Origin of the sequence: Variovorax sp. V35 (genome assembly GCF_041154465.1) — a bacterium.
Classification (GTDB): domain Bacteria; phylum Pseudomonadota; class Gammaproteobacteria; order Burkholderiales; family Burkholderiaceae_C; genus Variovorax; species Variovorax boronicumulans.
Map to the genome: position 1 here is coordinate 4,008,186 of NZ_AP028666.1, position 54,225 is coordinate 4,062,410.

Annotated in this window: 57 protein-coding genes (2 of these 57 running past the window's edge); 15 read left to right on the forward strand and 42 right to left on the reverse strand. The window is 68.1% G+C overall.

The genetic code is table 11. The features are described 5' to 3' along the window. From ACAM42_RS18575 to tolB, 4 genes are all read right to left on the reverse strand, one after another. A protein-coding gene (locus ACAM42_RS18575; protein ID WP_369632783.1) for a ThiF family adenylyltransferase crosses the window boundary here: on the reverse strand, positions 1 to 79 show its 5' portion. The gene continues 740 nt to the left of window position 1, outside the view; 79 of the gene's 819 nt are visible here — the first part of the coding sequence; its start codon is at positions 77 to 79; the stop codon falls past the left edge of the window. Positions 80 to 159: 80 nt separating this feature from the next. Then, positions 160 to 912 (reverse strand): tol-pal system protein YbgF, encoded by a 753-nt coding sequence (ybgF, locus tag ACAM42_RS18580; RefSeq protein ID WP_062470144.1) that lies wholly within the window; start codon positions 910 to 912, stop codon positions 160 to 162. Next, positions 912 to 1,430 carry a peptidoglycan-associated lipoprotein Pal gene (pal, locus tag ACAM42_RS18585; RefSeq protein WP_070060805.1) on the reverse strand — a complete coding sequence of 173 codons (519 nt, stop codon included), beginning with the start codon at positions 1,428 to 1,430 and terminating at the stop codon, positions 912 to 914. Before pal ends, ybgF begins: the two co-directional genes overlap by 1 nt. A 36-nt stretch (positions 1,431 to 1,466) precedes the next feature. Continuing rightward, positions 1,467 to 2,693, reverse strand: coding sequence for a Tol-Pal system beta propeller repeat protein TolB (gene tolB, locus ACAM42_RS18590; protein ID WP_216360076.1), 1,227 nt, complete (start codon positions 2,691 to 2,693; stop codon positions 1,467 to 1,469). A 253-nt stretch (positions 2,694 to 2,946) separates the two neighbouring features. On the opposite strand from tolB, the gene msbA reads away from it, so the two are divergent. Next, entirely contained in the window at positions 2,947 to 4,731 is a 1,785-nt protein-coding gene (msbA, locus tag ACAM42_RS18595; protein WP_369628984.1) for a lipid A export permease/ATP-binding protein MsbA, read from the forward strand. A 3-nt stretch (positions 4,732 to 4,734) separates the two neighbouring features. Here msbA and ACAM42_RS18600 read toward each other — a convergent pair whose 3' ends face one another. Beyond that, positions 4,735 to 5,496 carry a GntR family transcriptional regulator gene (locus ACAM42_RS18600; protein WP_095745433.1) on the reverse strand — a complete coding sequence of 254 codons (762 nt, stop codon included), beginning with the start codon at positions 5,494 to 5,496 and terminating at the stop codon, positions 4,735 to 4,737. A gap of 99 nt (positions 5,497 to 5,595) precedes the next feature. Here ACAM42_RS18600 and ACAM42_RS18605 point away from each other — a divergent pair, with 99 nt between their 5' ends. The 3 genes from ACAM42_RS18605 to ACAM42_RS18615 all read left to right on the forward strand — a co-directional run bounded on the left by ACAM42_RS18605 (position 5,596) and on the right by ACAM42_RS18615 (position 8,801). Further along, positions 5,596 to 6,378, forward strand: coding sequence for an SDR family oxidoreductase (locus ACAM42_RS18605; protein WP_070060808.1), 783 nt, complete (start codon positions 5,596 to 5,598; stop codon positions 6,376 to 6,378). A gap of 47 nt (positions 6,379 to 6,425) precedes the next feature. Next, the gene (locus ACAM42_RS18610) at positions 6,426 to 7,358 is read left to right on the forward strand and encodes a 3-keto-5-aminohexanoate cleavage protein (protein WP_369628985.1); all 933 of its coding nucleotides are present in this window, start codon (positions 6,426 to 6,428) and stop codon (positions 7,356 to 7,358) included. Positions 7,359 to 7,469: 111 nt separating this feature from the next. After that, positions 7,470 to 8,801, forward strand: coding sequence for an MFS transporter (locus tag ACAM42_RS18615; protein WP_095745436.1), 1,332 nt, complete (start codon positions 7,470 to 7,472; stop codon positions 8,799 to 8,801). Between the two features lie 33 nt (positions 8,802 to 8,834). On the opposite strand, the gene rng is transcribed toward ACAM42_RS18615, so the two are convergent. Genes rng through ACAM42_RS18655 form a run of 8 tightly spaced genes read right to left on the reverse strand, consistent with a single transcriptional unit; the run spans position 8,835 to position 15,787 of the window. Continuing rightward, a complete protein-coding gene (gene rng / locus ACAM42_RS18620) occupies positions 8,835 to 10,361 on the reverse strand; it encodes a ribonuclease G (RefSeq protein WP_056580445.1) in 1,527 nt (508 codons plus the stop codon). Positions 10,362 to 10,368: 7 nt separating this feature from the next. Continuing rightward, a complete protein-coding gene (locus tag ACAM42_RS18625) occupies positions 10,369 to 10,971 on the reverse strand; it encodes a nucleoside triphosphate pyrophosphatase (protein ID WP_062470118.1) in 603 nt (200 codons plus the stop codon). Positions 10,972 to 11,011: 40 nt separating this feature from the next. Further along, a complete protein-coding gene (gene rlmH / locus ACAM42_RS18630) occupies positions 11,012 to 11,479 on the reverse strand; it encodes a 23S rRNA (pseudouridine(1915)-N(3))-methyltransferase RlmH (protein ID WP_070060813.1) in 468 nt (155 codons plus the stop codon). Beyond that, positions 11,476 to 12,171 (reverse strand): ribosome silencing factor, encoded by a 696-nt coding sequence (rsfS, locus tag ACAM42_RS18635; RefSeq protein ID WP_369628986.1) that lies wholly within the window; start codon positions 12,169 to 12,171, stop codon positions 11,476 to 11,478. The genes rlmH and rsfS overlap by 4 nt, the downstream gene beginning before the upstream one ends. Further along, on the reverse strand, positions 12,171 to 12,803 hold the full coding sequence (gene nadD, locus ACAM42_RS18640; RefSeq protein ID WP_369628987.1) for a nicotinate (nicotinamide) nucleotide adenylyltransferase: 633 nt from the start codon (positions 12,801 to 12,803) through the stop codon (positions 12,171 to 12,173). The genes rsfS and nadD overlap by 1 nt, the downstream gene beginning before the upstream one ends. Next, positions 12,800 to 13,720, reverse strand: a complete 921-nt coding sequence (gene hemF, locus ACAM42_RS18645) for an oxygen-dependent coproporphyrinogen oxidase (RefSeq protein WP_369628988.1) — start codon at positions 13,718 to 13,720, stop codon at positions 12,800 to 12,802. The genes nadD and hemF overlap by 4 nt, the downstream gene beginning before the upstream one ends. Beyond that, positions 13,720 to 15,018, reverse strand: coding sequence for a phosphoribosylamine--glycine ligase (purD, locus tag ACAM42_RS18650; protein WP_369628989.1), 1,299 nt, complete (start codon positions 15,016 to 15,018; stop codon positions 13,720 to 13,722). Before purD ends, hemF begins: the two co-directional genes overlap by 1 nt. Before the next feature lie 43 nt (positions 15,019 to 15,061). Beyond that, positions 15,062 to 15,787: a YebC/PmpR family DNA-binding transcriptional regulator gene (locus ACAM42_RS18655; protein ID WP_056580425.1), complete on the reverse strand. Its 726-nt coding sequence runs from the start codon at positions 15,785 to 15,787 to the stop codon at positions 15,062 to 15,064. Between the two features lie 118 nt (positions 15,788 to 15,905). Between ACAM42_RS18655 and ACAM42_RS18660 the strand changes: the two genes are divergently transcribed. The 4 genes from ACAM42_RS18660 to ACAM42_RS18675 are packed head-to-tail and all read left to right on the forward strand — an operon-like array spanning position 15,906 to position 19,326. Further along, positions 15,906 to 16,697: a class I SAM-dependent methyltransferase gene (locus ACAM42_RS18660; RefSeq protein ID WP_062470103.1), complete on the forward strand. Its 792-nt coding sequence runs from the start codon at positions 15,906 to 15,908 to the stop codon at positions 16,695 to 16,697. Between the two features lie 2 nt (positions 16,698 to 16,699). Then, on the forward strand, positions 16,700 to 17,749 hold the full coding sequence (locus tag ACAM42_RS18665; protein ID WP_369628990.1) for a Rid family hydrolase: 1,050 nt from the start codon (positions 16,700 to 16,702) through the stop codon (positions 17,747 to 17,749). 36 nt (positions 17,750 to 17,785) lie between these two features. Then, the gene (locus ACAM42_RS18670) at positions 17,786 to 18,583 is read left to right on the forward strand and encodes a lysophospholipid acyltransferase family protein (RefSeq protein WP_369628991.1); all 798 of its coding nucleotides are present in this window, start codon (positions 17,786 to 17,788) and stop codon (positions 18,581 to 18,583) included. Next, positions 18,547 to 19,326, forward strand: coding sequence for a glycosyltransferase family 2 protein (locus tag ACAM42_RS18675; protein ID WP_062470093.1), 780 nt, complete (start codon positions 18,547 to 18,549; stop codon positions 19,324 to 19,326). Before ACAM42_RS18670 ends, ACAM42_RS18675 begins: the two co-directional genes overlap by 37 nt. Before the next feature lie 235 nt (positions 19,327 to 19,561). Here the strand turns inward: ACAM42_RS18675 and ACAM42_RS18680 are convergent, their stop codons facing one another. From ACAM42_RS18680 to ACAM42_RS18730, 11 genes are all read right to left on the reverse strand, one after another. Then, the gene (locus ACAM42_RS18680; RefSeq protein ID WP_369628992.1) at positions 19,562 to 20,950 is read right to left on the reverse strand and encodes an efflux transporter outer membrane subunit; all 1,389 of its coding nucleotides are present in this window, start codon (positions 20,948 to 20,950) and stop codon (positions 19,562 to 19,564) included. After that, the gene (gene macB / locus ACAM42_RS18685) at positions 20,943 to 22,925 is read right to left on the reverse strand and encodes a macrolide ABC transporter ATP-binding protein/permease MacB (protein WP_369628993.1); all 1,983 of its coding nucleotides are present in this window, start codon (positions 22,923 to 22,925) and stop codon (positions 20,943 to 20,945) included. The genes ACAM42_RS18680 and macB overlap by 8 nt, the downstream gene beginning before the upstream one ends. Next, positions 22,922 to 24,082, reverse strand: a complete 1,161-nt coding sequence (gene macA / locus ACAM42_RS18690) for a macrolide transporter subunit MacA (RefSeq protein WP_369628994.1) — start codon at positions 24,080 to 24,082, stop codon at positions 22,922 to 22,924. Before macA ends, macB begins: the two co-directional genes overlap by 4 nt. 201 nt (positions 24,083 to 24,283) lie before the next feature. Then, complete coding sequence (locus ACAM42_RS18695) at positions 24,284 to 24,787, reverse strand: disulfide bond formation protein B (protein WP_062470083.1); 504 nt, start codon at positions 24,785 to 24,787, stop codon at positions 24,284 to 24,286. Continuing rightward, a complete protein-coding gene (locus ACAM42_RS18700; protein ID WP_062470081.1) occupies positions 24,784 to 25,881 on the reverse strand; it encodes a sulfate/molybdate ABC transporter ATP-binding protein in 1,098 nt (365 codons plus the stop codon). The genes ACAM42_RS18695 and ACAM42_RS18700 overlap by 4 nt, the downstream gene beginning before the upstream one ends. A gap of 20 nt (positions 25,882 to 25,901) precedes the next feature. Further along, positions 25,902 to 26,804, reverse strand: a complete 903-nt coding sequence (gene cysW / locus ACAM42_RS18705; protein ID WP_062470078.1) for a sulfate ABC transporter permease subunit CysW — start codon at positions 26,802 to 26,804, stop codon at positions 25,902 to 25,904. A gap of 1 nt (position 26,805) precedes the next feature. Next, positions 26,806 to 27,693 (reverse strand): sulfate ABC transporter permease subunit CysT, encoded by an 888-nt coding sequence (cysT, locus tag ACAM42_RS18710; protein WP_062470075.1) that lies wholly within the window; start codon positions 27,691 to 27,693, stop codon positions 26,806 to 26,808. Continuing rightward, entirely contained in the window at positions 27,694 to 28,710 is a 1,017-nt protein-coding gene (locus ACAM42_RS18715; protein WP_062470072.1) for a sulfate ABC transporter substrate-binding protein, read from the reverse strand. Then, positions 28,707 to 29,282, reverse strand: coding sequence for an alpha/beta hydrolase (locus ACAM42_RS18720; RefSeq protein WP_056580397.1), 576 nt, complete (start codon positions 29,280 to 29,282; stop codon positions 28,707 to 28,709). Before ACAM42_RS18720 ends, ACAM42_RS18715 begins: the two co-directional genes overlap by 4 nt. A gap of 22 nt (positions 29,283 to 29,304) precedes the next feature. After that, a complete protein-coding gene (locus ACAM42_RS18725; protein WP_062470070.1) occupies positions 29,305 to 29,946 on the reverse strand; it encodes a peroxiredoxin in 642 nt (213 codons plus the stop codon). 148 nt (positions 29,947 to 30,094) lie between these two features. Then, complete coding sequence (locus ACAM42_RS18730) at positions 30,095 to 31,009, reverse strand: LysR family transcriptional regulator (protein ID WP_070060824.1); 915 nt, start codon at positions 31,007 to 31,009, stop codon at positions 30,095 to 30,097. A gap of 135 nt (positions 31,010 to 31,144) precedes the next feature. Here ACAM42_RS18730 and ACAM42_RS18735 point away from each other — a divergent pair, with 135 nt between their 5' ends. Further along, complete coding sequence (locus ACAM42_RS18735) at positions 31,145 to 31,792, forward strand: FMN-dependent NADH-azoreductase (RefSeq protein WP_369628995.1); 648 nt, start codon at positions 31,145 to 31,147, stop codon at positions 31,790 to 31,792. Positions 31,793 to 31,860: 68 nt separating this feature from the next. Here ACAM42_RS18735 and ACAM42_RS18740 read toward each other — a convergent pair whose 3' ends face one another. Genes ACAM42_RS18740 through ACAM42_RS18755 form a run of 4 tightly spaced genes read right to left on the reverse strand, consistent with a single transcriptional unit; the run spans position 31,861 to position 34,788 of the window. Beyond that, complete coding sequence (locus ACAM42_RS18740; RefSeq protein WP_369628996.1) at positions 31,861 to 32,418, reverse strand: NADPH-dependent FMN reductase; 558 nt, start codon at positions 32,416 to 32,418, stop codon at positions 31,861 to 31,863. Between the two features lie 48 nt (positions 32,419 to 32,466). Continuing rightward, positions 32,467 to 33,201, reverse strand: coding sequence for an amino acid ABC transporter permease (locus ACAM42_RS18745; protein ID WP_159276803.1), 735 nt, complete (start codon positions 33,199 to 33,201; stop codon positions 32,467 to 32,469). Further along, positions 33,198 to 33,914: an amino acid ABC transporter permease gene (locus ACAM42_RS18750; RefSeq protein WP_369628997.1), complete on the reverse strand. Its 717-nt coding sequence runs from the start codon at positions 33,912 to 33,914 to the stop codon at positions 33,198 to 33,200. Before ACAM42_RS18750 ends, ACAM42_RS18745 begins: the two co-directional genes overlap by 4 nt. 31 nt (positions 33,915 to 33,945) lie before the next feature. Further along, positions 33,946 to 34,788 carry a transporter substrate-binding domain-containing protein gene (locus ACAM42_RS18755; RefSeq protein WP_062470056.1) on the reverse strand — a complete coding sequence of 281 codons (843 nt, stop codon included), beginning with the start codon at positions 34,786 to 34,788 and terminating at the stop codon, positions 33,946 to 33,948. Between the two features lie 226 nt (positions 34,789 to 35,014). Between ACAM42_RS18755 and ACAM42_RS18760 the strand changes: the two genes are divergently transcribed. The 5 genes from ACAM42_RS18760 to yjjJ all read left to right on the forward strand — a co-directional run bounded on the left by ACAM42_RS18760 (position 35,015) and on the right by yjjJ (position 40,369). Further along, complete coding sequence (locus ACAM42_RS18760) at positions 35,015 to 35,998, forward strand: aliphatic sulfonate ABC transporter substrate-binding protein (RefSeq protein WP_369628998.1); 984 nt, start codon at positions 35,015 to 35,017, stop codon at positions 35,996 to 35,998. A 19-nt stretch (positions 35,999 to 36,017) separates the two neighbouring features. Continuing rightward, positions 36,018 to 37,244, forward strand: a complete 1,227-nt coding sequence (gene solA, locus ACAM42_RS18765) for an N-methyl-L-tryptophan oxidase (protein ID WP_369628999.1) — start codon at positions 36,018 to 36,020, stop codon at positions 37,242 to 37,244. Between the two features lie 65 nt (positions 37,245 to 37,309). Then, a complete protein-coding gene (panE, locus tag ACAM42_RS18770) occupies positions 37,310 to 38,242 on the forward strand; it encodes a 2-dehydropantoate 2-reductase (RefSeq protein ID WP_369629000.1) in 933 nt (310 codons plus the stop codon). 14 nt (positions 38,243 to 38,256) lie between these two features. Continuing rightward, on the forward strand, positions 38,257 to 38,934 hold the full coding sequence (locus ACAM42_RS18775; RefSeq protein ID WP_369629001.1) for an aspartate/glutamate racemase family protein: 678 nt from the start codon (positions 38,257 to 38,259) through the stop codon (positions 38,932 to 38,934). Between the two features lie 106 nt (positions 38,935 to 39,040). Then, positions 39,041 to 40,369, forward strand: a complete 1,329-nt coding sequence (yjjJ, locus tag ACAM42_RS18780; RefSeq protein ID WP_369629002.1) for a type II toxin-antitoxin system HipA family toxin YjjJ — start codon at positions 39,041 to 39,043, stop codon at positions 40,367 to 40,369. A gap of 7 nt (positions 40,370 to 40,376) precedes the next feature. Here yjjJ and ACAM42_RS18785 read toward each other — a convergent pair whose 3' ends face one another. Further along, positions 40,377 to 41,738 (reverse strand): NAD(P)/FAD-dependent oxidoreductase, encoded by a 1,362-nt coding sequence (locus tag ACAM42_RS18785; RefSeq protein ID WP_307635724.1) that lies wholly within the window; start codon positions 41,736 to 41,738, stop codon positions 40,377 to 40,379. Positions 41,739 to 41,870: 132 nt separating this feature from the next. Between ACAM42_RS18785 and ACAM42_RS18790 the strand changes: the two genes are divergently transcribed. Beyond that, complete coding sequence (locus ACAM42_RS18790; protein WP_369629003.1) at positions 41,871 to 42,839, forward strand: alpha/beta hydrolase family protein; 969 nt, start codon at positions 41,871 to 41,873, stop codon at positions 42,837 to 42,839. 6 nt (positions 42,840 to 42,845) lie between these two features. Here ACAM42_RS18790 and ACAM42_RS18795 read toward each other — a convergent pair whose 3' ends face one another. From ACAM42_RS18795 to ACAM42_RS18855, 13 genes are all read right to left on the reverse strand, one after another. Next, positions 42,846 to 44,684: a family 2A encapsulin nanocompartment cargo protein cysteine desulfurase gene (locus ACAM42_RS18795; RefSeq protein WP_369632784.1), complete on the reverse strand. Its 1,839-nt coding sequence runs from the start codon at positions 44,682 to 44,684 to the stop codon at positions 42,846 to 42,848. A 66-nt stretch (positions 44,685 to 44,750) separates the two neighbouring features. Next, entirely contained in the window at positions 44,751 to 45,683 is a 933-nt protein-coding gene (locus ACAM42_RS18800; RefSeq protein WP_369629004.1) for a family 2A encapsulin nanocompartment shell protein, read from the reverse strand. 64 nt (positions 45,684 to 45,747) lie between these two features. Beyond that, positions 45,748 to 46,017 (reverse strand): helix-turn-helix domain-containing protein, encoded by a 270-nt coding sequence (locus ACAM42_RS18805; protein WP_062470032.1) that lies wholly within the window; start codon positions 46,015 to 46,017, stop codon positions 45,748 to 45,750. Next, positions 46,014 to 46,934 (reverse strand): serine O-acetyltransferase EpsC, encoded by a 921-nt coding sequence (gene epsC / locus ACAM42_RS18810; RefSeq protein WP_062470029.1) that lies wholly within the window; start codon positions 46,932 to 46,934, stop codon positions 46,014 to 46,016. Before epsC ends, ACAM42_RS18805 begins: the two co-directional genes overlap by 4 nt. A gap of 44 nt (positions 46,935 to 46,978) precedes the next feature. After that, positions 46,979 to 47,461 carry a rhodanese-like domain-containing protein gene (locus ACAM42_RS18815; protein ID WP_369632785.1) on the reverse strand — a complete coding sequence of 161 codons (483 nt, stop codon included), beginning with the start codon at positions 47,459 to 47,461 and terminating at the stop codon, positions 46,979 to 46,981. Positions 47,462 to 47,922: 461 nt separating this feature from the next. Next, on the reverse strand, positions 47,923 to 48,138 hold the full coding sequence (locus ACAM42_RS18820) for a molybdopterin-binding protein (RefSeq protein WP_007829250.1): 216 nt from the start codon (positions 48,136 to 48,138) through the stop codon (positions 47,923 to 47,925). Between the two features lie 53 nt (positions 48,139 to 48,191). Further along, positions 48,192 to 48,788, reverse strand: a complete 597-nt coding sequence (locus ACAM42_RS18825) for a malonic semialdehyde reductase (protein ID WP_307590526.1) — start codon at positions 48,786 to 48,788, stop codon at positions 48,192 to 48,194. A gap of 16 nt (positions 48,789 to 48,804) precedes the next feature. After that, on the reverse strand, positions 48,805 to 50,094 hold the full coding sequence (locus tag ACAM42_RS18830; RefSeq protein WP_070060836.1) for an O-acetylhomoserine aminocarboxypropyltransferase/cysteine synthase family protein: 1,290 nt from the start codon (positions 50,092 to 50,094) through the stop codon (positions 48,805 to 48,807). Between the two features lie 36 nt (positions 50,095 to 50,130). Beyond that, positions 50,131 to 50,961, reverse strand: a complete 831-nt coding sequence (locus ACAM42_RS18835; RefSeq protein ID WP_095745458.1) for an ATP-binding cassette domain-containing protein — start codon at positions 50,959 to 50,961, stop codon at positions 50,131 to 50,133. Between the two features lie 4 nt (positions 50,962 to 50,965). Then, positions 50,966 to 51,928 (reverse strand): aliphatic sulfonate ABC transporter substrate-binding protein, encoded by a 963-nt coding sequence (locus tag ACAM42_RS18840; RefSeq protein ID WP_369629005.1) that lies wholly within the window; start codon positions 51,926 to 51,928, stop codon positions 50,966 to 50,968. An 11-nt stretch (positions 51,929 to 51,939) separates the two neighbouring features. Beyond that, positions 51,940 to 52,797: an aliphatic sulfonate ABC transporter permease SsuC gene (gene ssuC, locus ACAM42_RS18845; RefSeq protein ID WP_159271671.1), complete on the reverse strand. Its 858-nt coding sequence runs from the start codon at positions 52,795 to 52,797 to the stop codon at positions 51,940 to 51,942. 8 nt (positions 52,798 to 52,805) lie between these two features. Then, a complete protein-coding gene (gene ssuD / locus ACAM42_RS18850; RefSeq protein WP_369629006.1) occupies positions 52,806 to 53,975 on the reverse strand; it encodes an FMNH2-dependent alkanesulfonate monooxygenase in 1,170 nt (389 codons plus the stop codon). 152 nt (positions 53,976 to 54,127) lie between these two features. Beyond that, on the reverse strand, positions 54,128 to 54,225 hold the 3' end of the coding sequence (locus ACAM42_RS18855) for a sulfonate ABC transporter substrate-binding protein (protein WP_369629007.1). 862 nt of this gene lie beyond the right edge of the window; the window shows 98 of its 960 coding nt (coding positions 863–960); its start codon lies off the right edge, out of view; its stop codon occupies positions 54,128 to 54,130.

The window sequence follows — 54,225 nt, forward strand, 5'->3', positions numbered from 1 at the left end:
CGTACAGGCGCTCGAGGCCGCCGAAGCGGCGCGCAAAGTCAGGCGCCGCGGTGTCGGTGAGGACATCCGCGGCGGCCATGGGGAGGGACGAGGCTTCTTCAGCCGAAGGCGTCATCGAAGCACTCTCAAGCGGAACACTCCGTCGAAACGGTCATTGCATCAACGCAGGCGCGACAGACGCTCGCGGCCGGCCTGTGCGGCTTCCGACTGCGGGTAGGCCTTGGTCAGGTCTTCCAGCGTGCGGCGTGCGGCGCGCGTGTCCTTCAGTTCGATCTGGCAATTCGCGATCGACAGCACGGCTTCGGGTGCCTTGGCGTGGTCGGGCGCGAGCGAGAGCATCGAGCGGAAATTGGCGATGGCTTCGTTGTAGTTGCGCGTGGCGTACTGCGCATTGCCGAGCCAGAACAGCGCGGACGCGTTGTAGCCGCTTTGCGGGTAGCGCTTCACGAACTCGGCGAAGGCGGTCTGGGCCTGCGCGAACTGGCCCGAGCGGAAGACGCCCAGGGCGGCTTCGAAGTCGGCCTTTTCCTTCGGATCGGCGTTGAACTCGCGGCCGTCGATCGAGACCTTGGAAGGCTCGTTCTGCTTGAGCTTGTCGTCGATCGTGGTCTGGCGCGACTGCATTTCGCTGAGCGTGCGCGTGAGCTGCTCGTTCTGGCCGGTCATGCGTGCCAGTTCGCCGCGCATCTGCTCGATCTGGCTTTGCAGGTCGAGCAGGCTGCGACGCAGCTGGCCGTTTTCGTCGGCCAGGCGCTGGTCGGTCTGCTGGCGCATGGCTTCGACGCGCTGGCGCAGGTCGAGGATGGCGCGGCGCGCCTCGTCGTCCTCGAACAGCGCAGCCTGCGAGCCGGCCGACGCGCAGAACAAGGCGGCGGCGAGGGCCGCGCCTCGCCACAGGGCACGTGGTTGCATCACCGGGTGTAGCGGATTTCAGCGCGGCGGTTCTGCGCCCACACTTCTTCGCCCGAGCCTTGGGCTGCGGGCTTTTCCTTGCCGAAGCTCACGGCTTCGATCTGGCTGTCGCTCACGCCCAGCAGCGTGAGCGCACGGCGCACGGCTTCGGAACGCTTCTGGCCGAGGGCCAGGTTGTACTCGCGGCCGCCGCGCTCGTCGGTGTGGCCTTCGATCGAGATGCGACGTTGCGTGGCGCCCTTGAGGAAGCGCGCGTGGCCGTCGATCACCGACTGGAACTCGGGCTTGACCGTGTAGCTGTCGTAGTCGAAGTACACGATGCGTGCCACGCCGACCGGACCTTGCGCCGTGTTGGCGTTCGGGTCGATGGTCACCGGGGCCACGGCGGTTGCGCCGCCTTGCTGGCCGCCGGCCGTGCCGCTGCGGTCGGTGACCGGCGTTTCGTTGAGCTTGGTGCCCGACGAGCAACCGGCGATGAGCGCCACGATGGCGAGCGAATAGATCGTACGTTTCAACATTTGCGAACTCCTCAAGTAAATTTATCTGGTCAATGCTTATTGCTTTTGAAACGGACCCCAGTCCGGTTCACGGATGTCTCCCGCCTGGCCCGCGAGGCGGGCCTTGATCTTTCCGTCCAGCGTGGTCGTCATGAGCGCCTCGCGGCCTTGCAGGTGCGTGGCATAGACGATCAGCTTGCTGTTGGGTGCGAAGCTCGGGCTCTCGTCGGCCGTGGTGTCGGTGATCGCGGCGACATTGCCGCTGGCCAACTCCATCACGTGGAGTTTGAACGCACCACCGACCCGCGAGATGTAGGCCAACCACCGGCCATCGCCGCTGACAGATGGAGAAATGTTGTAGGTGCCGCTGAAGGTGACCCGCGTCGGGTTGCCGCCGCTGGCGCTCATCTTGTAGATCTGGGGCGCGCCGCCGCGGTCGCTCACGAAGTAGATCGTGCTGCCGTCGGCCGAGTACACGGGCTCGGTGTCGATGCTCGAGCTCTGGGTGAGGCGGCGCGGTTCGCCGCCGCTGGCCGGGATGGTGTACAGCTGCGAACCGCCGTCGCGGCTGAGCGTGACGGCCAGCGAGCCGCCGTCGGGCGCCCAGGCCGGGGCGCTGTTGGAGCCCTTGAAGTTGGCGAGCAGCCGGCGCTGGCCGCTGGCCACGTTGTGCACGTAGACCACGGGCTTGCGCGACTCGAAGGACACATACGCCAACTGCTGGCCGTTGGACGACCAGCAAGGCGAGATGATCGGCTCGGGGCTGGCGAGCGCGGCCTGTGCGTTCTCGCCGTCGGCATCGGCCACCCACAGCGAGTAGCGGCTGCCCCCCTTGGTGACGTAGGCGATGCGGGTCGAGAAGATGCCCTTCTCGCCGGTCAGCTTCTCGTACACGTAGTCGGCGATGCGGTGGGCCGCCAAGCGCAGGTCGCCCTGCGGCACGGTGTAGCTCTGGCCGCCGAGGTCGCGGTCTTTCACGACGTCCCACAGGCGGAAGCGCACGTCGTAGCGGCCGTCGCCCAACCGGCTCACGCTGCCCACCACGAGCGAGTCGGCGGTGCGCTGGCGCCACAGGGCGAGGTCGGGGCGCGAGGACTCGTCGAGTGCCTGGCCCGAGGCATCGACGCCGCGGAACTGGCCGCTGCGTTCGAGGTCGGCCTGGACGATGTCGGAAATCTTCTGGGGCGAGGCGTCCTGCCCCCGGAAAGGCACGAGCGCGATCGGCAACTGCGTCAGCCCCACGCCCGACACCTCGACCCGGAACTGGGCCATGGCGGGAAGCATGGGAGAGGCAGCAAGGGCCGCGATGAGGCTGCGGCGTGCAATCAACGATGAAGAAGGAGTTGGGGAAAGATCTGGCAACGGCTTGTTCATGCGGTTCGGAGAGGTTTCCGGGTAAAAAGTTTCTCCCCGGCGTTTCACGGGCCACATGTTACACACTGGGTTGAACCCGCCGTCACAAAACGTTTATCCGGCGAAATGGTCCTACAGGCCTCTCGAAAGGCGGCCGGAGCGGCCCCGTAAAATCCGCCGCCATATGCAAGCATCCCCCGGCAGCGAGAGCGCCCGCCCTCCCCTCATGCGCCGGCTGGCGCGACTCATGACCTGGTTCGGCAGTTCGCGCCAATGGTGGGCCGTGGGGCTGATCGGCGCCCTGCTGGCCGCACTCACCGAGCCGCTCATGGCCGCCCTGCTCAAGCCGCTGCTCGACCGGGGCTTCACGCGCGGCGAAATGCCGCTGTGGTTCATTCCGGCCGCCGTGCTGCTGCTGTTCGCTGTGCGCGGCATCGCGCAATTCATTTCGCAGTACGCGCTCTCGCGCATCGCCAACGAAGGCATGCAGAAGCTGCGCCGCGTGCTGTTCGAGCGACTGCTCGGCGCCGAGCTGGCGCTGTTCGCGCGGCAGTCGGCCAGCGCGCTGTCGAACACGGTGGTGTACGAGGTGCAGACCGGCGCCATGCTGCTGGTGCAGGCGCTGCTCGGGCTGTCGCGCGACGGCTTCACGCTGATCGCGCTGCTGGGCTACCTGGTCTACCTGAACTGGAAGCTCACGCTCATCGTCGCCTTCCTGGTGCCCAGCATCTCCTGGATCATGAAGGTGTTCTCCAAGCGCCTGTACAAGCTCACGCAGCAAGGCCAGCAGGCCACCGACGAGCTGGCCTACGTGGTCGAGGAAAACGTGCTGGCCCACCGCGTCGTGCGGCTGCACGGCGCGGAGCAGGCGCAGGAGCGCCGCTTCGAACAACTGAGCCAGCGCCTGAACCGCCTGGCCGTGAAGTCCACCATCGCCCAGGCCGCCACCACGCCGCTGACGCAGATGATGGCTTCGCTGGCGCTGTCGGTGGTGGTGATGATCGCGCTGTGGCAAAGCGGCAAGCAGGGCTTCACGGTGGGCGGCTTCGTCGCCTACATCACGGCCATGCTGATGCTGATCGCACCGATCCGTCGCCTGGCCGAAGTGGCCGGGCCGATCACGCGCGGCCTCGCAGCGCTGGAGCGCGGGCTGATCCTCATCGACGAAGTCGCGCCTGAATCGCAGGGCACCTTCAGCATCGCGCACGCGCAAGGCCACATCGAGCTACGCAACGTGCAGGTCAGCTACCGCGGCGACGACGAACAGCGCGCGCTCGACGGCGTGAACCTCGTCATCGAACCCGGCCAGGTGGTGGCCTTCGTCGGCCCCTCGGGCTCGGGCAAGACCACGCTGGTCAACCTGCTGCCGCGTTTCGTGCAGCCCAGCGGCGGCCAGGTGCTGCTCGACGGCCACGACACCAGCGAGTGGCAGCTCAAGAGCCTGCGCGCCCAGTTCGCGATGGTGAGCCAGGACGTGGTGATGCTCAACGACACACTCGCCGCCAACGTGGCGCTGGGCGGCGACATCGACATCGCGCGCGTGCAGTCCTGCCTCGAGGCGGCCAACCTGAGCACGCACGTCGAAACCCTGCCGCAGGGCATCGACACTGTGCTGGGCCACAACGCCACGCAGCTGTCGGGCGGCCAGCGCCAGCGGCTGGCGATTGCCCGCGCGCTGTACAAGAACGCGCCCGTGCTGCTGCTCGACGAAGCCACATCGGCGCTGGACACCGAATCGGAACGGCTGGTGCAGGACGCCCTGCAGCGCCTGATGCAAGGCCGCACCACGCTGATCGTGGCGCACCGCCTGTCGACCATCCAGCACGCCGACCGCATCATCGTGATGGAGCAAGGCCGCATCGCCGAGCAGGGCAGCCACGAACAGCTCATGGCGCGCGACGGACTCTATGCGCGGCTGCAGACGCTGGCGGTGCGCAGCGCGGCGCCGGGGCAGGACCCGACGCTCTGACCGTCAGCGCGCGGTGCCCGCCGCGCTGCGCGCCTTCTTCGCCGCTGGTGCGGCGTTCTGCGGCGGCAGCGTGCCATCGGACACGAGCACGCCCGTCGACAGGATGAACTCCGCCGCGCTTTCGATGTCGCCCTGCAGCGCGGCACGGGCCTTGGCACCATCGCGGCGCTTCAGCGCGGCCAGCAGCGCCGCATGGTGCGACATCGCCACCTTGTCCCCCACGCGGCGCGAGCCGGCCCGCAGGTCGTAGTTGAGGATGGGGCCGATGCGCAGCCACAGCGCCTCGATCATCTGCAACAACACCGGCATGTCGGCGGCGGCGTAGACCGCGAAGTGGAACTCCTTGTTGAAGGTGACGAGCTTCGAGCCGTCCGGGCTCGCCGCATTCATCTCGGCCGCGAACTCGTCATGCCAGCGCGTGATGTCGCGCAGCGCCACCGCGCCCGACGCCGAGGCCGCCAGCTCCGTGGCCAGGCCTTCGAGGTTGGTGCGGATGGTGGTGATTTCCTTGAACTGGGCCGCCGTCATCCGGGGCACGCGCAAGGTGCGGCTGGGCGTGAGTTCGAGCGCCTGCTCGGCCACCAGGCGCTGCATCGCCTCGCGCACCGGCATCACGCTCACGCCCAGCGCCTCGGCCGCGCTGCGCAATGAAATCTGCTCGCCCGGCATCATCTGCCCACTCATCACGAGGTCGCGCAACTGGTCGTAGACGTTGGCGCTGAGCGTCTGGCGCTTCAGGGGGGTGACGAGATCGGTGAGGCTCATGCGTCGAAGTATATGGCCGGGGTATTCCCTATGAATTATCTGTGATCACAGATATACGATCCCCGTCATTCCGAAATCGACCTCAAGGATCTCTTCAGCATGTGGAACAACAACTCCCTCGCCGGCCGGCGCGTGCTCGTCACCGCCGGTGCCAACGGCATCGGCCTGGACATCGTGCGCAGCTTCGTGGCGGCGGGCGCCAAGGTCTTCGTCTGCGATGTGCAGGCTGCCAGCCTCGACCAGCTCGCGCGTGAACTGCCCGAGGTGGGCCGCTGCGTCGCCGACGTGTCGAACGAGGACGACGTGGCCCGCCTCTTCGAGGCCGTCGACCGCGAACTCGGCGGCCTCGACGTGCTGGTGAACAACGCCGGCGTGGCCGGCCCCACCGGGCCGGTCGAGACCGTCTCGCTCGCCGACTGGGAACGCACGATGGCCGTCAACGTCACCGGCCAGTTCCTCTGCGTGCGGCTGGCCGTGCCGCGGCTGCGCAAGGGCCGCCTGCCCGCCATCATCAACCTGTCCTCGGCCGCCGGGCACCTGGGCATGCCGGGGCGCTCGCCCTACTCCGCCTCGAAGTGGGCCGTCATCGGCTTCACGAAAACGCTGGCACTCGAGCTTGGGGCCGACGGCATCCGCGTCAACGCGATCCTGCCGGGCGCGGTCGACGGTCCGCGCATCCGTGCGGTGATCGCCGCCAAGGCCGAGGCGCTGGGCAAGCCGCTCGACGAAGTGACGCGCGCCTACACCGCGCAGGCCGCGCTGGGCCGCATGGTGACGGCCACGGACATCGCCAACATGGTGCTGTTCGCCGCGAGCGACCTGGCCGCCAGCGTCACGGGCCAGGAGCTCGTGGTGGACGGCCACACGCAAGCACTGAGCTGATCCGCTCGCACGCCCTTTCTTTCCCTCTTCTTCTTTCCGGACACCTCATGGCCCAACGCCCCAAAGCCATCATCACCTGCGCTCCCACGGGCGCCATCCACACGCCCAGCATGTCGCCGCACCTTCCCGTGACGGCCGACGAGATTGCGCAAGCTTCGATCGAAGCCGCCCGCGCCGGCGCCGCGATCCTGCACCTGCATGCGCGCGACCCGAAGGACGGCCGCCCGTCGCAGGACCCGGACCTGTTCCGCCCCTTCCTCTCGAAGATCAAGGCCGCAACCGATGCGGTGATCAACATCACCACCGGCGGCAGCCCGCACATGAGCGTCGAGGAGCGCATGCGCCCGGCCACCACCTTCAAGCCCGAGCTCGCGTCGCTCAACATGGGCTCGATGAACTTCGGCCTCTTTCCGATGCTGGAGCGCTTCAAGTCCTTCGAGCATGAATGGGAGCGCGAGCACCTGGAGAACAGCCGCAACCTGATCTTCAAGAACACCTTCGCCGACATCGAGAACATCCTCAAGCTCGGCAACGCCAACGGCACGCGTTTCGAGTTCGAGTGCTACGACGTGAGCCACCTCAACAACCTGCGGCACTTCCTGGACCGCGGGCTGGTGCAGGCGCCGGTCTTCGTGCAGACGGTCTTCGGCATCCTGGGCGGCATCGGTGCCGACCCCGAAGACCTGATGCACATGCGTCGCACCGCCGCACGGCTGTTCGGCGACCGCTTCGAGTGGTCGATCCTCGGCACCGGCCGCAACCAGCTGCCGCTGGCCACCATCGGCGCGGCCATGGGCGCGCATGTGCGCGTCGGGCTCGAAGACTCGCTGTGGATCGGCCCGGGCCGGCTCGCCGCGTCGAGCGCCGAACAGGTGCTGCGCATCCGCGCCGTGCTGGAGGCCCTGAACATCGACATCGCGACACCCGCCGAGGCGCGCGAGATCCTCGGCCTCAAGGGCGCGGCGAACGTCGACTTCTAGCCCTGCGCCAGAACCACTGACCCGACTCGGCCCGGCCCATGACCGGGCCGCATCTGCACGCCCGCCGACGACCTTCCGCCAGAACACGACAGGACAGGAGAGAGACATCCCATGCAACACCCATCCATCCCCGCCACGCCGCCGGGCCTGCGCGCCCGCCAGGCCGTCGACGAACAGGCCTCGCTCAATGCGCTGATCTTCCGCAAGCTCATGCCGCTGCTGGTGCTGGCCTATGTGATCAGCTTCATCGACCGCACCAACATCGCGCTGGCCAAGAGCCACATGGCCGTGGACATCGGCATCTCGGCGGCCGCCTACGGGCTGGGCGCCGGGCTGTTCTTTCTGAGCTACGCGCTGCTCGAAGTGCCCAGCAATCTGGTGATGCACCGCGTGGGCGCCCGCTGGTGGATCGCCCGCATCATGATCACCTGGGGCCTGCTGTCGGCCGGCATGGCCTTCGTCACGGGCGAGACCTCGTTCTACGTGATGCGCATCCTGCTCGGCGCGGCGGAAGCCGGCCTGTTCCCGGGCGTGATGCTGTACCTGAACTACTGGTTCGGCCGCAAGGACCGCGCACGCGCCACGGGCTACTTCCTGCTCGGCGTGTGCATCGCGAACATCCTCAGCGGCCCGGTCGGCGGCGCGCTGCTGCAGATGGACGGCCTGTGGGGCTGGCATGGCTGGCAGTGGATGTTCGTGCTCGAAGGCCTGCCCGCCGTGGCGCTGGCCTTCGTGGTCTGGCGCAAGCTGCCCGACGGCCCCTCCAGCGCCAGCTGGCTCACGCGCCCGCAGGCACAGGCCATCGAACGCCAGCTTGCCGCCGAACGCGCCGAGGACGTCGCCAACGGCCAGGTCGGCGAGTCGTTCCGCGCCTGCCTGGTCGACCGGCAGATCTGGCTGGCGATCTTTGTCTACTTCTGCCACCAGATCAGCATCTACACGGTGATCTTCTTCCTGCCGAGCATCATCGGCACCTACGGCAAGCTCTCGCCGCTGGAGATCGGCGCGCTCAACTCGCTGCCCTGGGTGGCCGCCGCCGTCGGCGCCATTGCGCTGCCGCGGCTCGCGGTCACGCCGCAGCGCGGCAGGCTCCTGCTGCTGGTCGGGTTGGTCTCGATGGCGGTGGGCTTGCTGATCGCAGCCTTCGCAAGCCCGGCCGTCGCGCTGGCCGGCTTCTGCCTCACGGGCTCGATGTTCTTCGTCGTGCAGTCCGTGATCTTCCTGTTCGCGTCGTCACGGCTGGCCGGCGTGGCGCTGGCAGGTGGACTCGCGTTGGTCAACACCTGCGGCCTCGTGGGCGGCTTCATCGGCCCGTCGGTGATGGGCTGGATCGAACAGAGCACGGGCAGCACGAAGAACGGGCTGCTGCTGATCGCCGGCATGCTGGTGGCCGCCGCGCTGGCCAGCGTCTGGATGCGGCAAGGCCAGGAGTCGAAGCGCTGACCCGTCGTTGCAACGGGCCGCGCGCTCCTGTCGTCAGAGCAGCACGATGTCGTATTGCCCCTGCCCGATCGCCGGCTCCGACTGCAGCGAGATCGGCTTGCCGATGAAGTCGCTCAGCCCCGCGAGGTGCTGGCTCTCTTCGTCGAGGAACAGCTCGATGACCTGCGGTGACGAGACGATGCGGAACTCGCGCGGCGTGAACTGCCGCGCCTCGCGCAAGATCTCGCGCATCACGTCGTAGGCCACGCTGCGCGCGGTCTTCACGATGCCCTGCCCGCCGCAGGCCACGCAGGGCTCGCACAGCATGTGGGCCAGCGATTCGCGCGTGCGCTTGCGCGTCATCTCGACCAGGCCGAGTTGCGAGAAGCCTCCGGCCGTGGTCTTCACGCGGTCGCGCGCGAGCTGCTTGCGGAACTCCGCCAGCACCTGCTCGCGGTGGTCGTCGCGCGCCATGTCGATGAAGTCGACGATGATGATCCCGCCCAGGTTGCGCAGGCGCAGCTGCCGCGCAATGGCCTGTGCGGCCTCGAGGTTGGTCTTGAAGATGGTGTCGTCGAAGTTGCGCGCACCGACGAAGCCGCCGGTGTTCACGTCGACGGTGGTCAGCGCCTCGGTCTGGTCGACCACGAGGTAGCCGCCCGATTTCAGGTCGACGCGCCGGCCCAGCGCCTTCGCGATTTCCTCGTCCACCGAGTACAGGTCGAAGATCGGCCGCTCGCCCTTGTAGTGCTGCAGCTTGCCGGCCGCCTGCGGCATGAATTCGAGGCCGAACTTCAGCAGCACCTCGAACTGCTCGCGCGAGTCGATGCGGATGGTCTGCGTGTCTTCGCTCGTCATGTCGCGCAGCACGCGTTGCAGCAGGCTCAGGTCCTGGTGCAGCAGCGACATGGCCGGCATCCGGCTCGAGGCCTCGCGGATGCGCGTCCAGGTCTTGCGCAGGTAGGCGATGTCCTCGGCCAGTTCGGCATCGGCCGCGTCTTCGCCGTTGGTGCGCAGGATGAAGCCGCCCGTGTTCACAGGCACCACGCCACCGCTCTCGGCGGCCGCGGCCGCTTCGATGAGCGCCAGCATGCGGTTGCGCAGCGACTCGCGCTGATCGGGCGGGATCTTCTGCGACACGCCGATGTGGTTGTCCTGTGGCAGGAACACCAGCAGCCGGCCCGCGATGCTGATCTGCGTGGACAGCCGCGCGCCCTTGGTGCCGATCGGGTCCTTGATGACCTGCACCAGCAGCGACTGGCCCTCGAACACCTGCTTCTCGATGGGCACCATCGGCCCGCCGTTGCGGTGGTCGCGCTCGGGCGGCGTGGCGCTCGGGCGCGAGCCCGGCGTGAACGGCGAGACGATGTCGGCCACGTGCAGGAAGGCGGTGCGCTCCAGGCCGATGTCGATGAAGGCCGACTGCATGCCCGGCAGCACGCGCGAGACCTTGCCCAGGTAGATGTTGCCGACCAGCCCGCGCTCGAGCGTGCGCTCGACGTGCAGCTCTTGCACCGCGCCGTGCTCGACCAGCGCCACACGGGTCTCCTGCGGAGACCAGTTGATCAGGATGTCTTGCATGGATGTCTTAAGTATTGAAACCGACGCCTCGAAGCAGTTGCGCGGTCTCGAACATGGGGAGTCCCATGATGCCCGAATAGGAGCCGCTGATGTGCTCCACGAACGCAGCCGCCGCGCCCTGGATGGCGTAGGCGCCGGCCTTGCCGAGCGGCTCGCCGCTGGCGGCGTAGGCCGTGACCTGCTTCTTCGACAGCGTGGCGAAGCGCACGCGCGACACGCTGAGCGCCGCATGGCGTCGACGGCCGTTCTGCAGCGCGACCGCCGTGAGCACGCGGTGCGTGGCGCCGGACAGGTGCGTGAGCATGCGCTCGGCATCGCGCGCGTCCTCGGGCTTGCCGAGGATGGTGCGGCCGAGCGCGACCGTGGTGTCGGCGCAGAGCACGGGCGCATCGGCCAGGCCCAGGCGCTTGCGGCGCGCAACGGCGGCATCGAGCTTGAGGGCGGTCACGCGCTGCACGTAGGCGGTGGGCGATTCGTTCGGCAGCAAGGCCTCGAGCGCCTCGGCGTCTTCGTCGGCACCGGCCAGCAGCAGTTCGTGGCGCACGCCGAGCTGGCCGAGCAATTGGGCGCGGCGCGGGCTTTGCGACGCGAGGTAGATGAAGTCAGGCAAGTTCAGGTCTCCGAGGTGGGCCCCACCGCCGGCCCCGTGGTCATTCCCGGTGGTACGGATGGCCCGCGTTGACCGACCACGCCCGGTAGAGCTGTTCGACCAGCAGCACGCGCGCCATGGCATGCGGCAGGGTCAGGTCGGACAGGCGGATGCGTTCGTGCGCCGCGGCCTTGAAGGCCGGGTCGAGCCCGTCGGGGCCGCCGATGACCAGCGCCACATCGTCGCCCTCGCCCTGCCAGGTCTGCAGCCGTGCAGCCAGCGCCTTGGTGGTGAGCGCGGTGCCGCGCTCGTCGAGCACGACGATGCGCATGCCGCGGGCGATCGCGCCTTCGATGCGCTCGCGCTCGGCGGCATACAGCGTTTCAAGTGTCTTGGAACCGCGCGGCTCGGTCTTGACGGCGCGCAGCTCGAGCTTGAGCTCGGGCGGGAAGCGCTTGGCGTAGTCGTCCCAGGCAGTCTGTGCCCAGTCGGGCATGCGCTGCCCGACGGCGACCACCAGCAGCTTCATGCGCGGCGGGCTGGCGCCTTCTTGGCCGGCGCCTTCTTCGCAGCGGTCTTCTTGGCGGCCGGCTTGCCGACGACCTTCACCGGCACGCGTGCGGTGCCCGTGGCGGACTTCTTCGCAGGCGCCTTCTTGGCGGCAGTCTTGCCCGCGGTCTTCGATGCGGCCTTCTTCGCCGGGGCCTTGGCGGCCTTGGCTTCCTGCTCGGCCGCGCGGATCGCGGTCTTGGCGGCGCTCGAACGGCGCAGGCTCGGCGTCTTGGCGGCGGCCGTCTTCTTCTCGTCGGCGCCCTTGACGACGGACGAGGCGGTGGCCAGCGCGGGCTTGGTGGCGCCGAGCTTGGCGCGCACCGGCTTGTCACCCCAGATCTCTTCGAGGTGGTAGTACTGGCGGATGGCGGGCTGCATGATGTGCGCCACGGCCGCGCCGCAGTCCACGATGATCCACTCGCCGTTTTCCTCGCCCTCGGTGCGCGGCTTGGCAAAGCCGGCTTCACGCACGGCGTCGCGCACGCTCGAAGCGAGCGCCTTGGTCTGGCGGTTGGAGGTGCCCGACGCCACGATCACGCGCTCGAACAGCGGCGAGAGGTGCTCCGTGTCGAATACCTGGATGTCCTGCGCCTTGACGTCTTCGAGACCATCGATGATGGCTCGCTGGAGTTTTTGGATGTCTTTTTTGGCGGCGGCTTCAGTGGTCATCAGGCAGAGCGGTAGAGGTGGTGTTGGTCAATATAGCGTGCAACCGTGGGCGGAACCAGCGAGGAAATGTCCACACCCGACGCCACACGCCGCCGGATATCGGTGGCGCTGGTGTCCATGGCGGCAGGCAGTTCAAGCGCCTCGAAACGCGCGCCAGCCGGGAGGCCGGGCAGCTGTTTCGGATCAAAACGAGTGACGTCACCCGTCGATAGTGCGCGATACGCTACAGAAACGATAGCAATGCCGAGTATATCCTGCCAGCCGTGCCAGGTCGGCAAGGCCGCCGCCTGGTCCGCGCCCATCACCAGCACGAGCTGTGCGCCGGGCTGCTCTTTCTGCAATTCATGCAGCGTGTCGAGCGTGTAGGTCGGGCCGTCGCGCAACACTTCGCGGCTGTCGATGACGACCTTGCCTTGCAGGTTGCCGAAGGCCAGTTGCGCCATCGCGAGGCGGTCTTCCTTCGGCGTGAGCGTGCGGCTCTTGTGCCAGGCCTGCCCCGTGGGAATGACGTGCAACTCCGTCAGATCGAGCTGCGCCAATGCGGATTCGGCCAGGGCGACGTGCGCGTTGTGCGGCGGGTCGAAGGCCCCGCCGAAGACGCCGATGCGCAAAGCGGAACCGGTCGGGCTCACACCCAGTCCCGGCGCACGATGAAGTCGCTGTACAGCGCGGCTTCGGGGCTGCCCGCTTCGGGCTGTTGCCGGTAGGCCCAGCTCGCGAGCGGCGGCATCGACAGCAGGATCGATTCGGTGCGCCCGCCCGACTGCAGGCCGAAGTGCGTGCCGCGGTCCCACACGAGGTTGAACTCGACGTAGCGCCCGCGCCGGTACAGCTGGAACTCGCGTTCGCGTTCGCCGTACGGCTTGCCGCGGCGGCGCTCGACGATCGGCAGGTAGGCCTGGAGGAAGGCATCGCCGACCGAGCGGATCAGCGCAAAGCCGTTCTCGATGCCGCCCTCGGCGAAGTCGTCGAAGAAGATGCCGCCGATGCCGCGCTGCTCGTTGCGGTGCTTCAAAAAGAAATACTCGTCGCACCAGGTCTTGAAGCGCGGGTACTTGTCGGCGCCGAAGGGTGCGAGCGCGTCGCGGCACGCGGTGTGGAAGTGCACCGCGTCTTCTTCAAAGCCGTAGCACGGCGTGAGGTCCATGCCGCCGCCAAACCAGCACACGGGATCGCCGCCGCCCGCGGGCTGCGCGGCCAGCATGCGCACGTTCATGTGCACGATCGGCACGTAGGGGTTGCGCGGGTGGAACACCAGCGACACGCCCATGGCCTCGAACGGCGCGCCCGAGAGCTCGGGGCGGTTCTGCGTGGCCGAGGGCGGCAGCTTGGCGCCGCGCACCTGCGAGAAGCCGACACCGGCGCGCTCGAACAGCGCGCCGCCTTCGAGGATGCAGGTCAGGCCGTTGCCCTGCAGCGGCTCGCCTGGCTCTTTCTGCCAGGCGTCGCGCACCGCACTGCCGCCATCCGCCGCCTCGATCGCCGAGATGATCGATTGCTGCAGTCCGCGCAGGTAGTCGCCGACCGCCTTCGGCTGGGTGGCTGGCATCAGGCGTGGGGCGTGTTGCGCGCATTGACGGCGCGGTAGCCGATGTCCTTGCGGTACTGCGCACCGTCGAACTGCACGCGCGCCGCGACCTCGTAGGCGCGCTGCTGCGCCTGCTTGACGCTGTCGGCCAGCACGGTCACGCAGAGCACGCGGCCGCCGCTGGTCTTGAGCTCGCCGTTCTCCAGCGTGGTACCGGCGTGGAACACGACAGCATCGGGCGCCTCGGCCGGGATGCCGCTGATGCGGTCGCCCTTGCGCGGCGACAGCGGGTAGCCGTGCGCGGCCATCACCACGCCCAGCGCCACGCGCCGGTCCCACTGCAGCTCGACCTGGTCGAGCGTGCCGTCGGTGGCGTGCCAGAACACCTCGAACAGGTCGGACTTGAGGCGCATCATGATCGGCTGCGTCTCGGGGTCGCCCATGCGGCAGTTGAATTCGAGCGTCTTGGGCTGGCCGGCCGCGTCGATCATGAGACCGGCATAGAGGAAGCCGGTGAACGGAATGCCGTCCTTTTCCATGCCGCGGATGGTCGGCAGGATGATCTCGCGCATGGCGCGCGCATGCACCTCGGCCGTGACCACGGGCGCGGGCGAGTACGCGCCCATGCCGCCGGTGTTCGGGCCTTCGTCGCCGTCGAGCAGGCGCTTGTGGTCCTGGCTGGTGGCCAGCGCGGCAACGTTCTTGCCATCGCACATCACGATGAAGCTGGCTTCTTCGCCTTGCAGGAATTCTTCGATGACGACGCGTGCGCCGCCTTCGTTGTGCGACACGCCGAACTTGTTGTCGACCAGCATGAAGTCGACGGCCTCATGGGCTTCCTGCGCGGTCATGGCAACGACCACGCCCTTGCCGGCGGCCAGGCCGTCGGCCTTGACGACGATCGGTGCGCCCTTGGCGTCGATGTACGCATGAGCGGCGGCGGCGTCGGTGAAGGCCTCGTATTCGGCCGTCGGGATCCTGTGGCGCTTCATGAACGCCTTCGAGAAGGCCTTGGAGCTTTCGAGCTGCGCAGCCGCCTGCGTCGGGCCGAAGATGCGCAGGCCGTGCGCGCGGAACTCGTCCACCACGCCGGCCGCCAGTGGCCCCTCGGGGCCGACCACGGTCAGCGCGATTTTCTCGGCCATCGCCCACTCGCGCAGCGCGGCGGGTTCGGTGATGTCGATGCAGTCGTAGCGTTCGTCGCTCACGGTGCCGCCGTTGCCGGGCGCCACGTAGACGCGGCTGACCCGGTTGCCCTGCGCCAGCCGCCACGCCAGTGCGTGCTCGCGGCCCCCTCCTCCAATCACCAGTACCTTCATTCGCGGGCTTTCGTTTGTCGCTGTGGATCCATCATTCATTCGCTCAGTCGGACAGTGCGGCGTTGTGATAAACGTCCTGCACGTCGTCCAGGTCCTCGAGCACGTCGAGGAGCTTCTGCATTCTTGCGGCGTCTTCGCCGGTCACGTCCACGGTGTTCTCGGCGCGCATCGTGATTTCGGCGGCGTCGGGCTTCAGGCCCGCGGCTTCGAGCGCGTTCTTGACGGCCTCGAAGTCGCCGATGGCGGTGAGCACCTCGATGGCGCCGTCGTCGTCGGTGATCACGTCCTCGGCGCCGGCTTCGAGGGCCACTTCCATGACCTTGTCCTCGCTGGTGCCGGGCGCGAAGATGATCTGGCCGCAGTGCTTGAACTGGAAGGCCACCGAGCCTTCGGTGCCCATGTTGCCGCCGTGCTTGGAGAAGGCGTGGCGCACTTCGGCCACGGTGCGCACGCGGTTGTCGGTCATGGTGTCGACGATGATCGCCGCGCCGCCGATGCCGTACCCTTCGTAACGAATTTCTTCGTAATTGACGCCTTCGAGGTTGCCCGTGGCTTTGTCGATGTTGCGCTTGACGGTGTCGATGGGCAGGTTGACCGCCTTGGCCTTTTCGACCGCCAGCCGCAGCCGGGGGTTGGCGCTGAGATCTGCGCCGCCGGCGCGTGCCGCCACCGTGATTTCACGGATGGCGCGGGTCCAGAGCTTGCCCCGTTTCTCGTCCTGGCGGCCCTTGCGGTGCTGAATATTTGCCCACTTGCTATGTCCGGCCATGGCTTTCTCTCTCGCTGTCGTGTGTTTTCAAAGCAAGTGTGGAGTTTACTGTCCGGCGCACACAACGCTCCCCCGGCGCCCGGGATTTCGGCCCGGACCTTTTGGTGATAATTGTTCGATGACGCCATCGCCCATTGCCGGTACGGGAAATCCCGACGCCCTGCCGCCGCACGCCCCGCTGCCGCTGTACTACAACACCGAAGCGGAGCACCAGGCGTTCCTGCGGCGCATCTTCGACAGCACGGCCGCGGACTACGACCGCATCGAAGCCGTGCTGGCCTTCGGCACCGGCCCCTCGTACCGCCGTGACGCACTGAAGCAGGCCGGTCTCACGGCGGGCGCCCAGGTGCTCGACGTGGGCATCGGCACCGGGCTCGTCGCCCGCGAAGCGCTGAAGCTCATCGGCTCCACCGGCAAGCTCACCGGCGTCGACCCCAGCGTGGGCATGATGGGCCAGGTCCGGCTGCCCGGCGTCGAGCTCATTCAAGGCGTGGCCGAGGCCCTGCCCCGGCCCGACGCCAGCTGCGATTTCGTGAGCATGGGTTACGCCATGCGCCACATCAGCGACGTGGCCGCCGCCTTTTCCGAATTCCATCGCGTGTTGCGCCCCGGCGGGCGCGTGGTGGTGCTCGAGATCACCAAGCCCGAAGGCCGCATCGCCACCGCGCTGCTCAAGGGCTACATGCGCGCCGTGGTGCCGCTGATCGCCCGCGTGGTCGGCCGCCGCAGCGACACCTCGGAGCTGTGGCGCTATTACTGGGACACGATCGAGGCCTGCATCCCGCCCGAGCGCGTCATGCAGGCACTGGGCGCCGCCGGCTTCAGCGACGTGCGCCGGCATGCGAGCCTCGGGGTCTTCTCTGCCTACACCGGCCGCAAGCCCGAATCCACCGCCGACGAGGTTCGCTGAACGTGCGCCCCCAGGACGACCGCCTTCATTCCCCCCTGCGCGTGGAGCGCCTCTCGCTGCCGGACAGCCTTGCGCTGGCCACGCACAGCCATGCGCCCTTCGCCGCGCTCGGCTACGGCACGCCGCACGGTGTCGCCTGGATGCCCACGGTCAACGCGCGCGTGCTGTCGCCGCAAGGCGCGATGGCCGATGTGTGGCACGTGGGACACGCGGGTGATGGCACCCAGGTCCGGTCGGGCACCACCGGCATCGCGCGCTGGCGCACCGATGGGCACTGGCTGCTCGGCGCCATCGACCTCGATGAAGCCGTCGAAGGCCAGGGCCTGACCGAACTCGCGCAGCGCGCCTACCGCGACCTGTTCCGCACACTCGACCAGGCCGACACGCCGCACCTGCAGCGCATCTGGAATTACCTGCCGCGCATCAACGCCGACGGCGGCGGGCTGGAGCGCTACCGCCAGTTCAACCTCGGCCGGCAAGAGGCTTTCTTCGAGGCCGGCCGCGCCGCCTTCGAGGGCGCACCGGCCGCCTGCGCACTGGGCATCCGCCAGGGAGCGCTGTCGATCCGTTTTCTCGCGGGACGTGCCGCGCCGCTGCCGGTCGAGAACCCGCGGCAGGTGTCGGCCTACCGCTATCCCGAAACCTACGGCCCGCGCTCGCCGACCTTCTCGCGCGCCGCGCTGGCGGACATCGGCGACGGCCAGGTCGCGCTGTTCATCTCGGGCACGGCGAGCATCGTCGGCCACGAAACGGTGCACCACGGCGACGTGCGTGAGCAGGCCCGCGAAACGCTGCGCAACCTCGAGGCCGTGATCGCCTCCGCCCATGCGCAGACCACGGCGCGCTTCTCGCTCGATGCGCTCGACTGCGTGGTGTACGTGCGGCATCCGTCGGACACCGAGGCCGTGCGCGAGGAGATCGAAGCCGCGCTCGGCGCCCAGTCGCCGATGGCCCGCCATGCGGTGTACCTGGAAGCCGACATCTGCCGCAGCGATCTGCTGGTCGAGATCGAGGCCCACACGGTCGCCGCCGGCCGGCTGCAGGCCGCCTGAGCGGCCCGCCGTCCGCCTGCCCGACCGACACCACCCATGAACGTGCTGCGTCTTCTCACGTCGATCCCGCTCGCGCTGATGCTCTATGCGCTGCTGCTGTTCCTCGGCCTGATCTCGCTGGTCTGGAACTTCGTCGCCATGCTGCTGTACCCGGTGATGCCGGCCGTACCGGCGCGCGCGTTGGGCCGCATGACCATCGCCTTTGCCTACCGGATGTTCTGGTGGCTCGCCTCGGTCACCGGCATGATGCGCATCGACGCTTCGTGCCTGGACCCGATGCGCAACGAGCCCGGCGTGATCTTCGTGGCCAACCACCCGACCATGCTCGACGCGCTGCTGCTGGTGGCGCGGCTGCCGCGCAGCGCCTGCATCATGAAGGCCGAGCTGATGGGCAACATCTTCCTCGGCGCCGGAGCCCGGCTGGCGCGCTACATCAGCAACAAGTCGGCCCGCACGATGGTGCGCCTGGCGGTCAACGACCTGCGCCAGGGCGGCCAGCTCGTGATCTTTCCCGAAGGCACGCGCACGGTGACGCCGCCGCTGAACCCCTTCCGCCCCGGCACCACGCTGATCGCCAAGCTGGCGCAGGCGCCGATCCAGACCGTGTTCATCGACACCGACTCGCCCTACCTCGGCAAGGGCTGGCCGCTGTGGCGCGTGCCGCCGCTGCCCATCGTCTTCACGCTGCGGCTGGGCAAGCGCTTTGCACCAACGCAGGACAGCGATGCGTTGCAGGTCGAGCTGGAACACTATTTCCGTCAACACATGGAGCAGCGCGCCACCGACGCGTCCCCCGAATGCCAGCAGACGCCTCGCGCACCCACCTTGTCCTGATCCCCAGCTACAACACGGGCGAGCGCCTGTTCTCGACGGTCGCGGCCGCGCGGGCCCAATGGAACCCGGTGTGGGTGGTGATCGACGGCAGCGACGACGGCACGGGCGAGCGGCTGCAGCAGATGGCCGCCAGCGATCCGGGGCTGCGCGTGTGGGTGCTGCCGCAGAACCAGGGCAAGGGCTCGGCGGTGCTGCACGGCTTGCGGGCCGCGAAGGACGCCGGCTTCACGCACGCACTCACGATGGATTCCGACGGACAACATCCGGCGGACCTGATCCCCTCTTTCATGAACGCCTCGCTGGCGCGGCCCGAGACGATGGTGCTGGGCCGGCCGGTGTTCGACGCCAGCGCACCGTTGCTGCGGGTGCGGGGGCGGCGGGTGTCCAACGGCTGGACGCAGCTCGAGACGCTGTTCGCGGGCGTGGGCGATTCGCTCTACGGCTTTCGCGTGTACCCGGTGGTCGACCTGATCGCGGTGATGGCGCGGCAACCGTGGATGCGGCGCTTCGACTTCGATACCGAGGCGGTCGTGCGGCTGGCCTGGCGCGGGGTCAAGCCGGTGAACATCGATGCGCCTGTGAAGTACCTGACGGCTGAAGAAGGCGGGGTGTCGCACTTTCGCTATGGGCGGGACAACGTCTTGCTGACTTGGATGCACACGCGGCTGATGGTCGAGTTTGTTTTGCGGCTGCCGGGGTTGCTTTTTCGCAAGCTGCGGGGGGCGCCGCCGTTTCAGGCTTAGGTCTCTTTGGAGGGGCGCCCGGCAGGCGGCACGGCGCGGTCGGCTCCACTGTGCCGGCCGCTTCGCGGCTGCCCTGCGGTGCTCGCGTTTCGCGGGGTCTCGCAGAACTCGCTGCGCTCAAACAGCTGCGAGCCCTGATCCGCGAAACGCTGCGCTCCTCGGCGGCACAGAGGGGCCGCCCACACCGCACCGCCTGCCGGGCACCTGCTGTGGTGTGGGAACTCTTCCTCTCTTCCTACTCGACGATGGCCGCGCCGCCCAGTGCCTTGTAGAGCGTCATCGTGGCGTTGAGCTGGTTCAACCGATTCTGCGCCACCGACACCTCCGCGAGGCGGCGCTTGTCCTTGGCATCGAGCACCGGTTGCAGCGCAGTGGCGCCGGCGCGATAGCGCACTTCCGACAAGGCCTCCGCGCGTTGCGCCTGTTGCAGCGCCAGAGCCAGCTTCACGCTTTCGTCCTGCAGCTGGGTTCGCGACGACAGCGTGTTCTCGACCTCGGACAGCGCGGTGTACAGCGACTGGCGGAAACCGACGACCGCTTCTTCGTACTGCGTCTGCGACACGGCGACGGTCAGCCGCGCGGTGTTCCATTGCAGGAACGGCAACACCAGGCCGGCGCCCAGCGTGGCGATCGGATTCTTCAGCACCTCGCCCAGCGCATTGCTCCCCGCGCCCAGCGAACCCGTGAGGCTCAGCACCGGATAGAAACTGGTGCGCGTGGCATCGACGTTCGCCAGCGAGGACCGCAGGCGCTGCTCCGCGGCGCGCAGGTCGGGCCGGCGGCCCAGCAGGCTGGCGGGCAGTCCAGCATCGATCACGGGCAAGGCGGTGTCCGGCAGTTGGGAGGGCTCGTCTCTCGGGGCGTCGGGCGGCATGTCGAACAGGATCGCCAGTGCGTTGCGTGCCTCGACACGCTGTTGCAGCAGCTGTGTGTGCGCGGCCTCCTGGCTCGCGAGATTCTGGCCGGCCTGCGCGACGTCGAGCCCGGACACGGCACCTGCCGCGTACTTGGCGCGCACCAGCGCCTGGATGCGCCGTGCATCGGCCATGCCGGCTTCGCTCAGCGCGATGCGGTGGTTCAGGTAGCCGGTCTGCCAATACAGCCCGGCCGTGGTGCCCACCAGCGCCAGCGCCGTGGCCTCGCGGTCGGACTGGGTGGCCTGCAGCTCCCAGTCGGCAGCGCTGCGCAACGCCGACAGGCGACCCCACAGATCGATCTCGTAGCTCAGGTTCAGCGAGGAGCTCGCGGTCGATGCGGCCACGTTGCCGCGCTTCAGATCGAAGCTGCGGTTGGTGCTCAGTTGACCTGTCACGCCGGGCGTGAGGTTGGTGTTCGCCAGGCCGGCCTGCAGCTGCGCCCGCTGCACGCGGATGCCGGCGGCGGCCAGGTTGTTGTTGGTGCGCAGGGCGCTGTCGATCAGGGTGTCGAGCCGCGCGTCGTGGAAGGCGGTCCACCAGCGGGCCTGCGGCACGGCCGCTGCGTTCTGCGGCAGCGGCTGTTGCTGCTGCCAGGCCTGCGGCACGCCGAGCGGTCGGTGTTCGCGCCGCTCCGGCGCAAACAGTGTGCAGCCGCCAAGCGCCAGCGCGATGGCCAGGCCCGCCAGGGTCGGTCGCGCGCTACTCACGCGCCAGCGCCTCGATGGGGTCGAGCCGCGCGGCATTGCGCGCCGGCAGGTACCCGAACAGCACGCCGATGAGCGACGCGCACAAAAAGGCCGACACCACGGCCCCCAGCGAAAAGATCATTTGCCATTGCTTCACGAACAGCGAGAACACAAAGCTGATGCCGTACGACAGCAACACGCCGATGAAACCGCCGACCAGGCACACGAGCACGGCCTCGGTCAGGAACTGCTGCAGCACGTCGCTCTGGCGCGCGCCCACGGCCATGCGGATGCCGATCTCGCGGGTGCGCTCGGTCACCGACACCAGCGTGATGTTCATCACGCCGATGCCGCCCACCACGAGCGAGATCACCGCGATCAGTGACAGCAGCAGCGTGAGCGACTGGCTCGTGCGCTCGGCCGTCTTCACGATGCTGTCCATGTTGAAGGTGAAGAAGTCCTTGCCGCCGTGGCGCAGCGTGAGCAGCCGCACGATGCTCTCTTCGGCCGCCTTGGTCGGCTGGTCGTCGCGGATGCGCACGGTGATGCTGTCGAAGTGCTGCTGGCCGAACAGGCGGCTCGCGCCGGTGCTGTAGGGCAGCCAGATGTTGAGCGACTTGTTCTCGCCGAACATGCTCTTCTTTTCCTGCGCCACGCCGATCACGGTGCACGGCAGGCTGCCCACCAGGATGATCTTGCCGACCGGATCGGTGCCGTCGGGAAAGAGCTTGCGCCGCGTGTTCTGGTCGATCACCACCACCTGCGACTGGTGCCGCACGTCGTTGGCGTCGAAGTCCGTGCCGCTGGCCATCTGGATGTCGCGCACGCTGAAGAAGTTGTCGCTGACGCCGTTCACGTTGCCGTTGACGTCGGCGCTGCGGTAGCGCAGGCGCAGGCTGCGCATGGTGGTCGGCGTGACGCTGTGCACGTAGGGCTGCGCGGCAATGGCCTGCAGGTCGGCCGGCAGCAGCGTGCGGATGCTCGCGGCCTTGTCGTCGCCGAAGTCGTGGCCCGGATAGATGTCGAGCGTGTTGGTGCCGATGGCCTTGATGTCGGCCAGCACGAAGCGCTTGGCGCCCTCCCCGATGGCCACGATCGACACCACCGAGGTGATGCCGATGATGATGCCCAGCATGGTCAGCGCCGTGCGCATGCGGTGCGCCATCATCGAGCGCCAGGCCATGCGGAAGGCTTCGGAGAAACGCGCCCAGCCGGTGCTGAAGCGCGCGATGCCCAGCGTGGGGCGGGTCATCGCGGGCGGCGTGGGGGTGTCGTCGCCGACGGTCTGCGCGGGCGCGGCCACGGTCGGCACGTTCAGCCGGTCGCCCACGATCGCGCCGTCGGCGATCTCGATGATGCGTTCGGTGCAGCGTGCCACCTGCATGTCGTGCGTCACGATGATGATGGTGTGCCCCTGCGTGTGCAGCTCGCGCAGGATGCCGATGACCTCCTGGCCGCTCTTGCTGTCGAGCGCGCCGGTGGGCTCGTCGGCCAGGATGACCTGCCCGCCGTTCATGAGCGCGCGCGCGATGCTCACGCGCTGCTGCTGGCCGCCCGAGAGCTGGCTCGGCCGGTGCTCGGTGCGGTCTTCCAGGCCCAGGCGCGCAAGCAGTTGCCGCGCCCGTGCGTCGCGCGCCGAGCCCTCGGTGCCGGCATAGACGGCGGGCACCTCGACGTTGCCGGTGGCCGTCAGGTGCTGCATGAGGTGGTAGCGCTGGAAGATGAAGCCGAAGTGCTCGCGCCGCAGCGCGGCGAGCGCGTCGCTGTCGAGCGTGCCGACGTCCTGGCCCGACACGGTGTAGGTGCCGGTGCTCGGCCGGTCGAGGCAGCCGAGGATGTTCATGAGCGTCGACTTGCCCGAGCCCGAGGCGCCGACGATGGCCAGCATTTCGCCGTGGCCGATGTCCAGGTCGACATCTTTCAGCACCTGGACTTCCTGCTCGCCCGAGGGAAAGCTGCGGCCGATGCCGCGCAGGGTCAGCAGCGGCTGCGTCACTGGCGCGGCCTCCGGCTGCCGCTGTCATTGCCGTCGGTCTTCTCCAGCGCCGAAGCGTCGCCGGTGATGACGCTGTCGCCCTCCTTCAGGCCTTCGAGCACCTGGGCCTGGAAGTTGTTGCTGATGCCCACGCGCACCTGCCGCTTTTCCACACGCTGGTCGGGCAGAAGCACGCGCACTTCGTGGCGGCCGTCCTTGTCGCGCGTGCCGAGCGCGGTGAGCGGCACGGTCAGCGCCTGCTTGGCCTCGCCCAGCAGGATGGCGACCTGCGCCGTCATGTCGACGCGCAGCGTGCGCTCGGGGTTGGGCACGTCGAACAGCGCGTTGAAGAACACGGCGTTGTTGATCTTCTCGGGCGAAGGCTGCACCGCGCGCAGCGTGCCGTGGTAGCGCGTGTCGGGGTCGCCCAGGATGGTGAAGTACACCGGCTGGCCCGCCTTCACGCGCACCACGTCGGCCTCGGACACCTGGGCCTTCACGGTCATGGTCGACAGGTCGGCCAGCTTCATCAGCGTGGGCACCTGGAAAGAGGCCACCACGGTCTGGCCTTCGAGCGTGCTGATCGACACCACGTCGCCGTCGATGGGCGCGACGATGCGCGTGTACGACAGGTTGGTCTGCGCCGAGGCCAGGGCCAGCTTCTGCTGGCGGATCTGCGCGTCGAGCGAGACGGCGTCGGCGCGCAGCGCGCGCAGCTCGGTGTCGGCGCTTTCCAGGTCCTGGCGCGCGGCGGCGTCCTGCGCCAGCATCTCGCGCTGGCGCGCCCAGGTGAGTTCGGCCTGCTTCACGCGCACTTCCTTGGCGAGCTTCTGGGCTTGCAGGTTCTCCAGCTTGGCCTGCTCCTGTGCGAGCGTGTTCTGCGAGATGACGGGGTCGATCTCGGCCAGCCAGTCGCCCTTCTTCACCGTCTGGCCGAGCACCACCTTCAGCGACTTGAGCTGGCCCGACACCTGCGCGCCCACCTCGACCTGCTTGAGGGCCTGCAGCACGCCGGTGGCGAGCACCGCGTTCTCCAGGTCGCTGCGCTGCACGGTGGCAGTGAGGTAGTCGCTTTTCTTCGGCGGGCTCAGCCAGAAGAAGGCCGCGATGGCCAGCACGACGAGCAAGGCCAGGCCGACAAGGAACTTGCGCGATCGTCGCGAAGGAGTGATGGGCATGCAGTGAAGAAGTGGGATGAAACGGGCGGCGAGGCCCGGGAAAGGATGCGGTTCATCCTAGCCCCGGTTGCTGAAGGCCTGCTAAAGCATGCGTTTTGACGGGCTTTTTGCACGGGCCTGCGCAGCGACCCACGAAAAACGGCGTGGCCCGCTGCCCTCGAAGGACAGCGGGCCACGCCGCAATCACTACTAAAAAAGAACTCAGCGCGCGGTGCGCCGGCGCAAGAGTAAGGTGAGGAGCAACAGCGCCAGCACCGTGAACGCGATGAACGACCAGTTCGCCAGCGTCAGGCCGAACAGCGACCAGTCGATCTTGGAACAGTCGCCGCCACCGCGGAAGATCATCGGCAGCGCGCGCTTGAGCGGGAAGGTCTCGATCATCCCGTACAGGTCGCGCCCGCACGAGACGACTTCGGGCGGATACCACTGCAGCCAGCTCTGCTGCGCCGCCGTGTAGGCACCGCCCACCGCCGCCGCCAGCGCCAGCACCCCGCCCGTCACCTGCAGGCCGCGGCTGTTGAACAGCGCCGCCAGGCCGGTGAACAGCGCCACCAGCATCAGCGCATAGCGCTGCACGATGCACATCGGGCAGGGTTCGAGCCCGACCACGTGCTGCAGATACAGCCCGAAGGCCAGCATGAGGACACAGGCCAGGCAGATCAGCCCAAGCGCGCGGCGCGGCGCGCCGAAGTACCAATGGATCAAGGAGATACCCAATCTTCTTCTACGAACACCCTGGCCTTGCGGGGGTTGGCGACAACGGTGTCGCCTTCCTTCAAGCCCAGGTCGCGGAACTGTTGCGCAGGGAGTTGCGCTTCGATGATGGTTCCGGAGCCCGGATTATCTGGATTCGTTTCGGTGGGCTCAAGTTCCAGCCGCGCGATCGGTCCGACCACGATCGCGCGCGACAGCGTGGCGACGATGCCGGTGGCGCCCGACACGTAGCGTGTCACATCCAGGTCATGCGGACGCACATAGGCCAGCGCCTTGGCGTCGCGCGCGCTGCTGTGCTCGGGCGAGTCGATGCGCATGCCGTCCAGCTGCACGGCGCCGTTGTCGGCCCGGCCGTGGAACAGGTTCACGTCGCCCAGGAAGCCGTAGACGAACGGGCTCGCGGGCTTGTCCCACACGTCCTGCGGCGAGCCGACCTGCTCGATGCGGCCTTTGTTGATGACCACCACGCGGTCGGCCACTTCGAGTGCTTCTTCCTGGTCGTGCGTGACGAAGATCGAGGTGACGTGCAGTTCGTCGTGCAGCCGGCGCAGCCAGCGGCGCAGTTCCTTGCGCACCTTGGCGTCGAGTGCGCCGAAGGGTTCGTCCAGCAGCAGCACCTTGGGCTCCACCGCCAGCGCACGGGCCAGCGCGATGCGCTGGCGCTGGCCGCCGGACAGCTGCGACGGGTAGCGGTCGGCCAGCCAGTCGAGCTGCACCAGCTTGAGCAGGTCGGTCACCTTGGCCTTGATCTGCGCGTCGCTCGGGCGCTCCTTGCGCGGCTTCACGCGCAGGCCGAAGGCCACGTTCTCGAACACGGTCATGTGGCGGAACAGCGCGTAGTGCTGGAACACGAAGCCGACCTGGCGCTCGCGCACGTGCACGTCGGTCGTGTCTTCGCCCGAGAAATGGATGCTGCCGGTGTCGGCCGTTTCCAGGCCCGCGATGATGCGCAGCAGCGTGGTCTTGCCGCAGCCCGAGGGGCCGAGCAGCGCGACCAGTTCGCCCGACTCGACGTCGAGGTTCACGTTGTTCAGCGCGCGGAAGTCGCCGAACTGCTTGCTGATGTTGCGGATTTCGATGCTCATGGTCTTGTTCTCTCGTCTTCTCAGGCCGCCGAAGGCTCGGGGGGGCGCTCGGGCGGCAGCTCGGCGATGGCTTTCATTTCGCGCTCATGGCGCCACTCGATGACCGACTTGATCACCAGGGTGACCAGCGCCAGGATCGCCAGCAGCGAGGCCACCGCGAAGGCGGCCACCGACTGGTATTCGTTGTAGAGCACCTCGACGTGCAGCGGCATGGTGTTGGTCTGGCCGCGGATGTGGCCCGACACCACCGACACCGCGCCGAACTCGCCCATGGCGCGCGCGTTGCACAGGATCACGCCGTACAGCAGGCCCCACTTGATGTTGGGCAAGGTCACGCGCCGGAAGGTCTGCCAGCCGGTCGCGCCGAGCACGATGGCGGCCTGCTCCTCGTCGGTGCCCTGCGCCTGCATCAGCGGAATGAGTTCGCGCGCAATGAAGGGGAAGGTCACGAACACGGTGGCCAGCACGATGCCGGGCACGGCAAAGATGATCTTGATGTCGTGCTCCGCGAGCCACGGGCCGAACCAGCCCTGCGCACCGAACACCAGCACGTAGATCAGGCCCGCCACCACCGGCGACACCGCGAACGGCAGGTCGATCAGCGTGGTGAGAAAGGCCTTGCCGCGGAACTCGAACTTGGCGATGGCCCAGGCCGCGGCCACGCCGAACACGAGGTTCATCGGCACCGCGATGGCCGCGGTGATCAGCGTGAGGCGGATGGCGCTCCACGCATCGGGTTCCTTCAGCGCCTCGAGGTAGGCATTGAGGCCCTTGCGCAGCGCCTCGACCGCCACGGCCGCCAGCGGCAGCACGAGGAACAGGAACATGAACGCCAGGGCGATGCCGATCAGCGTCCAACGGACCCAGGCCGACTCGGTGGTGCCGGCCTGCGCGCGGCGGATGATTTTCGAAGGTGCGCTCATGTCATGCCCCCGCGCGCTTGCGCTGCCAGGCCTGCAGGCCGTTGATGACCAGCAGCAGGATGAACGACAGCACCAGCATCACCAGCGCGACCGCGGTGGCGCCCGTGTAGTCGTACTGCTCCAGCTTGCCGATGATGATGAGCGGCGTGATCTCGGAAATCATCGGCATGTTGCCGGCGATGAAGATCACGGAGCCGTACTCGCCGATGGCGCGTGCGAAGGCCATCGCAAAGCCCGTCAGCAACGCGGGCGCGATCGACGGAAAGATCACCTTGGTGAAGGTCTGCAGGCGCGTGGCGCCCAGCGAGGTGGCGGCTTCTTCGAGTTCCTTCTCGGCGTCTTCGAGCACCGGCTGCACCGTGCGCACCACGAAGGGCAGCCCGATGAAGATCAGCGCGATCACGATGCCCGCCGGCGTGAACGCCAGCTTGATGCCGTGCGGCTCGAGCAGCTGCCCGATCCAGCCGTTGCCCGCGAGCAGCGCCGTGAGCGAGATGCCGGCCACGGCCGTGGGCAACGCGAACGGCAGGTCGACCAGCGCATCGACGATGCGCTTGCCCGGGAACTTGTAGCGCACCAGCACCCAGGCCACGAGCAGGCCGAACACCGCGTTCACCATGGCAGCGATCAGCGAGGCGCCGAAGGTCAGGCGGTACGAGGCCATCACGCGCGGCGCGGTCACCGACACCCAGAAGTGCTCCCAGGTCATCGTGAAGGTCTTGAAGACCAGCGCCGACAACGGGATCAGCACGATCAGGCACAGATAGAAGACCGTGAAGCCGAGCGTGATGTGGAAACCGGGCAGCACGCGCTTGGCGCCCCCTGCCCGGTTGGCACGAGAAAAAGGCGCTCCCGCTGCCGGGAGCGCCGAAGAAGCAGCGCCGCTCATTTACTTCGCGCCGGGCGTGTAGAGCTTGTCGAACTGGCCGCCGTCATTGAAGTGCACCTTCTGCGCTTCGCTCAGGCTGCCGAACAGTTCCTGCACCGTGAACAGCTGGAGCGGCTTGAAGGTCGAGGCGTACTTCTTGAGCACGGTCTGCGAACGCGGACGCAGCGCGTGCTTGGCGGCGATTTCCTGCGCTTCTTCGGAGTACAGCCAGTCGAGGTAGGCCTTGGCCAGCTCGCCCGTGCCCTTCTTCTTGACGGTGCGCTCGACGATCGCGACCGGGTTCTCGGCCACGATGGAGATCGACGGGTAGACCGAGTCGACCTTGCCGGTACCGAACTCGCGGTCGATCGAGACCACTTCCGATTCGAAGGTGATCAGCGCGTCGCCGATGTTGCGTTGCAGGAAGGCGGTGGTCGCGTCGCGGCCGCCGCGTGCCAGCACCGGCACGTTCTTGAACAGCTTGCCGACGAACTCGGCGGCCTGGGCGTCGGTGCCGCCCTTCTTCTTGATGTAGCCCCAGGCGGCCAGGTAGGCGTAGCGGCCGTTGCCGCCGGTCTTGGGGTTGACGATCACGACCTGCACGCCGGGCTTGACCAGGTCGTCCCAGTCCTTGATGCCCTTGGGGTTGCCGTTGCGCACCAGCAGCAGCATGGTCGAGGTGGTGGGTGATGCGTTCTCGGGGAACTTCTTGTTCCAGTCCTTGGCGACCACGCCGGCGTTGGCCAGGAAGTCGATGTCGGTCGAGGTGTTCATGGTGACCACGTCGGCATCGAGGCCGTCGGCCACGGCGCGCGCCTGGGCGCTGGAGCCGCCGTGCGACTGGTCGATCTTGACGTCCTTGCCCGTGGCCTTCTTGTAGTTCGCCACGAAGGCCGCGTTGTAGTCCTTGTAGAACTCGCGGGCCACGTCGTACGAGGCGTTCAGCAGCCCGGTGCCTTGTGCGAAGGCGGTGCTGCCGGCGAGTGCGGAGGACGCCAGCGCGAGCACGGCGACGAAGGTCTTGATTCTGGAAGTCATGTGGTTGCCAGGTTTTCTGAAAATTCACGTCCCGCCGACCAGGCGGCGGGTTCGTCGGTCAACGATTGCAGCAGGGCCAGGCCGAGCGGCCAGTCTCCGTGCCCCGAATCGATGTTGATGTGCCCCGCATTCTGCATGCGCACGAACTCGCTGCCCCAGGCGCGCGAATAGGCGCCCGCCAGGCGGATCGGGCAATAGGGATCGTTGCTGCTCGCCACCACGATGCTGCGGTACGGCAGCGCCGCGTAGGGCACGGGTGCGAAGTCGGACAGCACCGCGCGGCGCTCGGGGTCGGCCGGCGCCACCAGCAGCGCGCCCTGGATGCGGGCGGCGGCCTCGGGCGGCAGGTGTGCCGTGGCGATGCAGCCCAGGCTGTGCGCCGCGATGACCACGGGGCCTTCGCTTTCGAGCACCAGCTTGGCCAGTGCGGGCACCCAGGCGTCGCGCTTGGGCGAGGCCCAGTCGTCCTGCGCCACCCGCGCCGCGCCCGGAATGCGTTCTTCCCACAGGCTCTGCCAATGGCCGGGCCCGGAGTCGCGCCAACCGGGCACGATGACGACACGAGTCTGCATGACGGCGCGGTCCTGCGGCTTCTTACTTGTTGGGCTGCGGCGTGATGCGCAGGTAAGGCTTGACGGCCTTGAAGCCCTTGGGGAAGCGCTCGGCCAGCTCAGCCGGGTCCTGGATGCTCGGCACGATGACGACGTCGTCGCCGTCCTTCCAGTTCACGGGCGTGGCGACCTTGTGGCTGTCGGTGAGCTGCAGCGAGTCGATGACGCGCAGGATCTCGTCGAAGTTGCGGCCGGTGGACGCCGGGTAGGTGATGGTGGTGCGGATGACCTTCTTGGGATCGATGATGTAGACGCTGCGCACCGTGGCAGTGGTCGAGGCGTTCGGGTGAATCAGGTCGTACAGGTCGGCCACCTTGCGGTCGGCGTCCGCAATGATGGGGAAGTTGACGGTGGTGTTCTGCGTCTCGTTGATGTCGCCGATCCACTCCTTGTGCTTGGTGGCCGGATCGACGCTCAGCGCGATGGGCTTGACACCGCGCTTGGCGAACTCGCCCGACAGCGCCGCCGTCTTGCCGAGTTCGGTGGTGCACACGGGGGTGAAATCGGCCGGGTGCGAGAAGAACACGATCCACGAATCGCCGGCCCACTGATAGAAGTCGATCGGGCCTTCGCTGGAGTCCTGGGTGAAATTGGGGGCGGTGTCGCCGAGTCGCAGGGTTGCCATGGTCGCTCCAAGGAGGGGGTGAAGCCCTGGATTGTGCGAACCGCTGCTTCAATGGCAAACGAATATCTGTTTGTTTGGATATGACGTTTTTCGCATATAGAACCTGCGCAGGCCCACTATGACGCTATCTTTTAGATAGCAATCTGCCTCAGAACATCCGCATCTGCTCGCTTTGCAGGTGTTCGGACAGGAAGTCGATCAGCCGCCGCACCGCCGGCACCAGCGCCCGCCGCGCCGGAAACACCATGTGCGCCACCACCGGCGACGGCCCCCAGCCGGGCAGCACCCGCACCAGCCGGCCCGCCTCGATGTCGGCGCTGCACATGTAGTCGGGCAGCAGGGTCACGCCGACGCCGCCCAGCGCGCCGAACTGCAGCGTCGCGAGGTCGTCGGCCACGTAGCGCGGCGTGTGCACATGCACGTGGCTGCGGCCTTCCGGGCCTTCGAGCCGCCACTCGGAGCGCCCTTCCCCGTTGACCGACATGGCCGCCGTGGGCAGCTTCGCGAGGTCGGCGGGCGTGTCGACCGGGCCCTGGCTGGCCAGCAGCGCCGGGCTCGCGACCAGCACGCCGCGGCTGTGGCCGAAGGTCTTGGCCACCAGCACCGTGCTGTCCTCGATGGTCGGGCGCACGCGCAGCGCGATGTCGATGCCCTCCTCGATCAGGTCCACTGGCCGGTTGATGACCCGCATGTCGACGCGCACCGCCGGATGGCGCGCCATGAACACCGGCATCAGCTGCGCCAGCCCGCTGTGCGAGATGGTGACCGGGCAGGTCAGCCGCACCAGCCCGCTCGGCTCGGTCTGCACCTGCGCCACCGCCTCGGCCGCCGCTTGCGCCGCATCGCGCATCGCCGAGGCATGCCGCAGGTAGATCTCGCCGGCCGGCGTGAGCGACAGGCGGCGCGTGCTGCGCTGCATCAGCTGCACGCCCAGCCGTTCCTCGAGCTCGGCCACGCGCCGAGACAGCCGCGATTTGGGAATGCCCAGCGCCCGGCTGGCGGCGGCAAAGCCACCCCGCTCGGCCACCTCGGCGAAGAACACCATGTCGTTGAGGTCTTGCATGGCTTTATTGTCCTACCAACAGAACGATCTGATCAAATTTTGGCTACTTATCAGTCACTCACATCAAAAATAGAATTCTCCCAACGCCGGCCACTTCTCAGCGCCGACACCTTGCACAGAAAGTGATTGACTGACATGAAGCTGCTCCACATCGACTCCAGCATCCTCGCCGCCGGCTCCACCTCGCGCCAGCTGACCGCCGAAACCGTGGCCGCATGGCGCGCCGCCCACCCCGACACCCAGGTCGAGTACCTCGACCTCGCCGTGGACGCGCCCTCGCACTTCGGCGTCGACGCCCTCGGCATCAAGACCGGCGTGCAGGCCCAGCCGACCGAAGCGCAACTGCGCGAGAACGCCCTGTCGGAAAAGCTGGTGAGCCAGTTCCTGGCCGCCGACGTCGTCGTGATCGGCGCCCCGCTGTACAACTTCACCATCCCGACCCAACTCAAGGCCTGGATCGACCGGCTCGCGCAAGCCGGCCGCACCTTCAAGTACACCGAGAAGGGCCCCGTCGGCCTGGCCGGCGGCAAGACGGTGATCGTGGCTTCGAGCCGCGGCGGCATCTACTCGACCTCCGAAGGCGGTCAGGCGGCCGAGCACCAGGAAAGCTACCTGAAGGTGATCTTCGGCTTCTTCGGCATCACCGATGTGCGCTTCGTGCGCGCCGAAGGCATCGCGATGGGTGACGCGCCCAAGGCCGCCGCCCTGGCCGCCGCCCGCGCCGACATCCTCGTGGCCACGACCGAAGCTGCGAACCAGAAGAACGTCGCGCAAGCCGCCTGAGTCTTCCGCCGCCGGAACGAAAAAGCCGCCCCACGGGGCGGCTTTTTTCATGGGCGATGGCCTTGCGATCAGGCCGCGGAATGGGCCTTGACCCAGGCGACGTACTTGTCCATCCAGCCCTGCAGGAACTTCTGCGTGCCTTCGTTGCCGATGTGGCCCTTGTCGTCGAACAGGCCTTCCTTGGCCTGCAGGAACACCTCGGGGCCGCCCATCGTGGGCGCGTCGAGATACGCCAGGATGTTGCGCAGGTGCTGCTGCGCCAGCGCGGTGCCGATGGCGCCCACAGAGATGCCGAGCACGCCGGTCGGCTTGCCGGCCCACACGCTCTGGCCATAGGGGCGCGAGGCGTGGTCGATGGCGTTCTTCAGCACGCCGGGGATCGAGCGGTTGTATTCGGGCGTGACGAACAGCACGCCCTGCGCGGCGGCCACTTCGCTCTTGAGGCGCTTCACCGGGGCGGCCTGGTTGCCGTCGTCGTCCTGGTTGTACAGCGGCAGGTCGTCGATGCGCAGGGTCTCGAACGTGAAGTCCGACGGCGCGAGGTGCGCCAGCGCCAGCGCCAGCTTGTGGTTGAACGAATCCTTGCGCAGGCTGCCGACGATGACGGCGATCCGGGTCTGTGCCATGGGTGGAACTCCTTGAAATGGAAAAGGCTGTCGGAATGACCGGGACGATTATGCGAAGCGCTCAAGACCTTTTCCAGAAAAGTTCATGACCACCGGCGCACCCGCCTGCGCGCGGCGCACGACCCCGTGGGCCAGCCGGTCCAGCCCGGTGCACAGCAGCCAGTAGATCGCGCCCACCAGCACGAAGATCTCCGCCGGATAGACCATGGTGCGCGCATTCACCTGCGAGGCCACGAACGACAGCTCGCCCACGCCCACCACATACGCCAGCGAGCTGTCCTTCACGAGCGTGACCCACTGGTTGACGAACGACGGCAGCATCATCCGCAGCGCCTGCGGCAGCACGACGTGGCGCAGCGTGCCCCAGCGCGTGAGCCCGAGCGACAGCCCCGCCGCCCACTGCCCCGCCCCGATGCCGCGGATGCCCGCATGCACCGCGTGCGCCAGGTAGGCACCGCCCACCAGCGACAGCGCGCACATCACCGACAGCACGCCAGGCACGCTCACGCCCAGCGCGAACGGCAGCAGGAAGTAGGTCCAGAAGATCAGCATCAGCACCGGGATCGCGCGCAGGAACGCCAGCCCCAGCGTCAGCACGCGCTTGAGCGGCCCCCGCGCCATGGCCAGCCCGATGCCCCACGCCAGTCCGAGCACCGCCGACGCGATGCCCGAGCCGGCGCTGAGCAGCACCGTGAGCGCCGCACCGCCCAGCTCGCCCTGCGGAAAGGCGCCCCACAGCAGGTACGGCAGGCTGTCCCACAGCATGTGCAGCGCGTCGCTCATGCAGCCGCCCTCCCCGGCACCGCCGATTGCCGACGCGCAGCCCACGCTGCCAGCAGCTCGATCGCGCCGATGGTCACGATGTAGAGCAGCGTCGCCACGCCGAAGGCCTGGAAGGTCTTGAAGGTCTCGGCCTCGACCTGGCGCGAGGCGTACGACAGCTCGACCAGCCCCACGGCCATCGCGAGCGAGGTGTTCTTGACGATGTTCATGTACTGTCCCAGCAGCGGCGGCAACGCGATGCGCAGCGCCTGCGGCAGCACCACCTGCGCCAGCACCTGCGCGCGCGTGAAGCCCAGCGCCTGCGCCGCCAGCGTCTGCCCCACGGGCACGCCGCGGATGCCCGAGCGGATGTCCTCGCCCACGTAGGCGGCCGCATACAGCGTGAGCCCGAACAGCGCCGACAACAGCTCGAATGAAATGAAACGTCCCGCCAGCAGCCCTTCGCGCAGCGCCTCGGGCAACAAACTGGGCGCGCCGAAGTACCAGAAGAAGAGCTGCACCAGCAGCGGCGTGTTGCGAAACAGCGAGACGTACGCGCCGCTCGCGCGCAGCCACGCGGGCCGGCTCGACGAGCGCCCCGCCGCCACGACGACGCCCAGCAGCGTGGCGCCCGCCGCCACCAGCAGCGAAGCGCCCACGGTCACGAGCCAGCCGTCGAGCAGCCAGCCGAGGTAATGGGGCGCGAGCAGGTGCTCGCGCAGGAAATCGCTCAAGGCCGCATCGATCCGGTCGTTGCGCGCCTCATCAGTTGGCGGCCACGCGCTGGTCGCCGATCTTCAACAGGCGCGGCAGCGGCGCCTTGCTGTTCGGGCCGAACCAGGTGTCGTAGATCGCCACGGCGCGGCCGTTCTTCTCGCTGTCGACCAGCCAGGCGTTGAGCGTCTCGAGCAGGCGCGTCTCGCCCTTGGCCACGGCCGCGCCGAGGTATTCCTTCGACACCGTGATCGCCGGGATCTCGTACTTCTCCTTGTCGGGAATCGCGTTCCACTGCGCCGTGAGCTTCACGCCGTCGTTGGTGATGGCCTGCACGTTGCCGTTGCGCAGCGCGGCCAGCGCAAAGGGCGAATCGTCGTAGAGCACGACCTTGGCGTCGGGGTAGTTCTTGCGCAGGTTCGACTCCATCGTCGTGCCCTTCTCGGTGCCGATGCGGATGTCCTTGATCTGCGCGGCCTCCTTCAGCACGCCCTTCTTCGCCAGGAACTGCTGGCCGACCAGGAAATACGGCGTGGTGAAGTCCACCGCCTTGGCGCGCTCGTCGGTGATGGTGAAGCTGGCAAACACCACGTCGGCCTTGCCCGAGGTGAGCAGTGGAATGCGGTTGGCCGGGTTGGTCGGCACCAGTTCGATCTTCACGCCCAGGCTCTTTGCGAACTCGGTCGCCAGGTCGATGTCGTGGCCGACCTGCTTCTTGCTGGCCGGGTCGATGTAGCCGAAGGGCGGGTTGCCGTCGAACGCGGCCACGCGCAGCACGCCGGCCTTGCGGATGTCGTCGAGCTTGTCGGCCCAGGCGATATTGCCCAGGGTGGTGAGAGCGCCGATTGCCAGGGCCAGGCTGGAAACGGTGAAAGAGTGGGTGTTGCGGGTCATGCCTGCGCTTCGCTGGAAGTGGAAAAAGAGAGCGCGACTCTAGGCAGCGCTGCGTGCGGCGCCAACGAAGCAATTTCCGCTTGCATATGCAGCGATGAGTTGCGCATGAACAAATGACAAAAGCTTCGTGGCGCGAGACAGCGTCGATCCCTAGAGTGGCCAGCCTCTGCCTTTCGACTGACTGCTTTTTTCTTCTTCGGCCGCGCGACGCGGTCCCGCTCTTCCCATGCACTTCCCACGCTCTTCCTCGCCCGCCGTCTCCCGGCGCCTTCTGCTTCGCGCCGGCGTCGGCGCCGCTGTCGTGGCCGCGTCGGCCCCGCTGTTCGCGCAGACGCGCGCCCGCACGCTGCGCATCGGTTATCAGAAGTTCAACACGCTCAACATCCTCAAGGGCACGGGCCAGCTCGAGAAGGCGCTCGCGCCGGCTGGCGTGAGCGTCGAGTGGCACGAGTTCCTCGGCGGCAGCCAGCTGTCGGAAGCGCTGGCGGCCGGCGCCATCGACTTCGGCCATGCCTCCGACGGCATTGGCGTGTTCCAGCAGGCCAGCGGCAAGGGCCTGGCCTACCTCGCGGCCGAAAGCCCCTACCCCGGCGGCGTCGGCTTCCTGGTGCCGCGCGACTCGCCGATCCGCAGCGTGCGCGACCTCAAGGGCAAGAAGGTCGTCACCGGCCGCGGCTACAACACGCAGTACGTGCTGATCCGCGCGCTCGAAGCGGCCGGCCTGCGCTACGAAGACATCGAGCCGGTCTACATCGTCACGGCCTCCGACACCGTGGCCGCCTACCAGTCGGGCAGCGTCGCGGCCATCGGCCTGTGGGACCCGTTCCTGGCCGGCGCGCAGGTGGCGACCGAGTCGCGCCTGCTGTTCGACGGCACCGGCCTGAGCGGCAACCGCACCTACCACTTCGCGCAACCCGCCTTCGCGCGCGCCAACGCCGACACGCTGCGCACCGTGTTCGCCGAACTGCGCAAGGCCAACGACTGGGCCCAGGCCCACCCCGGCGAGGTGGTGGCCACGCTCGCGCCGCAGCTGAAGGTGGAGCCCAAGGTGCTGGCGCTGGCGACCGAACGACGGCACTATGGCGTCGTGGCGCTCACGCCCGCCATCGCCCGCGAACAACAGGGCCTGGCCGACGTGTTCGCGCAGCTGAAGCTCATTCCCCAGCCCATCGCGGTGAAGGATGCGTTTCTCGACCTGAACCTTGTGTGACGACGAAACCTCTCGCCCCGTGACCCGTTCTCCTACCCACTACGACGCAATCGTCATCGGCCTGGGCGCCCTCGGCGCGGCCACCCTCTACCAGCTCTCGCAACGCGGCGCGCGCGTGCTCGGCATCGACCAGTTCGCGCCGCCGCACGACCGCGGTTCCTCGCACGGCGATTCGCGCATCACGCGGCTGGCCGTCGGCGAAGGCGACGAGTACGTGCCGCTGGTGCACCGCTCGCACGCCATCTGGCGCGAGCTCGAAGCGCGCACCGGCCGCCCGCTGATGACCACCACCGGTGGCCTCATCCTCGCGCCGCGCGACCGCGTGGCCGAACACCACGGCAAGTCCGACTTCGTGCGCCGCACCATCGCCTGCGCCGAGCGCTTCGACATCGCGCACGAGGTGCTCGACGCGGCCGGCATCCGCGCGCGCTACCCGCAGTTCCACCTGCAGGGCGACGAGATCGGCTACCTCGAACGCGACGCCGGCTTCGTGCGCCCCGAAGACGCCATCGCCGCCCAGCTCGCCGTGGCCCGCGCCGACGGCGCACAGACCCGCACCGGCGAGCGCGTGCTGGGCGTCGAGCCCGTGGGCAACGGCGACACCGTGCGCGTGCGCACCGAAACCGCGAGCTTCACCGCCGACCAGGTGGTGGTCGCGGCCGGCGCCTGGCTGCCCGAATTCCTCGGCCGGCAGGCGCGCACCGACTGGCAGGCCCACTTCTCGGTGCACCGCCAGGTGATGCACTGGTTCGACACCGGCCCCACCGCCGCGGCCGACTTCGCGCCTGGGCGTTTTCCCATCTTCATCTGGATGTTCGGCGACGCGCAGGAAGACTACATGTACGGTTTTCCGGCCTCCGATGCGTCGCAGCCCGCGCTGAAGGTCGCCACCGAGCAGTACGTCGACGCCACCACGCCCGACGCGCTCGACCGCGAGGTGAGCGCCGAAGAAAGCGCCGCCATGTACCGCGACCGCGTGGCCGGGCGCTTTCCGCAGATCGCGGGGCACGCGCTCAAGGCCCGCGCCTGCATGTACACCGTCACGCCCGACCGCCGCTTCGTGATCGACGCGCTCGACGGCCTGCCGAATGTGCTGATCGTCTCGGCCTGCTCCGGCCACGGCTTCAAGCACTCGGCCGGGCTGGGCGACGCCATCGCCGACCGGGTGCTGGGCCGCGAGAGCGCGCACGGCCTCGACCTGCGGCCCTTTGCCCGCGAGCGGCTGGCGACCTCGCAACACCCCTGAGGCGCCCGCGCGCGATCCGGGGCATCATCGCTTCCGATCTTCAGTTTCTTCGGAGGCAGCGCGCGATGCGATTCCTGATGGTGGGTGCGGGAGCACTCGGTGGTTACTTCGGCGCACGCCTGCTCGCGGCAGGCCGCGATGTGACCTTTCTACTGCGTCCCGGCCGCGCGGCCCAGCTGGCTACGACCGGGCTCGTGGTGCGCAGCCCGTTCGGCGATCTCGACCTGCCCACGCCGAAGCATGTGCTGGCCGAGCAGATCAGCGGGCCGTACGACGTGGTCGTGGTCGGCTGCAAGGCCTACGACCTCGACGCCACCATGGACTCGTTCGCGTCCGCCGTCGGGCCCGACACCGTCATCCTTCCGCTGCTCAACGGCCTGGGCCACATCAACCGGCTGGTCGCGCGCTTCGGCGAGGCGCGCGTGCTCGGCGGCCTGTGCATGATCTCCGCCACCCTCGACGACGAGGGCCGCGTGCAGCACCTGAACGACATGCACAGCCTGAGCTACGGCGAACGCGCGGGCGGGCGCTCGCCGCGCATCGACGCCATCGCAGCCCAGTTCGCCGGCGCGAACTTCACCGCCACCGCGAGCGAGACCATCGCGCAGGACATGTGGGAGAAGTGGGTCTTCATCGCCTCGGCCGCGGGCCTCACGAGCCTCATGCACGCCTCCATCGGCGACATCGTGGCGGCCGGCGGCGAAGACGTGGCGCTCGCGATCTTCGGCGAGTGCTGCGCCATCGCAGCCCACAACGGCTTTGCCCCGCGGCCCGGCGCCATCACGCGCGGCCGCGCGGTGGTCACGACCGCCGGCTCGCCCATGACCGCCTCCATGTACAAGGACATGGCCCGCGGCGCGCGCGTCGAGGCCGACCACATCCTGGGCGACCTGCTGGCCCGCGCACCGCGCACTGCATCGGCCACGCCGTCGGTGCTGCGCACGGCGTACGTGCACCTCAAGGCCTACGAGTTCCGTCGCGCCCGCGAGGCCGGTTGAACGGCCACCACGCCATGGCCGACACGCTCGCCTTCCTCCATACCGCGCAGGTGCATGTGCAGACCTTCGGCAGCCTGGCCCGCGAGATCGCGCCCGAGCTGCGCGTGCAGCACCTGGTGATGGAAGAGCTGCTCGCCGATGCGCGCACCCTGGGCGTCGACCACGCCGGCCTGGTGGCGCGCGTCCACGAAGCCATGCGCGACGCCGCCTCGGACGGCGCCTCGGTGGTCGTGTGCACCTGCTCGACCATCGGCGGCATCGCCGAAAAGACCGCCACCGGCGGCGCCTTCGCCGCCCTGCGCATCGACCGCGCCATGGCCGACCGCGCCGTGCGCAACGGCCCGCGCGTGCTGATCGTCGGCGCCGTCGAAAGCACCATCGACCCGACCCTGTCGCTCGTGCTTTCAGCCGCGCGGCAAGCCGGCGTCGGCATCCGCGCCAGCACGCTGCTGGTCGAGGATGCCTGGGTGCACTTCCAGTCCGGCGACATCGCGCGCTATGTGGCCACGCTGGCCGAATCGATCCGCGCCGCAGCCGACGGGACCGACGTGATCGTGCTGGCGCAGGCGTCGATGGCGCCGGTGACGGGGTTGTTGGCGGACCTCGGGGTCGATGTGCTCAGCAGCCCGCAGTTGGGGGTGACGCATGCGGTGGCAACGTTGCGGGCTCGGCACGCAGCGTTGAATTCTTGAAAATCTGACACTCTCGGGATCAAAAGTATCTATTCACGTAGGAATTCATTCGATTTGAATTTCCCAATGGCGGGTGGGATAATTTATCTATTCACATAGATATGCAATGCCGCCACCCACCTCGTCATCCCTGAGCGCTACTGCCCTCGCCTTCATCCGTTCGCAAGGCGCCGCCACGAGCGCCGAGCTGCAGGCGCGACTGGGCATCAGTCAGGCCACCGCCTCTCGCGCGTTGGCGCCGCTGGTTCGCAGCGCGCAGATACTGAAGGTCGGTGCGGCACGCTCCCAGATGTATGTGGCGCCACGGCACGTCGAACGCGTCGGTGCTGAGGTGCCAGTCGTCAAGGTCGATGCCGCCGGCCAAGCCTCGCCGTTCGGACGCATCGTGCCGCTGCAGGGCGGGCGTTGCTGGATGGACGAGCAGCAAGGCCGCAGCGCGCTGCATGACGGCCTGCCATGGTTCCTTGCCGACATGCGTCCCCAGGGCTTCATCGGCCGCGCCTTCGCGCAGGGGCACCCCGAACTCGGGCTACCGCCCAACCCCGAACATTGGAACGACGACGACGTGCTGCAGGCGCTCGCGCTGTGCGGCGAAGACCTGCCCGGCAACCTCGTGGTGGGTGCCGAATCCTTCCAGCGCTTTCATTCGCTGGGCGCACGCGCCGCTCGCCCTGTCTCCGTGAGCGACTACCCCGCCATGGCGGAGCGCGCGATGCAGGGCACCCTGCCCGGCTCGTCGGCCGGCGGCGAACAGCCGAAGTTCTGCACGGTGCGCGATGGCCGGCAGGTCATCGTCAAGTTCTCGCTCGCAGGCACGTCGGCCCTGGACCGGCGCTCGCGCGATCTTCTCGTCAGCGAGCACCTGGCGCTGAGCACGCTGGCGCAAGCGGGCGTCGCCGCGGCCACCACGCGCGTCTTCATCGAAGGCGGGCGCGTGTTCCTGGAAGTCGAACGCTTCGACCGCTCGGCCCGGGGCCGCATCGGCATGGTGTCGCTGATGGCGTATGACGCGCAGCACATCGGCAGGATCGACAACTGGGCGGCCACCGCCAACCGGATGGCCTCGCGCGGCCTGCTGCGTGCCGACGATGCACAGCGTCTGCGCTTTCTCGAAGCCTTCGGCCGCCTGATCGGCAACACCGACCGGCACTACGGCAACATCTCGCTGCTCATCGAAGGGAACGCGTGGCGTCTCGCGCCCGCCTACGACGTGCTGCCCACGCTGTATGCGCCGACGAGCGGCGAACTGCCGGCGCGCGACCTGGCGGCCACCGGGCTGGCGCCGACCGTGGACACCCTGCAGGAATGGCCGCACGCCCGGCAACTGGCCGGCGTGTACTGGGACACCGTGGCAGCCGACGACCGCCTCTCAGCGGCCTTTCGCACGCTGGCGCGGCAGAACCGGCGGCTCATCGCCGAACTGCCCGGCGCCTAACCCGCGCCTAGTCCGACTTCAGGATCGTCTCCCCCTTCAACGCCCCCATGTCGCGGATGTTGAAGCGGTGGCGCTTCCAGCCCGCCCAGGTGCGGCGGAAGTTGGCGAGGGAGATGCCGTAGTACAGCACCTTGAACATGCGCAGCGCGCCCCACATCGGCGTGCCCTTGTAGATGTCGCCGGCCAGCAGCGACATCAGCGCCTCCTTCACCCGGAACGGGTTGCCGGGGTACATGAACATGTCGCGGATGGTCGGGTTGGTCACGCGGTAGATGAACCACGAGTACTCGCGCGGCCCCTTGCGCATCATGGCCTCGAAGCCTTCGCGGGCGCGGGCCAGCTCGGCCGGCTGGTCGAGCGCGGTGGCCACCAGTTCGGCACCGTCGAAGGCGCTGTGCATCGCCAGGTACACGCCCGAGGAGAACATCGGGTCGATGAAGGTGAAGGCGTCGCCCAGCAGCAGGTAGTTGTCGCCTGTGGCGTGCGTGCTCGAGTACGAGAAGTTGCCCGTGGCGTGCACGGCGTCGTCGACCAGGGTGGCGTTCTTCAGGCGGTCGGCCAGCACGGGGCACAGCGCGATGGTGTCGTAGAAGAATTCCTTCAGCGATTTTTCGCGCGTCTTCAGGTAGTAGGGCCAGCACACCGCGCCCACGCTGGTCGTGCCGTCGGCCAGCGGAATGAACCAGAACCAGCCGTGCGGAAACCAGCAGATGCTGATGTTGCCTTCCTTCTTGCCCTCGAGCCGCTCGGCATTGGTGAAGTGGCCGAACAGCGCGGTGCTGTTGTGGTCGGGGTTCTTCTGCTTGCAGCGGAATTTGTTGGCCAGCAGCGTGTCGCGGCCCGTGGCGTCGATCACGAAGCGCGCGCGCCAGCTGCGCTTGGCACCGTCGTCCATCACGGCCTGCACGGTCGCGCCGTCGGCGTCGAAGGCCACGTCGCGCACCTTGCAGCCTTCGAAGGCCTGGGCGCCGCGCGTGGCGGCGTTGCGAAACAGCAGCTCGTCGAGCTCGGAACGGCGCACTTGCCAGGCGGAGTCGAGCGACTTGTCCCAGCCTTCGGCGAACTCCACGTAGCTGCGGTGCTCATGCTCGGGCGAGACGAACTCGATGCCGAACTTCGGCATGCCGATCTTCTCGACCTGGTCGCGCACGCCGAGCCTGTCGAACAGCTCGACGTTCGCGGGCAGCAGCGATTCGCCGATGTGAAAGCGCGGGTGGTGCTCTTTCTCGACCAGCACCACCCTGCGCCCCTGCTGCGCCAGCAGCGCCGCGACGGTCGAACCCGCGGGGCCGCCGCCGATCACGAACACATCGCAGGAATCGCTGACAGAAGAAGGAGCACCGGAAGAAGAAACCTGAGGCTGGGACATGCGAAGACAAGCAGCGTGATGGACAGCGACAGAGCATAGCGCGCCCGCATCGCACGACGCAAAACGGGCTGGCGGCACGGGGCCGGAGGCGGCACACTGGCGGCCTTCTCGGCCCCCTACCCCTTGCGCACCATGACCCTGCATCGCCTTGCCCTGCTCGCCGCCCTCTGTGTGTCTGCTGCATGGAGCCATGCGGCGGGGTTCAGCTTCATCGAGGTGCCGGCCGACAAGGACGGGCCGGCCTTGCGCGGCGCCGTGTGGACGCCTTGCGAGGCGGCACCCGGCGAGATCGCGTTCGGCCTGATCGCCATCTCGGCCACGAAGGACTGCCCCGTCGCCGGCACAGGCCTGCCGCTGGTGCTGATGTCGCACGGCTCGGGCGGCTCGTTCCTCGGGCACCACGACACGGCGGCGACGCTGGCCGATGCAGGCTTCGTGGTCGCCGCCATCAACCACCCGAACGACAACTTCCAGGACATGGAACGCCGAGGCCATCTCTCGACATTTGCCGCACGGCCCGTCGACATGCGGCGGCTGGCGGATCACATGCTCAAGACGTGGCCCGGCCGCACAAAAATCGCCGCCGACCAGGTCGGCTTCTTCGGCTTCTCGCGCGGCGGCTACACCGGCCTCGTGGCGACGGGCGCAGTGCCCGACTTCAAGCTGGGCCTGCGCTTTTGCACGCCGGCCTCGAAGATTCCGTTCTGCGGCCAGATCCAGCGTCAGGAACTGCCCGCGCCGCCGGTGCGCGATGCGCGCATCAAGGCGGCGGTGATCGTCGATCCGTTGAGTTTCTTCGATGCCGAGGGGCTGAAGCAGGTCACGGTGCCCGTCCAGCTCTGGGCCTCCGCGCGCGGCGGCGACGGGGTGACGCTGGATGACGTCGAAGCGGTTCGCCGCAACCTGCCTTCGGCGCCGGACTGGTACGTGCCCGCGAACACCGCGCACTTCGCCTTCCTGGCGCCCTGCGCGCCGGCCATGGCCAAGGCCCTGCCGGAGATCTGCAGCGATGCCGGTGGCTTCGACCGCGTCGCCTTCCACGCCGACTTCAATGCCAAGGTGCTCGCTTTCTTCAGGCAGCACCTGGCATCGAAGCCCTGAGCCGGCTCAGCGCGTGCGCCGCTGGCCGGCGAGCCGCCGCACCACCGTCACCAGCCGATCGATCTCGTCGAAGGTGTTGTAGAACGCCAGCGACGGCCGCACCGTGGTCTCGACGCCGAAGCGCCGCAGGATCGGCTGCGCGCAGTGGTGCCCCGTGCGCACGGCAATGCCTTCGTCGTTGAGCGCGTGGCCCACCTCCTCGGTGGTGTAGCCGTCGAGCACGAAGGACATCACGCTCGCCTTGTCGGCCGCCGTGCCGATCAGCCGCACGCCGGGAATCGCACCCAGTTGCGCCATGCCGTACACCAGCAGGTCGTGCTCGTAACGCGCGATGTTCTCGATGCCGACCTTGTTCACGTAGTCGATGGCCGCGCCCAGGCCCACGGCATCGGCGATGTTGCCGGTGCCGGCCTCGAACTTGTTCGGGATCGGCTGAAACACCGTCTTCTCGAAGGTCACGTCGGCAATCATGTTGCCGCCGCCCTGCCACGGGGGCATGTCTTCGAGCACCTCGCGCTTGCCCCACACCACGCCGATGCCGGTCGGGCCGAACACCTTGTGGCCGGAGAACACGAAAAAGTCGGCACCGATGTCCTGCACGTCCACGCGCATGTGCGAGACCGACTGCGCGCCGTCGACCAGCGCCTTGGCGCCCGCGCGGTGGGCCAGCTCGACGATCTCCTTCACCGGCACCACGGTGCCCAGCGCGTTCGAGACCTGCGTGACGGCGACGATCTTCGTGCGGTCGTTGAGCAGCTTGCGGTACTCGTCGAGCAGCACCTGGCCCGAATCGTCCACCGGGATCACGCGCAGCTTCGCGCCCTTGGCGGCGGCGAGCTGCTGCCAGGGCACGATGTTGGCGTGGTGCTCCAGGTTCGACACGATGATCTCGTCGCCCTCGCCCACGTGCTGGCCACCCCAGCTCTTGGCCACGAGGTTGATCGCCTCGGTGGTGCCGCGCACGAAGATCACTTCGTCGACTTCCGGCGCATTGATGAACTTGCGCACGCGCTCGCGTGCGCCTTCGTAGGCATCGGTCGCACGCGCGGCGAGTTCATGCGCCGCACGATGGATGTTCGAGTTCTCGTGCTCGTAGAAGTACGCGATGCGGTCGATGACCGACTGCGGCTTGTGCGTGGTGGCCGCGTTGTCGAACCACACGAGCTGCTTGCCGTTCACGCGCTCCTGCAGGATCGGGAAGTCGCGGCGCACGGCGTGCACATCGAACGGCGGATGCTGGCCGCTGCCGGCCAGCGGCACTACATCGGGGCCGCGCGGATCGGGCTTGGCCGGCGTGACGAAGCCGTTGGGCAGGCGCACCGCATCGACGAAGTAGAACTGCGCGTCGCGTCCGGCTGGCGCCGAAGGCGGGCTCGGTGGCAACGCAGGCTGCGCGGTCGGCGCGGCGAGGCCCGCGAACGGATCGTGGATCGCAAAGCCATCGCCGGCGGTGCCTGCCGTCGGATGTCCGTAGCTGTGGTTCAGAAAGTAGAACGGCGAGGCTGACGCCGCCTGCGGCGACGCAGGCGCCCCCACCTGCTGCGGCACGCCCTGCACCACGCCGCCCGAGCGCGGCTCGAAGGCCGGCGCCACCGACAGCACCGTGTCAGGCACGCCGTTGCCCGCCAACGCATGCGGCAACAAGGCCGGCGCGCGGTTCGCGAGCGACGGCAGCTGCGTGGGCGATGCAGGCAGCACATTGGCGCCCGGAATCTGCCCCTGCGGGATCGGCGTGCCCGGCACGCTCGGCCCGAAGCCCGCGGGGCTCACCAGCGGCGAGCCCGGCGGTGCGATGTTGGCGGGAAACTGCGCGCCCGGCGGCGCGGAGAACATGGCGCTGGCCATGCGCGCGAGAACGGCCGGATCGAACGGCGCCTCGCCCGGGAACGTGGGTGTGCTGCTCACCGCGGCTTACTTGTAGGTGTCGGGATAGTCGTGGTACTTGCCGATCTCGACGTCGTCGAGCACGGCCAGCGCGTCGGTGGTCAGCACCGCGAGCGAGCAGTACAACGAGATCAGGTACGACGCGATCGCGTGGTTGTTGATGCCCATGAAGCGCACCGACAGCCCCGGGCTCTGCTCGCCCGACAGGCCCGGCTGGAACAGGCCCACCACGCCCTGGCGCTTGTCGCCCACGCGCAGCAGCAGGATCTTGCTCTTGCCGTCGGCCACCGGCACCTTGTTCGACGGAATCAGCGGAATGCCGCGCCAGGTGATGAACTGCGAACCGAACAGGCTCACCGTGGGCGGCGGCGTGCCGCGGCGCGTGGCTTCACGACCGAACGCGGCAATGGCCAGCGGGTGCGTGAGGAAGAACGCGGGCTCCTTCCACACCTTGGTCAGCAGCTCGTCCAGGTCGTCGGGCGTGGGCGCGCCGGTCAGCGGGAAGATGCGCTGCTCTTCGCTCACCTGCGCCAGCAGGCCGTAGCCGGGGTTGTTGATGAGCTCGCTCTCCTGGTTCTCCTTGATCGTCTCGATCGTCAGGCGCAGCTGCTCCTTGATCTGGTCGTGCGGGCTGCTGTACAGGTCGGAGATGCGGGTGTGCACGTCGAGCACGGTGCTCACGGCATTCAGGTAGTGCTCGCGCGGGTTTTCTTCGTAGTCGACGAAGGTGCGCGGCAGCTGGTTCTCTTCTTCGCGCGAGGTGCACGTGACCTTGATCGACTCGGGGTTCTTGACCTTGTTGACGCGGTAGATGCCCGCTTCGACCGGCACCCATTGCAGCAGGTGCGTCAGCCAGCGCGGGCTGATGGTCTCGAGTTGGGGAACGGTCTTGGTGGCGTTGGCTAGCTGGCGGGCGGCGTTGTCGCCAAGGGCGGTGGTACCACCGACTGTTGCACTCATGGATCAAGGCTCCGTGGGTTGAGGAAAAAGTGATCGCCAGTGTCTGGCGACCACGGGTTTCCCCTCAACAGGCTATAGCCGCCAAGTTGATCCGCCGTGCAAGGCGCGACTGCTCCAGTTGCTCGCAACGCGCGAGCAGGTTGACGATGTTGATGCCCAGCGCGGTGGCCAGCTTCTGCGCCGTGACGATCGACGGGATCACGCGCCCGCGCTCGATCTCGCCCACGTACGAGCGGTTCAAATCGGAACGCTCGGCCAGCTCTTCCTGCGACCAACCCTGCCCTTCGCGCAACTGGCGCACGGTGACGCCGAAGTCTTCGACAAAGGCTTTCATACGCTGCCCGCCTTCGGTGCGCTGTTGTTCTGCAGGCTGGCCTGCGTGACGCTGGCACCGGGCTTCACGTCGTCGGTGATCCACACGTTGCCGCCGATGACGGCGCCCTTGCCGAGCGTTACGCGGCCCAGGATGGTGGCGCCCGCGTAGATGACCACGTCGTCCTCCACCACCGGGTGGCGCGGCAAACCCTTCTGCAGGTTGCCTTCGGCGTCGGTGGGGAAGCGCTTGGCACCGAGCGTGACGGCCTGGTACAGCCGCACGCGCTTGCCGATGACGGCCGTCTCGCCGATCACGACGCCCGTGCCGTGGTCCATGAAGAAGCCCGCGTCGATCGTCGCGCCCGGGTGGATGTCGATGCCGGTCTGCGCATGCGCCAGCTCGGCCACGATGCGCGCGAGCAGCGGCAGGCCGAGCTCGTAGAGCCGGTGCGCGAGGCGGTGATGGATCATCGCGAGCACGCCCGGATAGCACAGCAGCACCTCGTCGACGCTGCGCGCCGCGGGGTCGCCCTGGTAGGCCGCGAGCACGTCGCTGTCGAGCAGCCGGCGCAGACCAGGCAGCGCGTTCGCGAACTGCCGCACCGCTTCGGTGGCCGCTGCGTCGATCTCGCTCGCGGGTCGCGGTGCCAGCCGTGCGTTGAAGTTCAGCTCGAGCCGGGCCTGCACCAGCAGCGCCTGCAAGGCGGCGTCGAGCGTGTGGCCCACGTAGAAATCCTCGCTCTCGTGGCGCAGGTCCGGTGGGCCCAGCCGCATCGGAAAGAGCGCGCCCTTGAGCGACTCGACGATCTGCGCCAGCGCATCGCGCGACGGAAACTCGCGCGCACCGGGCTCGCGCGAACGGCGCTGCGAATCGCGCCACTCGTCGCGCACCTCGTGCAGGGCGCGCACGATGTCACTCACTTCGAATTGAGCCATGTGTTTTTTCCTCCCGTGTGTTTCTGTCGGTGTGGGTTCGGGGTTCAGTCCTGCACCCACGGCAGGCCATGGAAGCGCCAGCCGTCGGAGCCGCCGCGGTGCTGCCGCGCATCGATCTCGCCCTCGAAGCCTTCGAGCACGTTGAACACCTGCGTGAAACCGGCCTTGGCCGCGGCTTCGGCCGCCAGCGCCGAGCGCTTGCCGCTGCGGCACAGCAGCAGCACCACGGCCTCCTTGCCGCCGTCCTTCGCCAGCTTGGCTTCGAGTTCTCGCACGAAGCGCGGGTTGCGGGTGAGCGCGGTGCCTGTGGCCCACGCCACATGCAGGCTGTCGGGCACGTGACCGACGAACTTGCGTTCTTCGCCGGAGCGCACGTCCACGATCAGGGCCTGGCCGTCCTGCACCAGCTGCCACGCCACGGGGGGCGTCACGCCGCCGGCGTAGGGCCAGTTCTTTTCGATGGCTTGCGCGCGCGCCTGTTCGAGAGCGGGCGGCAAGGCGATGACATCTTCAACTTCCACGGACATGCGGTTCGGCTCCTGTTGTACGTTGGTCATTCCATCTTCCTTGATGGCGATAACCACCACTGTAGGAGTGCGAAGGCCAAGGTCAAACGACTCAAAAGTCGATTCTTAACAACCTTGTGATCTATGGGTGGTGCTTCAGGGCGCGCTCACGCCGACGGGGTACCTTGCTCCGCGAATGTCCCCCGCCCTTCGGGCTCCTCCTTGATTTCGCTGCGCAAGGCACCCCATCGACGTGAGCGTCATGCGCAGCGGTCGTTGATCGGCGAGCACAACGACAGGGCCCGGTGTGCTCAGGACACTGGGTGCTTCCCGCAGCGAAATCAAGGGGGAGGCCGCAGGCCGGAGGACATTCGCGGAGGGAAGTACCCGGTGGCCTGGGCACACGCCCCGAACCAGCGACCTCAAACGAAAAACCCCGGCACCAAAGACAGCACCGGGGAATCGCAAAGCCCGAGGGTCCGTCAGAGCTTGGCGATCGAAACTTCGGTCGACTTCACGAGTGCGACCACGTCGGAACCCACCTTCAGCTGCAGCTCGTCGACCGAGCGCGTGGTGATGACGGAGGTGACGATGCCCCAGGCGGTTTCGACATCGACTTCGGAGACGACGTCGCCGCGGATGATCTCGCGGACCTTGCCCTTGAACTGGTTGCGGACGTTGATGGCTTGAATGGACATGGTGATTTCTCTTTCAGGGTTGACAGGGGTTGTGAGTGAAAACGGGCCGGAGGTCAGACGATCTCGGCCACGTCGTCGAACGCCAGCCGGGGCCCGCGTTCGAAGGTGCCGGCGTGGTCGGCCACGCCGAGGTTGACGAGGAAGTTCGCGCGATAACGGCCGTCGGGGAAGAAGGCCTTGTCGACCAGGTCGGCGTTGAAGCCCGACTGCGGCCCCGCGTCGAGCCCGAGCGCGCGTGCCGCCAGGATCAGGTAGGCGCCCTGCAGGCTGCTGTTGCGAAAGGCCGTGGCCTGCGCGGCGTCGGCGCTCTTCTCGAAGAAGGGCTTGGCGTCGTAAGCCGGGAACTGCGTGGGCAGGTGCTCGTAGAAGCGCGTGTCGTGCGCCACGATCACCGTCACGCCGGCCTGCAGCGTCTGCGCGGTGTTGCCCGCCGACACGGTCGGCTTGAGCTTCGCCTTGGCCTCCTCGCTGCGCACGAACACGTAGCGCGCGGGCTGGGCGTTGTAGGCGGTCGGGCCCCACTTCACGAGGTCATACAGCTGGTGGATCAGCGCGTCGGTCACGGGCACCGGCTTGAAGGCGTGCACGGTGCGCGCCTTGCGAAACAGCTGGTCCAGCGCGGCGTCAGGGATGGCTTGCAGTGTGGTCATGAATTGGAACGCTGTGTCAGTTCGATGCGGCGGCCAGGGCCTGGTCGAGGTCGGCGATCAGGTCGTCGATGTGCTCGATGCCCACCGACAGGCGCACGGTGTCTTCCGTGACGCCGGCCCGGGCCAGTTCTTCGGGCGACAGCTGCCGGTGCGTGGTCGATGCGGGGTGCGTGGCCAGCGAGCGCACGTCGCCGATGTTCACCAGGCGCGTGAAGAGCTTCAGCGCATCGAGAAACTTCGCCCCACCCTCGCGGCCCGCGCCGATGCCGAAGGTCAGCACGCCACTGGACTTGCCGCCGAAGTACTTCTTCGCCAGCGGGTAGTCGGCATGGTCTTCGAGCGCGGCGTAGTTCACCCAGTTGACGGCCTTGCTCTGCTTCAGGTGCTGCGCCACCGCCAGCGCATTGCTGCTGATGCGGTCCATGCGCAGCGCCAGCGTCTCGATGCCCTGCAGGATCAGGAAGGCGTTGAACGGCGAGATGGCCGCGCCCGTGTTGCGCAGCGGCACCACGCGCGCACGGCCGATGTAGGCGGCCGGGCCCAGCGCCTCGGTGTAGACCACGCCGTGGTAGCTCACGTCGGGTTCGTTCAGGCGCTTGAAGCGCTCCTTGTGCTCAGCCCACGGGAACTTGCCCGAATCGACGATGGCACCGCCGATGCTGGTGCCGTGGCCGCCCAGGTACTTGGTGAGCGAGTGCACCACGATGTCGGCGCCGTGCTCGATGGGCCGGCTCAGGTACGGCGAGGGCACGGTGTTGTCGACGATGAGCGGCACGCCGTGGCGGTGCGCGATTTCGGCGATGGCCGCGATGTCGGTCACGTTGCCCGCCGGGTTGCCCAGTGACTCGACGAACACCGCCTTGGTGCGCTCGTCGAACAGCTTTTCGAAACTGCTCGGGTCGCGGTGGTCCGCGAAGCGTGTGGTGATGCCGAACTGCGGCAACGTGTGGGCGAACAGGTTGTAGGTGCCGCCGTAGAGCGCCGTGCTGCTGATGATGTTGTCACCGGCCTCGGCGATGGTCTGGATCGCGTAGGTCACGGCCGCCTGGCCCGAGGCCAGCGCCAGCGCCGCAATGCCGCCTTCGAGCGCGGCCACGCGCTGTTCCAGCACGTCCTGCGTCGGGTTGTTGATGCGGGTGTAGATGTTGCCCGGCACCTTCAGGTCGAACAGGTCGGCGCCGTGCTGCGCGCTATCGAAGGCGTAGGCGACGGTCTGGTAGATCGGCGGCGCGACCGCGCGGGTGGTCGGGTCGGGCGAATAGCCGGCGTGGACCGACAGGGTTTCGAATTTCCAGTTCTGCGACATGCGACTGCCTTTCAAAGGGGGAATGGATGAAACGACTCAGATCGCCCAGCGCAGGGCATGAGCTTGAGGCGTGAGCCAGCTGGCATCGGTGCTTTCCACATCGGTCTCTTCGGACTTCTGCAGCACCCGGTCGAGGATTCGTTTTTCGATCGCGGCAAAGGCCGGGTCGCCCTGCGAGCGCGGGCGGGCCAGCGCGATGTTCTCGTCGAGCGCGATGCGGCCGTCCTCGATGAGGATCACGCGGTCGGCCAGCGCCACGGCTTCCTGCACATCGTGCGTCACCAGCAGCGCGGTGAAGCGGTGGCGCTGCCACAGGTTCTCGATGAGGCGGTGCATCTCGATGCGCGTGAGCGCGTCGAGCGCGCCCAGCGGCTCGTCGAGCAGCAGCAGGCGCGGGTGGTGCACCAGCGCACGCGCCAGGGCCACGCGCTGGCGCTGCCCGCCCGACAGGCGCGCCGGCCATTCGTTCTCGCGGTCGGCCAGGCCGACCTGCGCCAGCACTTCCTTGCCGCGCGCCTTGGCGTCGTTCGGCAGGCCCAGCGTCACGTTGTCGAGCACGCGGCGCCAGGGCAACAGGCGCGCCTCCTGGAACATGATGCGCGTGTCGTCGTGCAGGCCGCTCACGGCCTTGCCGTCGGTGTACAGGCCACCAGAGGTGGCTTCTTCGAGGCCCGCGATGAGCCGCAGCAGCGTGCTCTTGCCGCAGCCGCTGCGCCCCACGATGGCGATGAACTGGCCCGGCTCGATGGTCAGCTGCGTGTTGCGCAGCACCTCGCGCGCGCCATAGCGCTTGTGCAGGCCGCGCGCCTCGAGGCGCACGCCGCCGGCAATGGCTTGGGGTTGGATGTCTTTCAGAACGGCACTCATGAATTCAGGCCCCGGGGTTGAACAGCGCCACCTTCAGCGCATCGATTTTTCTGGGCAGCAGCTTCTCGGCGAAGAAGGCATCGGCGATGCGCTGCTGTTCGGCCAGCCCACCGGGCACCACGGGCCGCACGGCGTAGCTGCGGCGGCTGTTGGCCTGCTCGATGGTCGGGGCGTCGAGCCCCCACACCGGCGCGAGCAGGGCTGCGGCTTCCTTGGGGTGCTGCTTGACCCACTTGCCGGTCTTCTCCAGCTCGGCGTAGACCACGCGCAGCACGTCGGGGCGCGCCTTCGCGAACTTGGTGCTCGCCAGGTAGTAGCGCTGGTACGACGCGATGCCCGCGCCGTCGGCCAGGATGCGCACCTTCGACTGGCGCTGGGCGGCGGCCAGGAACGGGTCCCACACCACCCAGGCGTCGATGGCGCCGCGCTCGAAGGCGGCGCGGCCGTCGGCGGGCGTGAGGTACGCAGGCTCGATGTCCTTGAACGACAGGCCGGCCTTTTCGAGCGCGGCAATCAGCAGGTAGTGCGCGCCGGCTGCCTTCGCAAAGCCGACCTTCTTGCCTTTGAGATCGGCCACGGTCTTGAGCGGCGACTCGTCGCGAACGACGATGGCCTGCGCGGCCGGCGATGGTGCTTCCTGCGCCAGAAAGGTCAGGTCGGCACCGGCGGCCTGTGCGAACACGGGCACGGTGTCGGCGACGTCGGCGCTGATGTCCAGGTTGTCGAGGTTCAGCGCCTCGAGCAGCGGCAGGCCGCTGGTGAATTCGTGCCAGCTCAGCGAAACGTTGAGCGGCGCGAGCTGCTTCTCGAGCGTGCCCTGCACCTTCAACAGCGCGATCAGCGTGGACGACTTCTGGTAGCCGAAGCGCACGGTGGCGGGCCGTTGCTGCTGTGCCAGCACGGCACCGGCGCTGAGCGCACCCAGCGTCGCAATGGCGGTGCGGCGATTGATGAGGATGTGGTTCATGTGCCCTGCCCTCACTTCGCCGGCTTCTTCTGGTAGCCCGGGTGCCAGCGCAGCCACCACTGCTCCAGGCCGCGCGCGAACAGGTCGGCCAGCTTGCCGAGCAGTGCGTACAGCAGGATGCCCACCAGCACGATGTCGGTCTGCAGGAACTCGCGGGCGTTCATCGTGAGGTAGCCGATGCCAGCCTGCGCCGAGATGGTCTCGGCCACGATGAGGATCACCCACATCAGGCCCAGCGAGAAGCGCAAGCCCACGAGGATCGACGACAGCGCGCCCGGCAGGATCACCTCGCGGTACAGCTGCCAGCGCGACAGGCCGTAGGTGCGCCCCATCTCGATGAGCTGCGGATCGACGTTGCGGATGCCGTGGAAGGTGTTCAGGTAGATCGGGAAGAACACCGACACCGAGATCAAGAAGAGCTTGGCCGATTCGTCGATGCCGAACCACAGGATCACCAGCGGAATGAGCGCCAGCGCCGGGATGTTGCGCACCATCTGGATGGTCGAGTCGAGCAGCGTCTCGAAGAACTTCACCGAGCCCGTGAGCAGGCCCAGCGCCAGCCCCGCGCCGCCGCCGATGGCGAGCCCCGCGAGCGCACGGCCCGCGCTCACCTTCACGTGCGTCCAGAGCTCGCCGGACACGGTGAGCGACCACGCGGCCTTGACCACGTCAAGGGGCGCCGGCAGCACGCGCGTCGAGAGCCAGCCCAGCGACGAAGCGATCTGCCAGACGACGATCAGCCCCACCGGCACCAGCCACGGGATGAGCCGCTTCGCGACGTTGAGGCCGAAGCCTCGCAGCGCGCTGCCTGCATCGCTTGTGTTCGATGCCGGCGCCACGGCCGGCAGTTCCTGTACTTGTTCGGTCATGCGTGTCCTCAGCTTTGGGAGACGAGGCGCGACGGCGCGTCGAGGTTGGCGACGACTTCGCCGAAGGGACCGCTCAGCGAGCCGCCCGCGAGTTGCGTCTTGGCCTTGCGCGAGAGCAGCGGGAACACCAGCTCGGCGAAGCGGTAGGCCTCCTCGAGGTGCGGGTAGCCCGAGAAGATGAACTTGTCGATGCCCAGCGCCGCGTACTCCTCGATGCGCGCCGCCACGGTCTTGGCGTCGCCGACCAGCGCCGTGCCCGCGCCACCGCGCACCAGGCCCACGCCGGCCCACAGGTTGGGCGCGATCTCCAGATCGGCGCGTCCGCGCTTGGCGCCGCCGGCGTGCAGCGCGGCCATGCGGCGCTGGCCTTCGGAGTCCATGCGCGCAAAGGCGGCCTGGGCGCGCGCGACGGTCTCGTCGTCGACGCGGCTGATGAGTTCTTCGGCGGCCCTCCAGGCCGCGTCCTCGGTCTCGCGCACGATCACGTGCAGGCGGATGCCGAACTGCACGGTGCGGCCCTGGCGTTCGGCGCGGGCGCGCACGTCGGCGATCTTTTTCGACACCTCCGCGGGCGGCTCGCCCCAGGTCAGGTAGGCGTCGACCTGCTCGGCGGCCAGGTCGTGCGCCGCGGCCGACGAGCCGCCGAACCACACGGGCGGATACGGTTTCTGCACCGGCGGAAACAGCAGCCGCGCGCCCTTCACGCTCAGGTGCTTGCCCTCGTAGTCGTAGGTGCCGGTCTCGTGGCTGCGCGCGATGATCTCGCGCCAGATGCGGATGAACTCGGCCGACTGCTCGTAGCGCGCCGCATGGTCGAGGTACACGCCGTCGCCTTCCAGCTCGGCCTGGTCGCCGCCGGTGACGAGGTTCACGAGCAGGCGCCCGCCCGAGAGCCGGTCGAAGGTCGCGGCCATGCGTGCGGCCAGGCTGGGCTGGTGCAGACCCGGGCGCACGGCCACCAGAAACTTGAGCTTCTTCGTCGCGCCGATCAGGCTGGAGGCGATCACCCACGGGTCTTCGCAGGAGCGGCCGGTGGGAATCAGCACGCCTTCGTAGCCGAGGTGGTCGGCCGCGCCGGCAATCTGCTGCAGGTACGGCAGGTCGACGGCGCGCGCGCCTTCGCTCGTGCCGAGGTAACGGCTGTCGCCGTGCGTGGGGAGGAACCAGAAGATCTGCATCGGAAACTCTCGATCGTTCGTTGGCTTGCCCGTTCAGACGGCAAGCAGGAAAGGAAGGCGGCGCGCCGCGGACACGACGCCCCAGGCGCGCGCCGTGATGGCCAGCACCTGGCCGGCGCGTTCGTGCAGCGCAGTCGACAGCACGGCGGTCATCACGCGATCCCCGCGCCGGCGGCTTCGAGCACGTTGATCTTTCTGGGGATCAGCTTGAGCGCGAAGAAGGTGTCGGCGATCTGCTGCTGCTCGGCCA

What these genes read in the sequence shown, in the direction of transcription:
- yjjJ (WP_369629002.1), top strand. Translation starts at nt 39,041, where the DNA reads ATGCCGCCACCCACCTCGTCATCCCTGAGCGCTACTGCCCTCGCCTTC.
- panE (WP_369629000.1), top strand. Translation starts at nt 37,310, where the DNA reads ATGCGATTCCTGATGGTGGGTGCGGGAGCACTCGGTGGTTACTTCGGC.
- ACAM42_RS18720 (WP_056580397.1), bottom strand. Translation starts at nt 29,282, where the DNA reads ATGCAGACTCGTGTCGTCATCGTGCCCGGTTGGCGCGACTCCGGGCCC.
- ACAM42_RS18795 (WP_369632784.1), bottom strand. Translation starts at nt 44,684, where the DNA reads ATGGCCAGCGCCATGTTCTCCGCGCCGCCGGGCGCGCAGTTTCCCGCC.
- macA (WP_369628994.1), bottom strand. Translation starts at nt 24,082, where the DNA reads ATGCCCATCACTCCTTCGCGACGATCGCGCAAGTTCCTTGTCGGCCTG.
- ACAM42_RS18700 (WP_062470081.1), bottom strand. Translation starts at nt 25,881, where the DNA reads ATGAGCATCGAAATCCGCAACATCAGCAAGCAGTTCGGCGACTTCCGC.
- ACAM42_RS18740 (WP_369628996.1), bottom strand. Translation starts at nt 32,418, where the DNA reads ATGGCACAGACCCGGATCGCCGTCATCGTCGGCAGCCTGCGCAAGGAT.
- ACAM42_RS18675 (WP_062470093.1), top strand. Translation starts at nt 18,547, where the DNA reads ATGCCAGCAGACGCCTCGCGCACCCACCTTGTCCTGATCCCCAGCTAC.
- rlmH (WP_070060813.1), bottom strand. Translation starts at nt 11,479, where the DNA reads ATGAAGCTGCTGGTGGTCGCCGTCGGGCAGCGCATGCCCGACTGGGCA.
- ACAM42_RS18725 (WP_062470070.1), bottom strand. Translation starts at nt 29,946, where the DNA reads ATGGCAACCCTGCGACTCGGCGACACCGCCCCCAATTTCACCCAGGAC.
- msbA (WP_369628984.1), top strand. Translation starts at nt 2,947, where the DNA reads ATGCAAGCATCCCCCGGCAGCGAGAGCGCCCGCCCTCCCCTCATGCGC.
- purD (WP_369628989.1), bottom strand. Translation starts at nt 15,018, where the DNA reads ATGAAGGTACTGGTGATTGGAGGAGGGGGCCGCGAGCACGCACTGGCG.
- rng (WP_056580445.1), bottom strand. Translation starts at nt 10,361, where the DNA reads ATGCAAGACATCCTGATCAACTGGTCTCCGCAGGAGACCCGTGTGGCG.
- ACAM42_RS18655 (WP_056580425.1), bottom strand. Translation starts at nt 15,787, where the DNA reads ATGGCCGGACATAGCAAGTGGGCAAATATTCAGCACCGCAAGGGCCGC.
- ACAM42_RS18825 (WP_307590526.1), bottom strand. Translation starts at nt 48,788, where the DNA reads ATGACCACACTGCAAGCCATCCCTGACGCCGCGCTGGACCAGCTGTTT.
- ACAM42_RS18600 (WP_095745433.1), bottom strand. Translation starts at nt 5,496, where the DNA reads ATGAGCCTCACCGATCTCGTCACCCCCCTGAAGCGCCAGACGCTCAGC.
- cysW (WP_062470078.1), bottom strand. Translation starts at nt 26,804, where the DNA reads ATGAGCGCACCTTCGAAAATCATCCGCCGCGCGCAGGCCGGCACCACC.
- ACAM42_RS18840 (WP_369629005.1), bottom strand. Translation starts at nt 51,928, where the DNA reads ATGAACCACATCCTCATCAATCGCCGCACCGCCATTGCGACGCTGGGT.
- ACAM42_RS18755 (WP_062470056.1), bottom strand. Translation starts at nt 34,788, where the DNA reads ATGACCCGCAACACCCACTCTTTCACCGTTTCCAGCCTGGCCCTGGCA.
- ACAM42_RS18760 (WP_369628998.1), top strand. Translation starts at nt 35,015, where the DNA reads ATGCACTTCCCACGCTCTTCCTCGCCCGCCGTCTCCCGGCGCCTTCTG.
- ACAM42_RS18800 (WP_369629004.1), bottom strand. Translation starts at nt 45,683, where the DNA reads ATGAGTGCAACAGTCGGTGGTACCACCGCCCTTGGCGACAACGCCGCC.
- ACAM42_RS18790 (WP_369629003.1), top strand. Translation starts at nt 41,871, where the DNA reads ATGACCCTGCATCGCCTTGCCCTGCTCGCCGCCCTCTGTGTGTCTGCT.
- ACAM42_RS18615 (WP_095745436.1), top strand. Translation starts at nt 7,470, where the DNA reads ATGCAACACCCATCCATCCCCGCCACGCCGCCGGGCCTGCGCGCCCGC.
- ssuC (WP_159271671.1), bottom strand. Translation starts at nt 52,797, where the DNA reads ATGACCGAACAAGTACAGGAACTGCCGGCCGTGGCGCCGGCATCGAAC.
- ACAM42_RS18670 (WP_369628991.1), top strand. Translation starts at nt 17,786, where the DNA reads ATGAACGTGCTGCGTCTTCTCACGTCGATCCCGCTCGCGCTGATGCTC.
- ybgF (WP_062470144.1), bottom strand. Translation starts at nt 912, where the DNA reads ATGCAACCACGTGCCCTGTGGCGAGGCGCGGCCCTCGCCGCCGCCTTG.
- ACAM42_RS18660 (WP_062470103.1), top strand. Translation starts at nt 15,906, where the DNA reads ATGACGCCATCGCCCATTGCCGGTACGGGAAATCCCGACGCCCTGCCG.
- ACAM42_RS18805 (WP_062470032.1), bottom strand. Translation starts at nt 46,017, where the DNA reads ATGAAAGCCTTTGTCGAAGACTTCGGCGTCACCGTGCGCCAGTTGCGC.
- hemF (WP_369628988.1), bottom strand. Translation starts at nt 13,720, where the DNA reads ATGCCAGCCACCCAGCCGAAGGCGGTCGGCGACTACCTGCGCGGACTG.
- pal (WP_070060805.1), bottom strand. Translation starts at nt 1,430, where the DNA reads ATGTTGAAACGTACGATCTATTCGCTCGCCATCGTGGCGCTCATCGCC.
- ACAM42_RS18835 (WP_095745458.1), bottom strand. Translation starts at nt 50,961, where the DNA reads ATGAGTGCCGTTCTGAAAGACATCCAACCCCAAGCCATTGCCGGCGGC.
- ACAM42_RS18610 (WP_369628985.1), top strand. Translation starts at nt 6,426, where the DNA reads ATGGCCCAACGCCCCAAAGCCATCATCACCTGCGCTCCCACGGGCGCC.
- cysT (WP_062470075.1), bottom strand. Translation starts at nt 27,693, where the DNA reads ATGAGCGGCGCTGCTTCTTCGGCGCTCCCGGCAGCGGGAGCGCCTTTT.
- ACAM42_RS18715 (WP_062470072.1), bottom strand. Translation starts at nt 28,710, where the DNA reads ATGACTTCCAGAATCAAGACCTTCGTCGCCGTGCTCGCGCTGGCGTCC.
- ssuD (WP_369629006.1), bottom strand. Translation starts at nt 53,975, where the DNA reads ATGCAGATCTTCTGGTTCCTCCCCACGCACGGCGACAGCCGTTACCTC.
- rsfS (WP_369628986.1), bottom strand. Translation starts at nt 12,171, where the DNA reads ATGACCACTGAAGCCGCCGCCAAAAAAGACATCCAAAAACTCCAGCGA.
- ACAM42_RS18730 (WP_070060824.1), bottom strand. Translation starts at nt 31,009, where the DNA reads ATGCAAGACCTCAACGACATGGTGTTCTTCGCCGAGGTGGCCGAGCGG.
- tolB (WP_216360076.1), bottom strand. Translation starts at nt 2,693, where the DNA reads ATGCTTCCCGCCATGGCCCAGTTCCGGGTCGAGGTGTCGGGCGTGGGG.
- ACAM42_RS18605 (WP_070060808.1), top strand. Translation starts at nt 5,596, where the DNA reads ATGTGGAACAACAACTCCCTCGCCGGCCGGCGCGTGCTCGTCACCGCC.
- ACAM42_RS18735 (WP_369628995.1), top strand. Translation starts at nt 31,145, where the DNA reads ATGAAGCTGCTCCACATCGACTCCAGCATCCTCGCCGCCGGCTCCACC.
- ACAM42_RS18785 (WP_307635724.1), bottom strand. Translation starts at nt 41,738, where the DNA reads ATGTCCCAGCCTCAGGTTTCTTCTTCCGGTGCTCCTTCTTCTGTCAGC.
- ACAM42_RS18820 (WP_007829250.1), bottom strand. Translation starts at nt 48,138, where the DNA reads ATGTCCATTCAAGCCATCAACGTCCGCAACCAGTTCAAGGGCAAGGTC.
- ACAM42_RS18745 (WP_159276803.1), bottom strand. Translation starts at nt 33,201, where the DNA reads ATGAGCGACGCGCTGCACATGCTGTGGGACAGCCTGCCGTACCTGCTG.
- ACAM42_RS18815 (WP_369632785.1), bottom strand. Translation starts at nt 47,461, where the DNA reads ATGTCCGTGGAAGTTGAAGATGTCATCGCCTTGCCGCCCGCTCTCGAA.
- ACAM42_RS18830 (WP_070060836.1), bottom strand. Translation starts at nt 50,094, where the DNA reads ATGTCGCAGAACTGGAAATTCGAAACCCTGTCGGTCCACGCCGGCTAT.
- epsC (WP_062470029.1), bottom strand. Translation starts at nt 46,934, where the DNA reads ATGGCTCAATTCGAAGTGAGTGACATCGTGCGCGCCCTGCACGAGGTG.
- ACAM42_RS18775 (WP_369629001.1), top strand. Translation starts at nt 38,257, where the DNA reads ATGGCCGACACGCTCGCCTTCCTCCATACCGCGCAGGTGCATGTGCAG.